Below are 55,237 nucleotides of genomic sequence, written 5' to 3'. Positions count from 1 at the left end.
ATGGATGTCTTGGAAGCGATCATGACCCGCCATATGGTGGGGAAGGTGCGGCCGGAGCGGCCAACGCGGGAGGAGATCGAGACGTTGCTCCGGGCGGCGGTGCGCGCACCCAACCACCGCCTGACTGAGCCATGGCGCTTCGTGGTGATCACCGGCCCGGCCCTCGATGAGCTCGGGGAGGTCTTCGCCCAGATCCTCCAGGCCGTCAAGCCCGACGCCACCGAAGAGGAATTGAAACGGGAACGGGCGAAACCCCAGCGGGCCCCAGTGATCATCGCGGTGGCCTGCCTCAAAGGCCGCGACCCCATTGAAACCCACGAAAACATTGTGGCCACCGCTGCCGCCATCCAGAACCTCCTCCTCGCCGCCCACGGCCTGGGCCTCGGCGCTTACCTCCGCACCGGCGACACCGCTTACCATCCGCTCCTACTGCGCTGGCTGGGAGTCCCGGAGGACGCCCAGTTCATGGGCTTCATCTATCTGGGCTACCCAGCCCCAGATGCCCCACCCCGACAAACCCCCCGCCGTCCCATCGAAGAAGTTACTCAGTGGCGGGGATGGTCCTGAAGGCCATCGTCTACCCTCGCCCGCAAAGCCGGGGGCCGGGCGAAGAGCCCAACCCCCTCGCCTTCCGGGAAAACCAGACGATCGTTTGTTTCCTCAACCTATCTCTGCGTATAATGACGACGAGCCTTATCCTCTGGGTCCCGGACAACAACAGAGCGAATTCCAGCCACCCCGGGACAGACTCCAGGCAGGAGGGCGCCATGTTCGATCGGGAGAAGCTTCAGGAGCTGGCCGCGGCGCGGGATCGATGGGAGGAGACGACGCTGCCGCAATGGCTGGCCCGCATGCCGGAGCGCCAGGAGGCCTTCACCACGGTCTCCGGGGAGGTGGTGAACCGTCTCTATACGCCCCTCGACATCCCAGACTTCGACTACCTCCGCGACCTCGGGTTCCCCGGCGAATATCCGTTCACCCGCGGTATCCACGCCACGATGTATCGGGGCCGCCTCTGGACGATGCGCCTCTTCGCCGGATACGGCACCGCTGAGGAGACCAACGCCCGATTCAAATATCTGCTGGAGCACGGCCAGACCGGCCTCTCGATCGCCTTCGACCTTCCTACCCTTTACGGCTATGACACCGACGATCCCATGGCGGAAGGGGAATTCGGCAAGTGCGGCGTAGCGGTCTCCTCGCTGCTGGATATGGAGATCCTCCTGGACGGCATCCCCCTGGATCAGATCACGACGTCGATGACCATCAATGGACCCGCGGCGATCATCTGGGCGATGTATCTGGCAGTGGCAGAGAAGCGCGGCATCCCATGGGATCAGATCGGCGGCACCACCCAGACGGATATCCTCAAGGAATACATCGCCCAAAAGGAATGGATCTTCCCGCCCGAGCCCTCCATGCGCCTGGTGGTGGATATGATCGAATTCGGCTCTAAACATGTGCCGAAGTGGAACCCGATCAGCATCAGCGGCTATCACATCCGGGAGGCAGGGGCGACGGCGGCCCAGGAGCTGGCTTTCACCCTGGCCGACGGCTTCGAATACGTCCGCTGGTGTCTGCGACGAGGGCTGGACATCGATGCCTTCGCCCCGCGGCTTTCGTTCTTCTTCAATTGCCACAACGACTTTTTCGAGGAGATCGCCAAGTTCCGGGCGGCCCGCCGGATCTGGGCCCGGGAGATGAAGGAGACCTTCGGCGCGAAGAACCCGCGCTCCTGGTGGCTGCGCTTCCACACCCAGACCGCCGGCTGCACCCTCACCGCCCAGCAGCCTTACGTGAATGTGGTCCGGGTGGCCCTCCAGGCCCTGGCCGCTGTCCTCGGCGGCACCCAGTCCCTGCACACCAACGCCCTCGACGAGGCCATCGCCCTCCCCAGCGAGTTCGCCGCTAAGCTGGCCCTGCGCACCCAACAGGTCATCGCCTACGAGAGCGGGGTGACGAACACGGTCGACCCCCTCGGGGGCAGCTACTATGTGGAATACCTGACCAACCGCCTGGAACAGCAGGCCTACGAATACTTCCGCAAGATCGAGGAGCTGGGCGGGGTGATCCCAGCGATCGAAGCCGGTTTCTTCCAGCGGGAGATCGCGGAGGCTGCCTATCGCTATCAGAGGGAGATCGATGAGAAGCGCCGGATCATCGTCGGGGTCAATGAATTTGTGGAGGAAGAGGAGGTGAAACCGCCGATCCTCCAGATGGACCCTGAGGGGGAGCACCGGCAGCGGGCGCGCCTGCAGAAGCTCCGCATGGAACGTGATAACGAGCGCGTAGGACAGGCCCTGGCCGCCCTCCAGGAGGCCGCTCGCCGGGAGAACGGGAATCTCATGCCCTACATCCTGGACGCCGTGAAGGCCTATGCAACCCTGGGGGAGATCACCCGGGCGCTCAAGGCTGTATGGGGAACCTGGCAGGAGCCGCTGATTATCTGAGCGAGGAGCTAAGCCCCCATCCCTCCTTCCGGGGCGGGTGGGCGCATCCATTCGCCCCCCATCCGAGATCGGCTCCCCATGCGGCGCGGCGCCCTCCTGCAACGTCCTGTCGGATTTGGAGACGCCCTCTTCCGTTAAGGCAGAGGAGATGAGAGGCTGTCGCCTTCCGCTCCAACTACCCCCATCCTTTCGAATCCATCGATGAGGCCGGGAACCTTCCAAAAGATCGATCCGCACCTGCAGCGAGGACGGAATGGCCTCCTCATCGGCCTGCTCGCTCTCAGCCTGTCCGCCTCGCAACCCCTCCTTTCCTTCGAAGATCGCCTGAGCCTGCATGTGGCTGGGCGAAGATTCCACTTCGCTACCTGGCTCCTCTCAGTCTGGTGGGAGAAGCTGATCCTCAACACCGCCGCCCCGCAGGCCTTTCTGGATGAGGCGGCCCAGGGTCGGGCGCTTCGAGGTTTTTTGCGCCATTTGGAGGCCGCCCAGCAAACGGCGGCCGATCTGGAACACCGGTTGGCCGGCCTCGAGCCCACCGATCCCACTATTCTGGAGGATCTCCGGCGTCGCTGGGAGACGGAACATCGGAAGCAGGAAGCGCTGCGTCCCCTGGCGGAGGGCATTCTCGCGGAGCAGCTCGCTGTTCTCCTCCGCGGGGAGGGATTAACTCTCCTGGGCTATCCGATCCCTCCGGTTAGCCTCCGCCTGACGGCCATGCCCAACCTGCTGGTGGTATCGCCCCGGGATCGGATCGTTCAGTGGGCCTCCCTCCCCTTGCAGGCCGACCTCACCGCCGATGAGATGGATCGAATCGAACGGCGCGTCGATGGTGCTTTCAACGTGTCTTCCCTGGTCGTTCCCCTGGGCGGCCTGGCCCTCTACCCAGCGATGATCGAGGAAACCTCATCCATCTCTGATTTGACCGAGATCATCGCCCATGAATGGACCCACCACTGGCTCTTCCTGTGGCCTCTGGGATGGTTCTACGAGCACCCGGAAGCTCGCACCATTAACGAGACCGCCGCGGATCTGGTGGGAAAGGCCCTGGGACGGGCATGGCTGGCCCGCTTCTATCCCGAGGATCTCCCCTCACCCCCCTCCCCTGCAAACTCGCCCCATGTTCCAGAGGAACAGCCGGTCTTCCATTTCGGACGGGAGCTGTCGAAAACCCGAACGGTAGTGGAGCGATGGCTGGCGCGGGGGGAGATCCGTCGGGCGGAGCAGTATATGGAGGCCCGACGCCGGGTCTTCCTGGAACACGGCTACATGATCCGCAAGCTGAACCAGGCCTTCTTCGCTTTCTATGGCGCCTATGCGGCGGAGGAAGGGGCAGCAGGCATGGAGGATCCCATCGGCCCGCGCGTGCGTCGCCTGTGGGAGCAGAGCCCATCATTGCGGGCCTTTCTGTTCCGGATCGCCTTCATCACCGACCTGGCCGGCCTCCGCCGGGCGCTGGGGGAACCATAAACCGTCCGGCCTTCCTCGCGACGCTCTAAGCCACGGGGGAAGAGAAAACCAGCCGCCTGACCTCTATCCTCTCAATCCCCCCCTCACGTCAGCAAGTTGACAAGATGCCTTCTCTGACTTAAAACAAACAGAGGTAGGAATTGCATGGCGCGGGTCCGTTGGGGGAGTCCGGGCGAGCCGGGCTGAGAGGACGGCCTTATCCGCCGTCGACCCCTGGAACCTGATCCGGATCATGCCGGCGGAGGGAAGACGGGCGCGCCACGGCGATCTCGCATCACCTCCCTGTGATCCCGCCCTCTCCTCCTGGCTCCGCCTCATATGGAAACCGGGTTCACACAGCCAGATTTCTCCGGGAAGCCGAGCGCCCTCATGACGAATGCCAATGAAATCGTGATCATCGGCGGCGGGATCTGCGGGCTCTCCATCGGCTGGTTCCTGGCCCGCTCCGGATACCCGGTGACGATCCTGGAACGGGGCGGCGCCGGACTGGGCGCGACCTGGGCGGCCGCCGGGATGCTGGCCCCTCACGCGGAGGCGGAGCCCGGTGAGGAGGGGCTCCTGCCGCTGTTGCGCGCCAGCCGCGATATGTGGGCCGACTTCGCCCGGGAGCTGGAGGCCGCCTCTGGAATCCCCGTGGACTATCGGGACGAAGGCACGCTGGTGGTCGCCCTCGATCGGGACGATGCGGAACGATTGAGGTTCCTCTATGAATTCCAGCGCAGCCAGAACCTCCCCACTGAGTGGCTTTCCGGCTATGAGGCCCGACGAATGGAGCCACATCTCTCTCGGCACGTGGTAGCCGCCATCTACAGCCCGCAGGATCATCAGGTGGATAACCGGAAGGTGGCCCGGGCGTTAATCGAAGCCTTTCGAAAGGCCGGCGGAGGTCTACGGGAACACACGGAGGTGACCGGGATCGTGATAGATGAGAACCGCGTCCTCGGGGTCCGCCTTGCCCGTGGATTCCTGGAGGCCCACACGGTGATCCTGGCCGCCGGAGCCTGGTCCGCCCAGATCCCCGGGCTCCCCCCCGAGGCCCGCCCGCCTGTCCGGCCGGTGAAGGGTCAGATGCTGGCGGTGCAGATGCCTCCCGAGGCACCTCTGTTGCAACATGTGGTGTGGGGGCCGGATGCCTACCTGGTTCCCCGGCGGGATGGTCGGTTGTTGATTGGGGCGACGGTGGAGGAAAAAGGATTCGATGCCCACCTGACCGCCGGCGGGATCTTCCGGCTGCTGCGAGGGGCCTGGGAGATCCTGCCCGGGATTGATGAGCTGCCCATCGTGGAGATGTGGGTAGGCTTCCGGCCGGGAAGCCGGGATGACGCACCAATCCTGGGACCGACGGCGGTGGAGGGGCTCATCCTGGCGACTGGCCACTACCGCAACGGTATCTTGCTGGCCCCGATCACCGCTTACGCCATCCATCACCTGATCGTCCATGGCGACCTCCCTGAGGTCGCGAAACCCTTCACCCTCGCCCGATTCTGCCACCGGTAGGGGCAGGCCCTTGGGCCTGTCTCCCCGGAGTGAAGGGGGGAAATCCGATGGAGGCCATCCTGATCGTCAACGGACAGCCCCATCCGTATCAGCCGCATACGGTTCGGGAGCTCCTGGCCGCCCTGGGCCTGGATCCCGATCGCCCAGGCATTGCGGTGGCGATCAACGCCACCGTGATCCCCCGACCGGAATGGGGAAACATCCGGCTCCAGCCCGGGGACCGGGTGGAGATCGTCCATGCGGTCGCAGGGGGATGAACTGGCACGGAGGAGGGAAGGCCCCACGCGGTTCCCCGTCGGGAGAAAGGATCCGTTCTTTCCTCCCGGATTCATAACGCAGGTTTCTGTAGATCTTCAAGGAGGCCTACGATGAGCGAAGGACTGGTGATCGCCGGGCGGGCATTCCGCTCACGTCTGATCCTCGGAACAGCTCGATATCCTAACCTCCAGGTGATGCTGGATGCCCTGGAGGCCAGCGGAACCGAAATCGTGACCGTGGCCATCCGCCGGGTCCGCTTCGGGGCCGACGGAGAGAACCTCTACGACCTGTTGCGGGATCGGTATTTCATCCTGCCGAACACCGCCGGATGCTACACCGCCCGGGATGCGGTACTCACCGCTCACTTGGCCCGCGAAGCCCTGGGCACGAACTGGATCAAGCTGGAAGTGATCGGCGATGAGGAGACCCTCTACCCCGATGCCGAGCAGCTGCTGGAGGCCGCGCGCCAGCTGGTGAAGGATGGCTTTGTGGTCCTCCCCTACTGCACCGATGATCCCATCCTGTGCCGGAAGCTGGAGGACATCGGTTGCGCGGCGGTGATGCCGCTGGGGGCGCCCATCGGATCCGGGATGGGGATCCTGAACCCATATAACATCCGGCTGATCCGTCAGATGTGCACGGTGCCGGTGATCGTGGACGCCGGGGTGGGGACCGCATCGGATGTGGCGATCGCGATGGAGCTGGGATGTGATGGGGTGCTGCTGAACACCGCGGTGGCCCAGGCGCGGGATCCGGTGAAGATGGCCCGGGCGATGCGCCTGGCCGTGGAGGCCGGACGGCTGGCCTATGAGGCTGGCCGCATCCCCCGCCGCTTGTATGCCGTGCCCTCCAGCCCGATGGAGGATCGCATCGAGGTATGAACCTCCCCCAGCCGCCGCTTCTGGTGATCACCGACCGCCGCCTGGCCCGTCAGCCGCTGCTTGTTGTGATCGAGGCGATCCTAACCGCTGGCGGGCGCTGGGTGATGGTGCGGGAGAAAGACCTCCCCGAAGATGAGCTGGCTTGCCTGGTTCAGGCAGTTGTCCGGTTGGCCCGACCCATGGGAGGGGTTGTGGTGGTCAACACCCGGGCATCGGTTGCCGCGGCCTGTGAGGCCGATGGGGTGCATTTGCCTCAAGGCCTTTCTGTCACCGAAGCCCGACGCATCGTCGGCCCGGGGCGCTGGATAGGGGTTTCCACCCACAACCTGGAAGAAGCCCTACGAGCGGTGGAGGAAGGAGCGGACTATATCACCTTGAGCCCCATCTTCCCTTCCGTCAGCAAGCCGGGCTATGGACCGGCGCTGGGGTTGGAGACGCTCCGCGTGGTAGCCCAAGCGGTACCCATCCCAGTGGTGGCCCTGGGGGGAATTACCCCCGAGAACGCCCGCGCATGCCGGCAAGCCGGCGCGGCGGGAATCGCGGTCCTGGGCTCCGTGATGACAGCGGAAGATCCAGGGGCGATCGTTCGCGCCTATCTCTCGGCCTGGGGGAGTTGAATCGATCGAAAACATGCGGTTCACGGCCCGGGGAAGCGGAGCGCCCGACGCCGGGCCGAGAGGTGCTCCCATTCCAGAGGCAACACCGGTGGGGATGCGCGTAAATCCTCCCGCCAGCGGAGGAGGATCTGGCAGAGGGCCTCTAGAGCGGCGCCGAGCTCATCGGCGTTGCTTCGCACCACCTCGCCCATCATCCGCGGATCGCTGGCCGCCACCCGGGTGGCATCCCGGAATCCAGAAGCCGCGATCTCCCACATGGCCGGATCCCCCGCGGCTTCGACAGCGGCCATCAGCGCCATGGCGGTCATGTAGGGGAGATGGCTCACCCAGGCCACCCGCCGATCGTGGATCTCCGCCTCCATCCAGATGGGGCGCGCCCCCAGAAGGGTGACCAGCTCCTCCGCCTGTACCGCCGCCTCCGGCGTCGTCCGGGAGGTCGGCACCAGAATAAACGGTTTCCCGAGAAAGAGCTCTGGATCGGAGGCCAGGAAGCCCGAGCGCTCCCTGCCCGCCATGGGATGCCCCCCTACTGCCCTCACCCCTTCCGGCAACCGGGCCATCGCCGCCACAATCCGCCGCTTGGTGCTCCCCGTGTCCAGGATCAGCTGGCCGGGTCGCCAGGGGAGGGCCTCCAGGAGCTCCTCAATGACGCCCACCGGCGTGGCCAGGATCACCCCATCCGCCGCAGCAACCAGCGCAGGGGGATCCAGCAAGGCCTCGAAAACCCCGGAAGCCTGGGCCTCTGTCCGTGTAGCCGGATCGCGATCCGCTCCCAGAACCGGGATGCCCTGTTGCGCCAACCGCCGGGCGATAGAACCACCGATCAGGCCCAGCCCGATGACACCCCAGCGAAAGTTCTCCATCGCCACAACCCGAACAGAGAGTAGGCGAGCACCCACCAGTACGTCCGGGAAATCCCAGATCCCTCAGGGAGGCCGCTTGCTCGGGCCCCAACCCCCAATCCCCTCAGCGAGGAGGTCCGCGGCGCGCCCCCCCGAACCCAGCGTGCTTTACGGCAATGCCCGTAGGGCAAGAGCCACGGCTCGCGCCTCCCGGACCAGGCGGGCGAAGGCCTCGGGGGTCAGGGATTGACGCCCATCCGACCAGGCCTCCTCCGGGCGGATGTGAACTTCTGTCAACAAGCCATCCGCCCCTGCGGCGATGGCCGCGCGAGCGATGGGGATCACATACGCCGCCTCCCCTGTGCCGTGGCTGGGGTCCACCAGCACTGGCAGATGACTGAGCTGTTTCACGACTGGCACGGCGTTGATATCCAGGGTGTTTCGGGTCATCCGCTCAAAAGTGCGGATCCCCCGCTCGCAAAGGATCACGCGGAAATTCCCATAGGCCATCACGTATTCCGCCGCCAGCAGCCACTCTTCAATAGTTGCGCTCATCCCCCGCTTGAGCAGCACCGGCTTCGGCTGTCGGCCCACCGCCTTCAGTAGGCTGAAGTTCTGCATATTGCGCGCGCCGACCTGCAAAACGTCCGCCACCTCCGCAACCAAGGGAACCTCCTCCGGGGCCATTACCTCTGTTACGACCGGGAGCCCGGTTTCAGCCCGCGCCTCCGCCAGCAATTCCAGCCCCTCAAAGCCCAGGCCCTGGAAGGAATAGGGGGAGGTGCGAGGTTTGAAAGCGCCGGCCCGCAGCATATGGGCTCCGGCTTCCCGAACGGCATGGGCGGTTTCCAGCAGCTGGGAACGGGATTCGACCGCGCAGGGCCCCGCAATAAAGACCGGCTCCTCGCCTCCGATGAGGACCTCTCCCACTTGGATCTGGGTGCCCTCCGGCCGGTAATCCCGAGCGGCCAGCTGAAACGCGTGACGGACCGGGATCACCCGCCGGACCCCCGGCCAGGACTGGAGCTCGCGGGGATCCAGGTCGCGCTCATCGGGGCAAACCAGCACGGGTTGCGGCCCGTGAACCCAATGGACAGGCTTCCCCCGGGATTGAAGGTGGTCCACCAGGCGCTGGATCATACGGGGATCCACATCGGCAGCGCATTCCACAATCATCGTTCCCCTCCTTCCTCCACGGATGCAGTGGGTGTTCCTTCCGCAGCCGGATAGGATCCCAGCAGTTTCACAAAAGAGGCCCGCTGGAGAAGCCCCAGGAGGGCCTCCCGACACGCGGGGTCCTGCCAGTGACCCTCAAAGTCCACATAGAACACGTATTCCCAGGGCCGTCCGCGCCGGGGCCGGGATTCCAGCTTGGTGAGATTGATCCCCCGCATGGCGAATTCCCCTAGGCAGGCGTGCAGAGCCCCTGGAACATGTCGAGTGCTGAACACAATCGATGTCTTGTTGCGCTCCGCACGGGGCGGCTCCCGGGTGCTGACAATGAAGAAGCGGGTGGCGTTTTCCGAGTCATCCTCAATCCCCTCGGCAAGGATCGCCAGGCCATAGCGCTCCGCAGCCAGGCGGCTAGCAATGACCGCGACCCCGGGTTCCGGGCGTTCGGCCAGCATCCGGGCGCTGCCAGCTGTGTCATGGGCGGCCAGAGCTTCCCAGCCATGCCGCTCAATGAAACGCGCACACTGCTCCAGAGCCTGCGGATGAGAGCGCACCACACGGATCTCCGAAAGCATCGTCCCGGGCGGCGCCAGCAGACAATGGCGCACCCGCAAGATCACCTCCCCCCAGATCCGGAGATCTCGATCCAGTAACAGGTCATAGACCGCATGGATGGAGCCCGCCGTGGAATTCTCCACCGGCAGAACGCCGAAATCCGCTCGGCCGACCTCCACGGCATGGGCCACCTCGGCAAAGGTACGGCATGGGAGCAACACCAGATCCGATCCGAAAAAGCGTAGCGCTGCTTCATGGGAATAAGCGCCCGCCTCTCCCTGAAAGGCCACCCGGGGGCGCGTCGGAGTCTGCTCCGGGGGATCTGCCTCCTCGGGAGAAGCAGAGCCATTTAAAAGATCAGGGCGAAGTTGCTGGGCTTCTCCCAGGTAAACGGGAACGGGTCGGAAGGGGCGCTGGGGGTGAACCAGAAGCAGAACGCGAATACAACGGGGAAGGGCATCCGGGACTGGGATCTCCTGGGCGCACAACATGGGAACGTGCGTCCAGCCCATCTCCCGGGCGACCGAGGCCGGAAAAGCCGCTGTGAGATCCGGGGTGGTCGTGAACCAAGCGGCCACGATTTCCCCCGGGGCCAGCCGGTTGGCCCGGACGATGGATTCGAGCAACCGTCGGGTTGCCGAGGCGATCGCTTCGGGGGTGTTGGCTTCGGCAGTGACCGCACCGCGGATGCCGTATAGCATGCGTCCCCCACAAAAAACCATCGGCGCGGGGGCTCTGGGGAGCCGCTCCGCGCCGATGGTAAAAATTACGGGAATTTGGAATAGGACGTCAGGTGGCATACGCGAGCGGCCCCGCCGGACACGCGGCAAAGAAGTAATAAAAGTAATACCACCAGTAGGCATGGAGGGCGCTCGCGAAATGCCGGACTTGCATGCTCAGGAGTCCCTGTTTCCTCGAGTTTGGTTCCACATTATACAGACCTGAACGGATTTGTCAAGACCCGGCCGGAGGCTGTTCGAACGAATTCGGCTTCATAGGCCTTCGGTCCATGGCCGGCCTCTGCCGGTCACATCTTTCACGCGACATCCCGGGCAGCCCAGCGGAGGGGAGAGACGCCCCGAACGGTCTCCGAACGCGGGAGCGTGAAAAAGAAACAGGTGCCTTCTCCGGGCGTGCTCTCCACCCCAATGCGCCCCCCGTGGGCTTCGATCAGATGCTTGGCGATCGCCAGGCCCAGGCCCGATCCCCCATCGGCACGCGACCGGGACCTCTCGGCTCGATAGAAGCGATCAAAAACATGCGGGAGATCCTCCGGAGCGATCCCGATACCGGTATCTCGCACGCTCACCTGCACTCCGTCCCCCAAATCCTGAGCCCTCACCACGATCTGCCCCCCCGAAGGCGTATAACGAACGGCATTGGTCAGCAGGTTCATCAGAACCTGTCGAACACGGGTTGGATCTGCCAGGATCGGTGGCAGCTCCGCGGGCAGCTCGACTTCCAGATGGAGTCCTTTCTCTGCCGCCTGAAAGGCGATGCCATCCACCGTCTCCTCGATCAGACGCTTCAGATCCACTATCTCCCGGTCCAGCCGCAATTGCCCCGCCTCCGCCAGGGTCAGCAAGCGCAGATCTTCCACCAGACGGGCGAGATGACGGACCTCGTCATGGATCTGAGCAACCTGCTCCAGCTCCAGGGGAAGCACGCCGTCGATGAGGGCTTCCAGGTGGCCCTGCAGGATCCCCAAGGGAGTGCGTAACTCATGGGCGATGTCCGCCAGCATCTGGCGCCGCTGCTGCTCGGCCCGGGCCAGCGCTTCGGCCATTCGGTTAAACGCTTGGGCAACCTCTCCCAGCTCCCCCGCGTCCTGGGCCGGGATCCGTGTCCCCAGATCTCCGGTGGCGATCCGGCGAGCGGCCTGCTGGAGCGCCCGTAACGGTCGCACCAGACGGGAGAAAACCAGCGTGCCCGCCCCCAGGGCCATGACGATCCCCACAAAGGTGCTCCAGCCGATCGCCCACCCCACCCGCCCCAAGAACTGTGTGGAAGGATCGGACAGGCTTCCAGTGTCCTCAATCACCAACCATCCGACGATCCGGTCTCCTACTCGGATAGGAGCCCCCACATTCCGAACGGCTTCTGGCAGAAGAGTGCCCATCCATGTCCCTTCGGAATCCCATCGGACCCGCCCCGCTTCATCCGCCATGATGAAACGGTGGCCCATCATCCGCCACATAGCCGCACCGCCCATCCCCATCGGGGGATGCATCGGACCCCTCCCCGGCATCATCGGGTTTGATGGCTCCAAGAAAGACTCCACCCCATCCCATCCCCTGTTCTGGAGATAGTAATTCGCAAGGGCAGGTGCCAGAGCCTCCGCCCAGCGTCGGTTCCCCTGGGCCACATATATCCTGAACTCGCCCGCGGTCGCCAGGCCGATCATAAGAGATGTGGCAAGCAGGCTCAGGATGACCACCCCGGCAAAGGTCAGGCTCAGCTTCACCCATAGACCTCGCATGGCGATCCATCCGGATGAAATCTTCAGGTTGGCTTCTTAATCAGCCTCTTGAAGCTTATACCCCACCCCATATACTGTCAGCAGATACCGGGGATTCTTCGGATCCGGCTCGATCTTCTGCCGGAGGTTTTTGATGTGGGCGTCAATGGTCCGTTCATACCCTTCATAGGCGACTCCCTGAACCTGCTCCAGCAACTGCAATCGGGTGAAAACGCGGCCAGGATGGCGGGCCATGGTGGCCAGCAGTTCGAATTCCGTTGGCGTCAGGTGCACCTCCCGCTCCCCCACTCGCACCTCCCGCCGCTCCAGATCGATGGTGAGATCGCCGATCCGGATCACCGCCGGTGGGGCTACCTCCCCCTGGGCTCGGCGCAGGACCGCGCGCACTCGAGCCACAAGCTCGCGGGGGCTGAAGGGCTTGGTGATATAATCATCCGCCCCCAGCTCCAGGCCTACCACGCGATCCTCCTCCTCGACGCGCGCTGTCAGAATGATGATCGGAACCCCAGATTCCCGCCGGATCGTGCGGCAGACCTCGAACCCATCCATGCCTGGCAACATCAGATCAAGAACGATGAGATCGGGCGGCTCCCGGCGAAAGGCATGGAGCGCTGAGGGACCATCCCCCACTGCGATGACCCGGAACCCTGCCTGCTCCAAGTAAGCCCGAACCACCTGACGCATCCGGGGCTCGTCCTCAACCAGTAAAATCGTCTTCACCACTCCCGCTCCCCTCCCAGGATCGAAGAGGTGGGCCTGGGGTGTAACCGGTTCTTCCATAGGATGGGAGAAAACCGCTCAGGGGTAGGGGCATCCTTCCGTGGCCCCTACCCCCAGAGATTCTTCAGGTCGAGAGGCTCTCTACGCACCCACTCCTGCCCAAAGTTCGAGAAGGTCCCGGCACCCCACTGGCGCTTCGTAAAGTTGATTCAGCCTTCAGCCGCCCATACGGCCCCTCGCCCCCAACTATGGTGAGGATGGGCTCCCGGTCAGCGAAGCCCCGCAATAGGGACAGTGCCGCCAGTCCGGCTGGACAGGTCGACCGCACTGAGGGCAGCGGGTGGATGGGGTCACCGATGCGGAGGGGCTGCCCGAGCGCGCGACCTGCTGCACCAGCCAGACCACGGCGGCAATGCCTACGCCTAGGAGCAACAGGGGGATCAGTAGGCCCAGCAGCATCAGCAGCAATCCGATTCCCCAGCCCATGCCACCGAACCTCCAGCCCCACCGCCCCATCATCGGGCAGCCCGGGCATCCCCATCCCCAGCCCCAGGCGGGGCCTGTCAAGAAACCCAGCGCCCCGATGCCCAGCACCAGGATCACAACCCCAACCAGCACCCAGATCCAGTTCCGGCTCATAATTACCTCCTTTAATCAGAGTGATGCGCCGAGGCTTCTACACAGGGAGCTCGATGCTCCCTCCCGATGAAAGAGAGCGGCGACCGCTTCATCGATCCGGAGTCGAGCCCATACTCCCATGCCCCCGAAACCCCAGTGGGGGACTCGATGAGCAGCGGCGAGCGATATCCCAGCAGGGATCGAATAGGCTGCAATGATTCATCATGGCCTCCTACCTCATAGGGTTTTCAAAGCCATGTTGCCAGGAGCTTTTGAAGATCTGGTGGAGATCTACTGAAGAAATCATGAAGGTTCTGGGATTCACGGAAGCGCCGATAGGGAAAGCCAGCGCTCCATGACATTCTTCACATCAAAACCTTGCCAGAGATCACTGAAGCATTTGAACTGCTTCTCTATCGTGTAAAAATGTGGCCCGCCGCAGATCCGGTGGGAACATTGAGACTGGACGCGCTGTCGAGCGCGATGGGCCAATTCGCTCAAGGAATAGGGGGAGATCTGGATTGGCCCCGATTGGGAGGGGGCCACAACTGGGGATCATTACGAACCGGGATCTGTGTTTAGCCATATGCCCGCGGTCCTTCGCCTAGTACAGGATCGGAAATTCGAGGGTGCATGCGCCCGAGGAAACAGTTATGGGGATCTCACAGAGCACGGGGTCGACGAAGCCCACTGAACGCAAATCCGGCGAGACAGAAATCGTCATGAGCTTTCCATTCACCCTTAGGAGCATCCATAACCGGGAGGATGGAGCCCATCGCCTGGCCGATCGCTCCACCCCCCCGGCCTCTTTTTCTGTCCCCGGTGGAACCCGATTCGACCCGCTCATAGCGGGCGCGCGCTTACTCCTCGATCTGGAGCTCCTCAGGTTCTCCATAAAGTTCCCATCCCCACCGACGAGCGATCGCATCTGCACCGGGCTCATACCAGGGGGTGATCAGGATCCTCCGGTCCACTTTCCGGCCGGTCTGTTGCTCATAGAATTTCACCTTCCGCTCCATTGTAGGAATCATTTCCCGACTCACCGATGTTCGCAACTCCACAATAATGATTTTTCCATCCCGGATGATCACATCCAGCTCGACATCGGAAGGGGCGTCGAACACCATCCCACGGGCATCAAAGGCCACCCACCGTTCGACATCAAAGCCGGTCGCCTCCAGCACAGCGCGCATTCCCTCCCGCCAGGCCCTCTCGCTGCGCAGCCCCCAGCGCGCCCCGAAGGCCGTCAGGCGGCGCATCAGGCGTTCCTCCATCCGAACCATGCGCGCCTCCAGACGGCCTACCCGCTCCACCAGCTGCGCCATCGCCTCCTCCAGACGGGCCACCCGCTCCGCCAGCTGCGCCATCGCCTCCTCCAGACGGGCCACCCGCTCCGCCAGCTGCGCCACCACCTCCTCCAGACGGGTTACCCGCTCCTCCAGACCCGCCTGCGCCTCCACCAGGCGGGCTTGCGACTCCGCCAGCTGTGCCACCACCTCCTCCAGACGGGCTACCCGCTCCTCCAGACCCACCTGCGCCTCCACCAGGCGGGCTTGCGACTCCGCCAGCTGCGCCATCGCCTCCTCCAGACGGGCCACCCGCTCCGCCAGCTGCGCCACCACCTCCTCCAGACGGGCCACCCGCTCCGCCAGTCCCGCCTGCGCCTCGATCAAGCGGGTTTGCGCCTCCATCGAACGAGTAAGCGCTTCCGCCAGCTCGGCAAACCGACGATAGACCTCCGCTCGGAATCCCTCAAACTCCTGAGGCATTTGCAGCAGCCCTTCGGAAAGCAGAAGAGCTCGCAGCGCTTCCCGCCACTCTGGATGCTGTTCCAGCAATTTCAGGAGGACAGGCAAATCCCTGGGTGCGATCGACATCTGGGCCTCCGGAGCACAAATCTATTCTCAATTATATGATAGAAATTGCGCATTGCACGGCAGGCTTTCCTCCCCCATCGTCCAGGGCGATGGAGATGGGAGCTTCGCTTTCCCTGAGACCTGTTTTGCAACATTGATTCGCCAGCGGAATAGACCGGAGATCGCGGAGGTTTACATGCACATCGGGATCCCCAAGGAACGTCGGCCAGAGGAATATCGGGTGAGCCTCACCCCTGCGGGGGTGGAGATGCTGGTTCAGGCTGGCCACACCGTATGGGTGGAGAGCGGGGCTGGCCTCGGCGCGGGTTTCACCGATGAGGACTATCGCCATGCGGGGGCTCAAGTTGTATATTCCGGCTTGGAGGTCTATGGACGGGCAGATCTGGTGGTGAAGGTGGCCCGGCCGACTCCAGAGGAGTTTGAATGGCTCCGCGAGGGGCAGGCCCTGATGGGCTTCCTTCATCTAGCGGCTGCCCGCCGGGATAAGATCGACCTCCTCCTCCAGCGGCGGGTCACCGCCATCGCTTACGAAACCGTGCAGGCCGATGACGGAAGCCTTCCGATCCTCGCCCCGATCAGCACGATCGCCGGACGGATGGCTGCCCATGTCGCCGCAACGCTCCTTCAGAACGATCGCGGCGGCAAAGGGATTCTGCTGGGCGGCGCTCCCGGCATCCCCCCCGCTGAAGTGGTGATCCTGGGAGCGGGGGTAGTTGGATCGAATGCCGCACGGGCTTTCGCCGGCATGGGGGCCAGCGTCTACGTGCTGGATAAGGACATTCGCCGGCTCCAGCGTCTGGAAGAGCTGTTCGGCGGCCATGTTGTGACTATGATCTCACACCCCTACAACCTGCGTAAGGTCGTCCGCTTCGCGGATGTGCTGATCGGCGCGGTGCTGGTGCCCGGTGCCCGCGCTCCCATCCTCATCACCCGGGAGATGGTCCGGACGATGAAGCCGCGCGCGCTCATTATGGACATCTCTATCGATCAGGGCGGATGCGTCGAAACCAGCCATCCAACCACCCATCGGGACCCAATCTTTTTGGAGGAAGAAGTGATCCACTATGCAGTGCCGAACATGACCGGCGTGCTGGGGCGGACGGCAACCCATGCGCTGACGAACGCCCTGTGGCCGTTCCTGGAGGAGATCGCCCGGCTGGGCCTGGAGGAGGCCCTGGCCCGCAACCCGGCCCTGGCCCGCGGCGTCAACACCCGGGAGGGCCGGGTGGTGCATCCGGAGCTGGCCCGTGTTCTGGAACTGGAAGCCTCGGTCCGTCAATGACGTCAATGAAGAATCCCTCTCCGGGAGGCCTCGGATGTCGTGGATGGAGATCTATCGGGAAAAACTGATGACCGCGGAAGAGGCGATCCGCCACTACATCCGATCCGGGATGCGGATCTTCCTGTCTGGAAACTGTGGCGTCCCCCAGCGATTGCTGGCTGCCTTAGTGGAATACGCCACCAACCTGGAGAACGTGGAGATCGTGCAGGTCCTCACAGTAGGCCCTGCGGATTACGTCGCCCCCGGGATGGAGCGACACATCCGGGTGAACACCCTCTTCATCAGTGATAACGTCCGCCGGGCCGTCCAGGAAGGCCGGGCCGATTTCACCCCCTGTTTCCTTTCGGAGATCCCCGGCCTGTTCCGCAGCGGCCGCCTTCCCCTGGATGTCGCCCTGATCCAGGTCTCGCCACCGGATGATCATGGGTTCTGCTCTTTCGGGGTGGAGGTGGGGATCACCAAGCCAGCGGCTCACTCCGCTCGTATAGTGATCGCCGAGGTGAATGAGCACATGCCCCGAACCCTGGGCGATAGTTTCATCCATATCTCCCGGCTCACCGCTATCGTCCCCGTATCGTATCCTCTCCCCGAAGTCCATATGGCCGAGCAGTCCGAGGTCGCCCAGCGTATCGCGGAACACATCGCCGCCATGATCCCGGATGGCGCCACGCTGCAGACCGGGATCGGAGCCATTCCAGACGCAGTGCTCCGGTCCCTCATCCACCACAAGGACCTGGGGATCCACACCGAGTTGTTCTCGGATGGGATCATCGACCTGGTGGAGAGAGGAGTGATCACCGGGGAGCGGAAAACCCTTCATCCCGGGAAGATTGTGGCGGGCTTTATGCTGGGAACACGGCGACTGTATGAGTTCGTTCACGATAACCCGATCATCGAACTGCATCCCACCGACTATGTGAACGATCCGTTCATTATCGCCCAGAACGAGCGCATGGTGGCCATCAACTCCGCCATTGAGGTGGACCTGACCGGCCAGGTCTGCGCGGACAGCATCGGCCATCTGTTCTACAGTGGTGTGGGAGGACAGCTGGATTTCATCTATGGTGCCTCCCGATCCCGAGGGGGGTTGCCGATCATCGCCCTTCCCAGCACCACCCGCCTGAAGGACGGCACGGTGATCAGCCGCATTGTGCCTATGCTGAAACCCGGCGCCGGGGTCACTACCACCCGCAACCACGTTCGCTTCGTGGTCACCGAGTGGGGAGTCGCAGACCTCTACGGCAAGACCATCCGCCAGCGGGCCCGCGCCTTGATCGGGATTGCCCATCCGGATTTTCGGGAAGAATTGGAGCGCAAAGCGCGCGAGCTCCGTTATCTGCGTGAAGATGATGATCGCCTTCCCGATTCGCGCTAAAATCTCCCATGCACCAGGCGTTCCATTCCTCACCGCCTCAGCCGACTCCCAACCTGATCCCGGAGGGCCTTATGAAGGAGTTCAACCTTCAGATCACCTGGCGTCCCGATCCCCAGACCGTGGAACGCAGCAACATCCTGGCTCAGATGCGCCGTCTGGGTTTTCCATCCTATGAAGCCTTCCTCGAGTGGTCCTTCACCGACCCCGCAGGGTTCTGGAAAGCGTTCTTCGAAGATACCGGTTTCCGCTGGCGGATCCCCTATCGTGAGACTGTGGATCTCAGCCGTGGGGCCCCGTGGGCGCAGTGGTTTGTGGGCGGAACCCTGAACGCCACGGAGAACGCGCTGGATCGCCACCTGGAGGATGGGCGAGGGGATCGGCTGGCGCTGATCTGGGAAGGGGAAGAAGGGGAGATCCGTCGCTACACCTATCGCCAGGTTTTCGAGGAGGTCACCCGACTGGCGAGGGCACTTCAGGCGATGGGGGTGCAGCCCGGGGATCGAATCGGTCTGTTCCTCCCGATGATCCCCGAGGTCGCTTTCGCCCTGCTGGCCGCCATGCGGATCGGCGCTATCGTCATCCCTCTGTTCTCCGGCTTCGGCCCTGAAGCGGTGGCGGTGCGCTTGAGGGATGCGGGAGCTCGTTTTTTGATCACCGCCGACGGATTCCCCCGGCGGGGGCGAATCGTGCCGATGAAGGAGATCGCGGATGAAGCCCTTCAGGGGGCCCCAGGCGTGGAAAAGGCCCTGATCGTCCGCCGGGCCGGGAATCCGATCCCATGGCATGAGGGTCGGGATCAGTGGCTCCATGAGATCACCGCCCCTCATTCGCCCGGCGGTGAAGCCCCTGCGTTCCCCAGCGAAACGCCGTTCATGATCATCTACACCTCCGGGACCACTGGCCGGCCCAAAGGCACCGTCCACGTCCACGGCGGGGCGCCGATCAAAGCGGCCCAAGATATGTATCACCTCTTCGACCTCAAGCCCGACGACCTCATCTACTGGGTGACCGACATCGGTTGGATGATGGGGCCCTGGCTGATCCTGGGCAGCCTCACCCTGGGCGCCACCTGTTTCCTGTATGACGGGGCGCCAGATTACCCGGAGCCGGACCGGCTGTGGTCCATGGTGGAGCGCCACGGGGTGACGATCCTCGGGATCTCCCCCACCCTGATCCGGGCGATGATGCGATATGGGGAGGAATGGCCCGACCGACATCCCATGCCCTCCCTGCGGCTTATCGGATCTACCGGGGAGCCGTGGAATCCGGAGCCATGGCTGTGGACATTCCGCCATGTCGGCAAAGAGCGCTGTCCCATCATCAACTACTCTGGCGGGACCGAAGTCTTCGGCGGCATCCTCGGCTGCATCGTGATCCGTCCGCTGAAGCCATGTTCATTTAACACAGTGGTCCCTGGTGTCCAGGCGGACTGCGTGGACGAAGAAGGGAAGCCGGTGCGAGGGGAGGTAGGCCTCCTGGTGATCCGCAATGTCAACCCCGGAATGACCCGGGGCTTCTGGGAAGACCCGGATCGTTATCTGGAGACCTACTGGTCGCGATTGGAAGGAATGTGGTATCACGGGGATCTGGTCTACATCGATGAGGATGGCTTCTGGTATATTCTGGGGCGGGCGGATGACACGTTGAAGGTGGGCGGCAAACGGCTGGGGCCGGCGGAGATGGAATCGGTGCTCGTGGAGCATCCGGCCGTCGCCGAGGCGGCGGTGATCGGCATTCCGGATGAGATCAAGGGCGAGGTCCCGGTGGCTTTCGTGGTGCTGCGAACCGGCCATGAGCCGGATGAAACCCTGCGAGCGGCCCTGATCGAGCACGTGGCGCATCGGATGGGGAAGGCCCTGGCGCCGAAAGAGGTTCACTTCGTTCGGGAGATCCCGAAGACGCGCAACGCCAAGCTGATGCGCCGGGTGATCCGTGCCATCTATCTCGGACGGGACCCCGGCGATCTCTCCGCCTTAGAGAACCCCCAGGCCGTGGAGGAAATCCGCCGCGCCCGGTGATGGGAGGAACGGCCAGCGTGCGCGCCCGCACCGTGTGGGAAAGCTTTGGATTCGCCTTCGCTGGGCTGCGATATGCCTGGCGAACGCAGCGGAACCTGCGGATCCACACAGTCATCACAGCGATGGTGGTGGCCCTGGCCGGATTGTTTCGCTTCGACGCACTCCGTTGGGCCATCCTGGTTCTGACCATCGCCATGGTCTGGGCGGCGGAGCTGCTCAACACCGCGCTGGAGGCCGTGGTGGACCTGACCAGCCCGCATCCTCATCCGCTGGCCCGGATCGCCAAGGACGTGTCCGCCGGGATGGTCCTGCTATGCGCGATCGCTGCCGTCCTGGTCGGCCTGGCCCTCTTCGGGCCGGCGCTATGGATGCTCCTGAGCCCATAAGAGGGCACGTCCATGTCCCGGCTACCGATACTCCCTTATCCCATGGAAAAAGTTCGGAAAGAATCGCCGATGCAGCGGGCTCCACTCGTCTTCCCACCTTTGATAGAACGCCCCTTCCGGATCCGCAGAGCCTGGAGTGGGAGCATTCTCTTCCTTTTGATCTTCGCCCTTTACATGCCCGTGCTTTCCGTCGGCTTCTTCTCCGACGATCTCCTCTTCTCCGTCCTCGCCCGTCGAGATCCCCGCACCCTTTTTCAGAGCGCTCAGGGTTTCCTCCACTACCGGCCGCTCTCGATGTCAGTGTTCTGGCTAGTCCAGCGGGGGTTCGGTTACGACGGCGCCGTTTTCCACTTTCTCACCCTGGGCACGCACATGCTGAACACGGCCATGGGCTATGTGATCCTCCGGCGTCTGGGAGCCTCGCCCGCCCTCGCCTGGAGCGCGACGGCACTGTTCGGCCTCTTCCCCTTCGCCCACGAACCCATCGCCTTCGTGATGGGATCCGTCCACAGCCTCGCCCTGTTCTGGATGCTGATCGCCACCCTGGCGATCCTCCGCCCCGGCTCCCGGGGGACCATGGGAAGCGTCCTCGCAGGCCTGGGAGCTTATCTGGCCGCCATCCTCTCCCACGAGACCGGCATTGTCTGGCCGGCATGGCTGGTGGGGATCGCGGTGACGCGCCCGGGCCGGTTCCCCGTTTTGGGTCGCGCCATCCCGATGGGCTTCGCCCTGGGAGCCGGTTACATGCTGTTCTGGCGCACCCTTCCCCGGGGCGACCCGGGCGTCCTGGCCCTGCCTATCTTCACCCTAGAAAGCAGCCTCTATGCTATGCAGGGCTGGCTGTATCCTCTGGGGCCGATCTTGGGGGCCCTGTGGAAGGCCCTGTTCGCACCCCGACCGATCCTCCTGCGGGCGCTGCGACCCGAGGATTGGGCCTTCCTGGGGCTGGGCTTGGGAATCACGGTGGGAATGGCCCGGTGGGCTCGGCCCCGATGGACAGTCCCCCTGGGGTTCTGGGGATTTGGGGTCAGCATAGCCCCGGCACTGATCTTCTGGGGCCCCGCTTCCGGCATGATGAACTATCCGCGAATGCTGCTTATCCCCGGTCTCTGGAGCGCCCTAGCCTGGGCCGGCGTCCTGGAGGGCATCCGGCGGCGGGGAATATGGGGTCGTATCGCCGCCGGAGCGATCATGGGAGGTACGCTGACCATTGCCCTTCTGTTCCTCACCAGCTCGCTGGGCTATTATCAGGATGCAACCACGATCCTCCGGGGAATGGCCCAGGCCGCCCGAGCAGCGGAAGCGCATCCCATGATCTTCGTGAACCTGCCTTATAACGTGGGCTATCGCTGGTTCCGGGCCCGTTACGATCCTTATCCCTATGGAGGAGCAGGGGCCGTGCTGATCACGGACGATCGGCAGCTGGCCTGGTATATCCGGATCAACGGCGGGCCGGATCTGACGGATCGGCCGGCAGGGTGGGTGCGGAGCGCACGAGTGGAGGCGCTCTATCCGAACTGGTTCACGCCAGCGCCCCCCATGGGCTTCAACGAGCTTCGGGACGCGCTGCAGGATCACGCCATCTATGTGTTCCGGGAGGATCTGAGCTGGATCCCGCTGCATCGCATCTGGCTGGTGAGAGAGGCTTCCACGTGGGAGGAGGAATTCAACCAACTGGATCCAGCCCCGCGCTTGGATGGGGGGATTGTGCTCCGAGGCTGGCGGGTGGAGAGATCCACCGGAGAGCTGATCCTGCTCTGGGAAGCGGAAGCCATACCGGACCGTCGATGGCAGGTGTTTGTTCACTTCCTTGACCCGGAGGGACGGATGATCGGTCAAGCCGATGGACCGATGGCCGGCGGGCTCGCGCCGGCCGATGCCTGGCGCCCAGGGGATCAGATCATCGATCGCCACCCGATCCCCGCCGGCCTACGACCCGCTGCCCTTCGGATTGGGCTCTACGACCTGGAGAGCGGAGAACGGGCAATAGTGGAGTGGGATGGAAAACAGCCGGAGGATCACAGCGTGATCCTTCCGGCCCCCTGAGAGCGTGTTGGGAAAGAGGTCCGCTCCCTCCGGCTATCCCTTCCCTACCACAATCCCCACTCCGCCAGCGCTTCCTCTTCCATCATAGAGGGATCCCACATCTCCATGCTCAGCGTCACCTTCGTCGGCCGGCCCGTGACTTGCTCGGTCACATAACGCACCTGCTCCAGAAGATAGGGGCCTGCCGGGCAGAAGGGGGTGGTGAGGATCATGGTAATCTGAATGAGATCCGGCTGGATTTCAATATTCCGAATCAGGCCCAGCTGGACTACATTCATGCCGATCTCGGGATCCACCACCGTGCGGAGGGCCTCCCGGATTTTCTGGACCAGCTCCTCATGGGATGCCGAGGATGGGGAGGGAGAGGCAGCATTCGGATTCATCTCGCTCATTGGCATCCTCCTCAAAGGTAGGCTTGGGATGTTCCCCTGGGAGTCTGAAGGAGCGGGGCGGATGGCCCCTCCAAGCCGTTATGGAAGGCGCGAACGCGCATGCAAGGCCACCCGCCTTCCCTCCCGCTTATCCGTGGGTCCCTGAGGGAAGCTCCACAGAGAGCGGGCCGGACTGCGGCTTGATGATAAAGGTGCAGCACACATCCCCGCTTAAAATGCAACTGGAGCGCTCCACATCAGCTCCCAGCGTCATGGCGATCAGGGTGCGGTCCAGATCGCACACTTCCGGATGGTGATGGACCACATAGTTATATGGGCAGTTATATTGATGCAAGCGCAGCTCATTGCCCAGCTGCTCCCAGCGGGCCAGGAAGCCCTCCTCCCCCAGCAGCTCGACCAGCGCCTCCAGCTTCTCCTCCAGAGTCTTACAGGCCCGCACCCGTTCTCCGTGTTCCACTGCGATCTCCCGGGCCATCGCGATGAACAGGCGGTGGATTTCTTCCTCTGGCAAACGGGCTTTCAATTCGTTCAGGAGACGGGCAGCCAGTCGATGATAGCCATGGGGAAACTGGGAAAGGGCCTCCTCCCGCAGGAAGAAGATCAACCGGGGCCGCCCTACACCCCGACGCTCCAGCTGGGCATCCACCAGCCCTTGACGCTGCAGGATATTTAAGTGATAATGAACAGTAACTGGCGTCAGGCCCAGCTCTTCCGCGAGCTGAGCGACAGTCATCCGCCCCCGTTCCTTTAAACGCTGCAGGATTTGCTGACGGGTCTGGCTCATCGACCGCTCCTTTTTCCTAACCCCATCGCCTGACCATGAGTCTCCAGCCCCAGGCCCTCTATCCGCCCCCCGGCAGCTTCCCCCTTTATCTTACCGAACCGTGCTCCGATTGTCAATTTTTCTGATTTCTATGAAAAGTATTGACAAACACAGGTTGGCGTGGTAAGATAAGGCCGGAGTCCAGAAGCGGGAGAGGGAGCCCTCCCTACCCCGGGAGATGGATCGCCGGCTTCGGTTTCTCCTCTCCTCTTTTGTGCTGACGAAGGCGTGGCAAGAGCGTGGGAAATCCCACACCTATCGATCGGGAGGTCAGGCGACGATGGAAGATGCGCTGATCATTCGGGACCTGCACGTTCGGGTAGAGGGCAAACCTGTCCTACGGGGGGTGAACCTGACGGTTCGCAAGGGGGAGATCCATGCCTTGATGGGCCCGAACGGTTCCGGCAAGACCACTCTCGCGTATGTTCTGATGGGGCATCCCGCTTATGCCGTGGAGCAGGGAGAGGTGCTCTGGAAGGGACAGAACATTCTGGAGCTTCCCCCGGATGAGCGGGCGCATCTGGGCCTGTTTCTAGCCTTCCAGTATCCGGTGGCAGTGCCCGGGGTCACAGTGGCGAACTTCCTGCGCACCGCCCTCAATGAGCGCCGCAAGCGCCTGAACCCTGAAGACAAAGGGATCCCGATCCCAGAGTTCCGGAAGCTCCTCCGGGAGAAGCTGGCCCTACTCGGGCTGGAGGATTCCTTCGCGGCTCGCTATGTCAACGACGGCTTCTCCGGCGGCGAGAAGAAGCGCCTGGAGATCCTCCAGATGGCCGTGCTCCAGCCGGAGATGGCCATCCTGGATGAGACGGACTCGGGGTTGGACATTGACGGGGTGCGCACGGTGGCCGAGGGGATCAACCGGATCTTCGGCCCTCACATGGGGATCCTGTTGATCACCCACTACCAGCGGATCCTGAACTATGTTAAGCCCCATTTCGTCCACGTGATGTATAACGGCCAAATCGTGGCCTCCGGCGGGCCGGAGCTGGCCCTGGAGCTGGAGGAGAAAGGCTACGAGTGGCTGCGGGAACAATTCGCCGAGCAATCCACGGCATAAGGAAGGGAGGGATCATGGCGACGGAGACCTTCGATCTGAGCGAGCTGGGCACGTATAAATACGGGTTCTCGATGCCCGAGCGCTACGTCTACAAGGCCCGCAAGGGCCTCTCCCGGGAGATCGTGGAGGAGATCTCCTGGCTTAAGGGGGAGCCGGACTGGATGCGGGAGTTCCGCCTGCAGGCCCTGGAGATCTTCCTCGCCAAGCCCATGCCCTCATGGGGCGCGGATCTCTCGGGGATCAATTTCGATGACATCTACTACTACATCAAGCCCACGGACAAAAAGAGCCGCTCCTGGGACGAAGTGCCCGAGGAGATCCGGCGCACCTTCGAGCTCCTCGGGATCCCCGAGGCGGAGCGCAAGTTCCTGGCGGGGGTGGGAGCGCAGTATGAGTCCGAGGTCGTGTATCACAACCTCCAGGAGCATCTGCGCAAGCTGGGCGTGATCTTCGTGGACACCGATACGGCCGTGCGGGAGTATCCGGACCTGGTGCGGGAGTATTTCGGTACAGTGGTCCCACCCGATGACAACAAGTTCGCCGCCTTGAACTCCGCGGTCTGGTCCGGCGGCTCTTTCATTTATGTGCCGCCCGGGGTCCACGTGGATTTGCCCCTCCAGGCCTACTTCCGCATCAACGCCCAGAACGTGGGGCAGTTCGAGCGGACGCTGATCATCGCGGAGGAAGGGGCATTCGTGCATTATGTGGAGGGCTGCACTGCGCCTATCTACACCACGGACTCCCTGCACAGTGCGGTGGTGGAGATCATCGTCAAGCCAGGCGCTCGCGTCCGCTACACCACGATTCAGAACTGGTCCACCAATGTCTACAACTTGGTGACCAAGCGGGCGGTGGTTTACCGCGACGCGGTGATGGAATGGGTGGATTGTAATCTGGGCTCTAAGGTGACGATGAAGTATCCAAGCGTTTACCTGATGGAGCCGGGGGCCCGTGGGGAGATTCTCTCCATCGCTTTTGCGGGCCGCGGCCAGCATCAGGACGCAGGTGGGAAGGCAATCCACGCGGCGCCCCACACCCGCTCTCGCATCATCTCCAAATCCATCAGCAAGGATGGAGGGCGCACCTCCTATCGAGGCCTAGTGCGGGTCTACCCTGGCGCAGAAGGCTCCGTGGTTAGCGTCAACTGTGATGCCCTGATCCTGGACGAGATCTCGCGCTCGGACACGTATCCGTATATGGAGATCGAGGAGGACAACGTCACCATCGGCCACGAGGCCACGGTGAGCAAGATCAGCGACGAGCAGCTGTTCTACCTGATGAGCCGGGGTATCCCTCAGGAGGAGGCAGCGGCGATGATCGTCACTGGCTTCGTCGAGCCTTTGGTGAAGGAGCTGCCGATGGAATACGCAGTGGAAATGAACCGGCTCATCCGCCTGCAGATGTCCGGCTCGGTAGGTTAATCCTGCCGAGGTTGCAGGAGGAGGTCGGGCGATCGGTGGCGCTCCGGCCTACGGAAAGATGGGCCGGGGCGCCCCGCGCCCAGCAAACGCCGGCTTCGCTTGCCCTCCACATCCTGCGCGCCTATCCACCTTAGGGCGCAAGCCTCGAGGAGGTTCCAGTATCCCATGGCGGAAATTCATCTTCTTCGAGAGGCCCGGGGCATTGGCCCCGAAGCGTTCAAAGCGTTTCTGGAGACCCGCGAGGAACCTGAATGGCTCCGTCAGGCCCGCCGGGAGGCCTGGCAGATCCTGCGCGAGACCCCCAAACCGGGGCCCAGTGATGAGGCATGGCGGCGCACCGATATCCGGGCTCTAGCCATCGAAGAGCTGGCGACGGTGATCGTGAGCGATGGGGCAACCCCGCCGGAGGAAATGCGGCAGATCCCAGAGCGGCGGGACGATCTGGCCGGAGGGTTATTGCTGTTCAACGGTCGTCCTCTGCTTCGCTGGGCAGACGAACAGCTGGAGCGCCGGGGATTGATCTTCACGGATCTGCTGACCGCGATCCGGGAGCATCCCGATCGGGTCGCCCCCTATCTGGGCCAGGTTGTGCGGCCGGGGGATGGATTTTTCGCGGCGATGAACGCCGCGTTCTGGCGTAACGGGATCTTCCTCTATGTGCCCCGGGATCTGGAGATCCCACTGCCTTTGCGCGCCGTGATCGGGTTGCACGGCGCGCCCACGGATCTCTCCCGCATCCTGCTCGTGGTGGAGCCCGGCGCGCAGGTGACCTTTATCGATGAGCGCCTGGCCGACGATGCGGTGGGGGACGCCTTCCATAACGGAACTGTGGAGATCCACCTGAAGGAGAACGCACGGCTGACCTACATCGCCCTCCAGAACTGGGGACGCTATATGTGGAATTTCACCCACGAACGAGCCTTCGTGGACCGCGATAGCACCCTGGATTGGGTAGTGATCGGGATGGGTGGAGGGATCACCAAGACGTTCCTGGAGGTCGCCCTGATCGGCCGCGGCGCTACAGCTTATATGTCGGGCATCTTCTTCCTGGACGGCCAGCAACATGCGGATTACGACACGGAGCAGGATCACATCGCCCCTTATACCAAGAGCGATCTGCTTTACAAGGTCGCCCTTAAAGATCGCGCCCGCTCTGTATGGCAGGGGATGATCCGGGCGCACCCGGGGGCTCAGAAAACCGACGCCTATCAGGCGAACCGCAATCTCATCCTTTCCCCACACGCCCGCGCGGATTCCATCCCGGGCCTGGAAATTATGGCCAACGACCTGCGGTGCACCCATGGCGCGACCGTGGGGCAGATCAATGAAGAGGAACTTTTCTATCTGATGTCCCGCGGGCTCTCTCGTGCCGTCGCTACCCGCCTGATTGTGGAAGGATTTTTCGCTCCGGTTCTGGATCGCATTCCGGTGCCCGATATCCGACGCCAGGCAGATGCCATTATTCACCGCAAGCTGGGCGTCCCACCTGAGGAAGAGTTCTGAAGATCCCAGAATCGCCAGGAGGGCCTTCCGCATCCGCAGGTGAGGATCTGGAATGAATGGGGTGGGTGGCCAAGCCCCCTGCCCGATCTACCCTGGCCGGAAGAAGAGGATTCGAGAACGAGTCGCGTTAAAATGAGGGTTGGTGCGAACCTTCGCGGAGGGCCATATGAAGAGCGTGGCGTTGCGAACAGAACTGGATGTCGAACGCATCCGGTCGGATTTCCCCATCCTCCAGCAGACGATCCATGGGAAACCTCTGGTCTTCCTGGACAGCGCGGCCAGCTCCCAGAAGCCGCTCCCGGTGATCGAGGCGATGAACGAATACTATCGGACCACCCATGCGAACGTTCACCGGGGAGTTTACATGCTGAGTGAACGGGCGACGGCCCTTTATGAGGAAGCCCGCCGTAAGATCGCTGCCTTCATCGGCGCCGCCTCTCCCAAGGAGATCATCTTCACCCGGAACACCACGGAAGCCATCAACCTGGTCGCCTACGCCTGGGCCCGTCCTTCTCTCCGGGAGGGCGATGAGATCCTCCTCACCGAAATGGAGCATCACAGCAACCTGGTCCCCTGGTTCCTGATCGCTCAGGAAAAGGGGCTTCGCATCCGCTACATCCCGATCGATGAGGAGGGCCGTCTGCGGCTGGATCTCTTGGATGCGCTGATCACTGAACGGACCCGCCTGGTGGCGGTGACGATGATGTCCAATGTTCTGGGGACCATCAATCCGCTGCGACCGATTATAGAGAAGGCCCATGCCGCGGGGGCGATCGTGCTGGTCGATGGGGCCCAGGGAGTGCCCCACATCCCGGTGAACGTGCAGGAACTGGGATGCGATTTCCTGGCTTTCTCCGGTCACAAGATGTGTGGGCCGACGGGCATCGGCGTGCTGTGGGGACGACGGGAGCTCCTGGAGGCCATGCCGCCCTTCCTGGGCGGCGGTGATATGATCCGCCGGGTCACCTTTGCAGGCGCGGAGTGGAATGACCTCCCCTATAAGTTCGAGGCTGGAACCCCAGCGATCGCCGAGGCCATCGGCCTGGGCGCGGCGGTGGATTACCTGAGCCGCATCGGCCTGGAGGCCATTCACCGCCACGAGCAGATGCTGGCAGCCTATGCGATGGAACGGCTGAGCGAAATCCCAGGCGTCCGGATCGTTGGCCCTCCCCCGGCCGAGCGCGGGGGCGTGGTGTCCTTTGCGATGGATCGGGTGCACCCCCACGACATCGCGACGATCCTGGATCGAGAAGGGATCTGTATCCGGGCCGGCCATCACTGCGCCATGCCCCTGCACGAGCGCCTGGGGCTCACCGCGACCGCCCGGGCCAGCTTCTATCTTTACAACACGCTTGAGGAAGTGGATCGCCTCATCGAGGGGTTGGAGGTTGTGCGGAGGACCTTTTATCGGACGGCCTGAAGGCGCGGGGTTGCGCGGTCGGGCAGGGGCGCTCACGGGCGGCTTTGTCCGGCCTCCGGATTCCCCCTACGCCGCCCGGCGCAACTCCACCAGCTGACCGGCTTCGTTCAGCAACAGCGGCATCTGCTGCCCCCGGATGGCCTCAGCGGTGACGATACAGCGGCGGATCTGAGGGTGGGAAGGAATCTCATACATCACATCCAACAGGGTTCGCTCCAGGATCGAGCGCAAAGCCCGCGCGCCCGTCCCAAGACGCATCGCTTCCTCCGCGGCCGCCTCGATCGCATCCGGCGTGAAGATCAGCTCCACATGATCCAGAGCGAACAGCCTCTGGAACTGTTTCACCAGCGCATTGCGCGGCCTCGTCAGCACCGCTTTTAACGATTCCCGATCCAGCGGGTCCACCGGGATCACCACCGGCAGCCGCCCGACCAACTCGGGGATCAACCCGAACTTGATGAGATCCTCGGGAGCCACCTGCTGTAACAGCTCAGCCTCCGATAGCGAGACCCGACCCCGAACTCTGGCCTCGCCCGGGAACCCAATATGTCCCCGCAACCCCAGGCGCTCGGCGATGATCTTCGAGAGCCCCTCGAAGGCGCCGCCGCAGATGAAGAGGATATTAGTGGTATCGATCTGGATGAACTCCTGATGCGGGTGCTTGCGGCCGCCCTGAGGGGGGACGTTGGCAACTGTGCCCTCGATGATCTTCAACAGGGCCTGCTGCACGCCCTCGCCGGAGACGTCGCGGGTGATGGAGGGATTATCGCCGGATTTGCGGGCGATCTTGTCGATCTCATCGATATAGACAATGCCCTTCTCCGCTCGCTTCACATCGTAATCCGCTGCCTGGATCAGCCTGAGGAGGATGTTCTCCACATCCTCCCCTACATAACCAGCTTCCGTCAACGAAGTGGCGTCGGCAATGGCGAAGGGGACATCCAGAAAACGGGCCAAGGTGCGGGCCAGCAAGGTCTTGCCGCATCCGGTGGGGCCAATGAGCAGGATGTTGCTTTTCTCGATCTCCACATCCTCCCATCGTCCTCCACTGGCGATCCGCTTGTAGTGGTTGTAAACCGCCACAGAAAGGACCCGCTTGGCCCGGTCCTGGCCCACCACATACTGATCCAGATAGGCGTAGATCTCGCGCGGGGAAGGAAGGCGATGGGAGGAACCCGGGGAGGGGCCGGTCTCCTTGCCCTCTTCCCGGAGGAGGCGATAACTCGTCTCCACGCAGCCCTCACAGATGTAAACCCCCTCCGGGCCTGCGAGGAGCCGGCCCGTTTCCTCCGGATCCCGTCGGCAGAAGGAGCAACGGGGCGCTTCCCTGCGCGCGCGTTGCATCCCTCACTCCTTGCGGCCATCCGGAGTGGTGACCGCCTGGGTCGGCAGCGGTGGGAGCTCCTTGTGTGGCGGGGGCTTGAGCACCTCATCGATGATCCCGTATTTGACGGCCTCTTCCGCCGACATGTAGTAATCCCGGTCGAAATCATCGGCAATGCGCTCCACCGACTGGCCAGTATGACGGGCCAGCAGCTCAAAGATCAGGTTCTGCATGCGCATCAATTCTTTATACTGGATCTCCACATCTGGAGCATAGCCATGGGCACCGCCGCCGGCCGGATGCATATGGATCGTCGCATGCGGCAGGGCAAAGCGCCGGCCCTTCGTCCCCGCCGCCAGGAGCACAGTAGCCATGCTGGCAGTCCAACCCACAGCGATCGTGGAGATCGGCGCACGCACTTGCTGCATCGTATCATAGATCGCCAAGCCCGGATAGATCAACCCACCGGGCGAATTGATGTAAAGCCGGATCTCCTCCTCGGGGTCTTCCCGATCTAGATAGAGCAGCTGAGCAACCACCAGGTTGGCCACCTGATCCGTGATCGGCGTTCCCAGGAAGATAATCCGCTCCTTCAGGAGCAGCGAATAAATATCATAAACGCGCTCGCCGCGCCCCGTGTTCTCGATCACCATCGGAATTAGCATCTCCGGCCATCCCTCTCGGGCCATCACCAGCCTCCTTTCAGTTTCCCGCGCTGCATGGAACCCAAAGAGCTGCTCAACCATCCCCCCGGGCTCAGACCCACCAAGCGACCTGACCCGCCCCAATCCCATGGCCTATTGGGGGGCTCCCGAAGGGGAGGCCCCTTCCACCACAGGGGCTTCCGCTTCGCCTGTGGGCCTGGCTTCCGCCGTGACCTCCACGTCCCCCCGGACGATCTCCACCAGACGCTCCAGCGCTCGGCGGGCCAGAAGCCGGGATCGAATCGTCGCAGAGACCTGCGCCTCCAGGGGCTTCCAGGCCTCCTCCGAAGCTTGGAAGCGCTGGCGCAATACCTGGGCCTCCTGTTCCACCGCTTCTTCGGGGACAGAAAGCCCCTCCTCCCGGGCCAGCTGGTAGAGGACCAGCCCTCGGCGAATCCGATGCTCGGCCTGAGGGCGGAGCTCCTCCCGCAGCGCCTCCATCGTCTGATTCCGCTCTTTCAGATAGCTCTCCAGATCCTTCCCCCTCCGTCGGAGGGATCGTTCCAGATCCTCGAGCAGATCGTTAATCTCCTCCTCCAGCATCTGCGGAGGGAACTCCACCTCCGCCTGACCCACCAGCGCCTCCAGGGCGCGCTCGGCATACTCCGCATCGTATTGGCGGCGCTTGTGGGCCGCGAGATCCTGACGGATCTTCGCCTTCAATTCCTCCAGGGTTTCGAACTCGCCAATGGTCTGGGCCAGGGCATCATCAAGATCCGGCAGAACATACTGTGCGATCCCGGTGAGGACAACCTCCACCTGGAGAACATGGGACTCATCCCCTGGCCAGGGCAGCTCAAACTGCCGCCTCTCATTTAAGGCCATGCCCACGATCCGCTCCGCCAGCCCGGGCAGAGGAGGATCCTCCTGACCCAGCAGAAATGAGACCTCATCCTCCAGAACGATCTTTCCCTCTGTATCCCGCGCCTGCAAGGCCACCGTGACCATCATCCCCGGCTCCGCCACTCCCTCGGAGAGCGGCTCGATAATCGCGTGATCCCGGCGCAACCGCTCGAGGACCTCCACGACCTCTTCATCGGTTGGCTCCGGAGGTTCGTAGGGCAGGCGCATGGATCGATAATCCCCCAGCCGAACCTCCGGCTTCAAAGGGACGATCACGCGGAACGTCAGGGGCTCCGGATCGACCCGTTCCAGCTGGCCCGGCCCATAGGGATCCAGACCCAGCTGATCCAGAGCCTCCCGGTAGACTTCCCGGCCCAGGACCTCCACTGCCTCCTCAAAGATCACCTCACGACCGAAGGTCCGGACCACGATTTCATATGGAGCTTTGCCACGGCGGAAACCGGGGATGTCATACCGTTCGGCGAAGCGCCGGGCCACCTGGCGCATCGCCTTCTCCAGGCGCTCCGGGTCGACCTCAATGGTTAACGCCACCTGGCGCTGCGGAAGGGTCTCCGTTGTGATTCGCACCGATCATTCCCCCCAGAACCAGAATCGCCGGCCTCCCCGATCCCTGCCCGAAGCAACTCCTTCAAGCGATGGATCTTCTCTGCCCATCGCCGGAACCGGAGGCTTCCGAAGGGTTTTCCAGGCCAGAACCGGTCACGTGGAATTATAACGGGCTCATGGAGGCATCGCAACAAAAGGCGACCGTTTAAATAAAGGCCGCCTATTTTAAGCCCTATTGAGGGCCTCCCGCACGACATGAAGAACAGCGCCCCCGGCCACCAGCCGGTAAGCCTGCTCCATCCACGGCGCCATCACCGTATCCCCGGCCAGGAAAGGGATATGCTGACGGAGAACCCGGTAGGCGGCCTCCGTCCCCTTGCCCATGCGCAGGGAACGCCCGGCCTGTTGCCGGCGCAGATCGATGGCCTGGCCTGCGGCGAACCATTCGGCCGCCACCACCCGTTGCGCATTGCGCAGCACCAGCTCCGCGTGGCGCACCGCCGTGGCTCCCATGCTCACATGGTCCTCCGTGCCCGCCGAGGAAGGAATCGTGTCCACGCTGGCCGGATGGGCCAGCACCTTGTTCTCCGAAGCCAGGGCCGCTGCCGTATACTGCACCAGCATGAACCCGGAATGCAGGCCCGGCTCCAGGGTCAGAAAAGGCGGATAGCGGCCCTCGTTTTCCGCCGGATCCAGCAACCGGTTCAGCCGCCGCTCGGAGATGTTGGCCAGCTCCGCCAGCCCGATGGCCAGGTAGTCCATCGCCAGGGCGATCAGCTCCCCATGGAAGTTGCCGCCGGAAAGCACGGTCGGCTCCTCCTCTCCTTCCTCCCAGAAGATCAGCGGGTTGTCCGTAGCGCTGTTCAACTCGATTTCCAGGGCCCAACGGGCATACGCCACCACATCCCGCACGGCGCCATGCACCTGCGGCATACAGCGCAAGGAATAGGCGTCCTGTACCCGAGAGGGGTTTCGAGGATCGCTCAGCAATTCGCTCCCTTCCACCAGCTGCCGCAGGAAAGCCGCACAATCCATCTGCCGGGGATGCGGGCGCACGCGATGGAGGCGCTCGTCGAAGGGTATGGCGGATCCTTCCAGCGCCTCAAGGGTCATCGCCCCTACGATATCCGCAGTCTGCACAAGGACCTCCGCATCATAGGTGATCAGCGCGCCCAGCCCGGCCATGAAGGCTGTCCCGTTGATCAGCGCTAATCCCTCCTTGGCCTCCAGGCGCAACGGCTGCAATCCCACAGCGGATAGCGCATCCGCCCCTGGCATGCGATGGCCGTTCACCATCGCCTCTCCTAGCCCAATCATGGGCAACGCCATATGGGCCAACGGGGCCAGATCGCCACTCGCCCCGAGAGAACCTTGGGCGGGGACCACCGGGTGGACCCCTCGATTTAACATTTCCACCAGCAGCTGAAGGACTTCGGGGCGAACTCCAGAGTAGCCTCGAGCCAGGGTGTTCAAGCGGGCTACCATCATCGCTCGAACCTGCTCTTCGGAGAGCTCAGGGCCTACCCCCACCGCATGGCTCTGGAGCAGGTTGTTCTGAAGCTGAGATGCTTGCTCGGGGGAGATTCGAACGTTTCGCAGATGTCCGAACCCCGTGGTCACGCCATAAATCACGGCGCCCCGTTCGAGGAGCCGCTCCACGGCCTCCCGGCTGCGTCGGACCCGCGCCACGGCGCTTGGGGCCAGCGCCACCGGGCACCGCTCCCGGGCGACCGCAACCACATCCTCCAACGTCAAATGCTCACCATCCAATTCCAAAACGGACATCGTGCTCCGCCTCCTCAGATAGATCCTCTGTCTCTAAGTGTGTGATACGTCCGCCTTGACGGCAAAGTCTGGGGGAAGATCCCCCCGCCTCGACCAAAGCTGCCGCTGGCGATACGCGACGCTTGACCTCGGTGGTATAATCAAGGGTAAGAAACCGGACGGCGTCGGTGGATGGAACCGGGGGAGGCTCCGATGATTGAAGTGGTGATCGACAGCATCCGCGCCAGCCTGATGTCCCAGCACCGGGTGATCATCCTGCGGGAACGGGAGAGCGACCGCTACCTTCCGATCTGGATCGGTCCTTATGAGGCAGAGGCCATCAATATCGAACTGCAACAGATCGAAGTCGCCCGCCCCCTGACCCACGATTTGCTGAAGAACGTGATCACCGAAATGGGGGGGACCGTCCTCTACGTGGTGGTCAACGACCTCCGCAACGACACCTTTTACGCCCGTATTGTGATCCAGATGGATTCCCGGCGTCTGGAGATCGACTCCCGACCCAGCGACGCCATCGCCCTCGCAGTCCGGGCCAGGGTCCCCATCTACGTTGATGAAGATGTAATGGAACGGGCGGGAGTCAACCCGCGCGAAGAGGAAATCGAGAGCGAAAGCCTCGAAAGCCCCGAGGCCAAGCTTGAGGAATCCCCCTTCCGCGACTTGATTGAATCCCTCGACTTGGATGATCTGGGGGAAGCCGGGGAGGAATAAAATTCGCCATGCCGCCCGGATAGGGTCTGAAGAACCTTCATCCCCATATCCGGACGCGGCGGGCCTCCGCCTGAGGGCTTCGGGAATCGGTTGACCCCAGGGAAAAAGCCCGTGTTCTCCCCGTGGCGGGGAGGGCCCATTTCGAATCCGCAACCAGCCAGACCCTTCCCACTGGGAAAACGGGGTTCCCCCTCCTCGCTTCCCCACCCCTACCCTCCCCGCGCCGTCCAGGCTCAGCCCGACCCCATGAGCAAATCCATCCAGACTCCTGCCGGGCGAAGCGGTCATCTCCCCTTTAAGGCCATTGGCAGGGAGGCGGGGGCGGTGGCGACTGCCGAGATGATAATGGTATATTTCAGAGTGACGCCACCGCAGGCCTTCAGGCAGCCTGTGACCCCCACGGCCATCTGCTCCTGCCGATGGGGTCTCCGGTGCCCGGCGCATCATTAGCACGCAGCAGCGGGGTGCCGGGAACCAGCTGGCTGTCATCACCCTCGCCAGGCAACAGGAATGATCTTCCACGAAATCCTGGAAGGAGGCATCGCGGATGCCTGATCTCGAGCAAGGGGAACAGGTTCCCCTGGCGCCTCATAACCTGGAGGCGGAAGAGGCGGTCCTGGGCGCTGTGCTCCTGGATCCAGAGCTCATGCATACGCTGGCGACGATGTTGCGGCCGGAGGACTTCTTCCTGGAAAAACACCGCTGGATCTGGGAGGCTTATTTGGCCTTGCATGATCGCCGAGAGGCGATCGACCCGGTCACGGTGGCCGATGAGCTGGAGCGCCAGGGACGCCTCCAGGAAGCCGGTGGGCGAGGCTTCCTGATCGGCCTGGCCGCGCGGGTTCCCACCACGGTGCACGCGATGGACTACGCTCGCCTGGTGGAACGGGATTCGATCCGCCGACGTCTGCTGGAGGCCGCAGCCCAGATCGCCCGGATGGCCTATGAGGACGCCCACGGCGACGTGGATGAGTTGTTGGACCGGGCGGAAGCCGCCCTCTTCGCCGTGGCCCAGCGTCGCCTGATCCGCGATGTCCAATCCATTCGGGATCTCCTGCGAACCTATTACGAGCACATCGAGTATCTCTATGAACATCGTGGGGAGCCCCTGGGGATTCCCACCGGGTTCCGGGATCTGGATCGATTGCTGGGGGGCCTGCAGCGTTCGGATCTGGTGATCGTGGCCGCCCGGCCGGGAGTGGGCAAAACCTCCCTTCTGCTCTCCTTCGCCCTGAACGCCGCCAAACGTTACCGGCAACGGGTCGCCATCTTCTCCTTGGAGATGTCCGCTGAACAGGTCGTCCATCGCCTGGTGGCTCAGGAGACCGGGATCGAGGGGCAGCGCCTGCGCCTGGGAGAGCTACGGGAGGACGAGTGGCCGCGCTTTGTCCACGCCGTGAGCACGCTATCGGAGCTGCCCATCTGGATCGATGATACGCCGGCCATCTCCGCCATGCAGCTGCGGGCGAAAGCGCGCCGGCTTTACGCTGAGCACGGACTGGATATGCTAATTGTGGACTACCTGCAGCTGATGACCGCCGATATCCGGGCAGAGAACCGGGTGCAGGAGATCTCCTACATTTCCCGCGCGCTGAAGAGCCTGGCCCGGGAGCTCAACATCCCGGTGGTGGCGGCCTCCCAGCTCTCCCGCGCTGTCGAACAGCGCCACGATAAGCGCCCGATACTGGCGGATCTCCGCGAAAGCGGCAGCATTGAGCAGGATTCGGATGTGGTGATCTTCATCTACCGGGATGAGATTTATAATCCGGATACGGACCGCAAGAACATCGCGGAGATCATTGTGGCTAAACACCGGAACGGCCCGCTGGGGACCATTGAGCTGTATTTCCGGCCCTCCCAGGCCCAGTTCATCGATCTGCATAAGCAGGAGATCCGGCTGTGAAGACTCGGAGGGAACAGAAACCGTTCTCCGGCTTTCCCTCGGGCAGGGCCCGCATGGTGCCGATCCCAGAAGTCTTCTTCACGGAATTGCTCCCCCAGATCGAGCACCCAGGGGAACTGCGGGTCACGCTGGTCTGCTTCTACCACCTGGCTCGCCGGAGCGGGCCCCTGCGCTACGTCCGGCGATCGGAACTGGAAACGGATCCCGCCCTCACAAGCGCGCTCTCCGCCGCTGAGATCCGGGAGAGCCTGAACCAGGCAGTGGCTCGAGGGACGCTCCTGCACGTCCGCCTGGAGGAGGACGGGCGGACCGATGATCTGTATTTCCTCAACACCCCCAGGGGGCGCATGGCTTACGAAGCCATCCGCCGGGGGGATCGTCCTTCCAGCCTGGATCTGGGGGAGTCAGCAGTGCTGGTGGCTGATCGCCTCAATCTCTTCGCGCTTTATGAGCAGAATATCGGGCTGCTGACCCCGTTGATCGCACAGGAGCTGGAAGAAGCCGCGAAGACCTACCCGGCAGAATGGATCGAGGAAGCTATCCGGATCGCGGTCTCCCACAATGTCCGCCGCTGGTCCTATGTCCGCCGGATCCTGGAGCGATGGGCCGCGGAAGGTCGAGATACTGGAGGGATGGATGAAACACATCGGCGACGTGTTGTCGAGTCATGGAAAAGGCTCCGGCGTTGAGGGAAAGCCACAGAAGTCCCAGGGGGAGGAGGGGACACGCCACGAACCCTCCCCTCCTGTTTCGAGGACCTCCACCCTCGTATCGTCAGCTCCTGGAGCGACCCGCGCGGAAGCGGGGGCTATCCCCCCCGCTGAGACAGGCCCGGAGGCCTGTCCCTACTGCGGGGGGCTGGGATATGTCTCTTACGATGTGCCCCCCGGCCATCCGTTGTTCGGTCGAGCGGTGCCCTGCGCGTGTCAGGCGGAGCGGCAGGCGGCGGAGCTCCGCCAGCGGATCCGCTCCGCTGGTCCCCTGCGGGTGCTCCAGGACAAGCGCTTTGAGACCTTCCTCCCCGATGGGCTGGGGCTGCCTCCGGACCAGGCTCGAAGCGTCCGACGGGCCTGGGAACGGGCGCGAGCCTTTGCAGAACACCCCGAGGGTTGGCTGGTGCTGCGCGGGGGAACTGGATGCGGCAAAACCCACCTGGCCGCGGCCATCGCCCATCGCCTCCTGGAACGAGGGGTGCCCGCCCTCTTCATCCATGTGCCGGATCTCCTGGACGAGCTGCGAGCGACTTTCCATCCAGAATCCGAAAGCTCCTATGAGAAGCGGTTCTGGGAGCTGCGGGAAGCCCCTGTGCTGATCCTGGATGACCTGGGCGCTCAGCAAAGCACGCCCTGGGCTCAGGAGAAGCTGTTCCAACTTCTGGACTGGCGCTACAACGCTCGTCTCCCGACCGTGATCACAACCAACCTTTCTATGGAAGCCTTCGAGCCCCGCCTGCGCTCTCGGCTTCAGGATCCCCGCTTAGTGGAGGTCATCGCGATCCTGGCCCCGGATTTCCGGCGGGGCACGCCCTCCACGGGGCCGGATCTGAATCTTCTTCCACTGCTCCGGGGAATGACCTTCGAAACCTTCCGCGATCGACCGGAACTCTCTCCCCGCGAGCGGGATAATTTGCGGGAAGCCGTCCGGATCGCCCGGGCGTACGCCGAGGACCCCCATGGCTGGCTGGTCCTGGCCGGCCCCTATGGCTCCGGCAAGACCCATCTGGCCGCTGCCATCGCCCACGTCATCGCCGCTCGGGGGATCCATGCCCTTTTCGTGGGGGTGCCGGATCTTCTGGACTGGCTGCGGGCCGCTTTCCACCCGAAAAGCGATCAGCCCTACGACCAGCGCTTTGACGAGGTGAAACTGGCGCCGTTCCTGGTGCTGGATGATCTGGGAACCGAGAGCGCCACCCCATGGGCGCGGGAGAAACTGTATCAGCTCCTGAACTATCGCTATCTGGCAGGCGCGCCCACGGTGATCACCACAGCGACTCCGCTGGAACATCTGGACGCGCGGATCGCCGCGCGACTGAGCGATGAGACGCGGGTGACTGTGATCACCCTGGATCTCCCCCCCTACCGCACCCCTCTCCGGGGTCGCGCGCCCCGCCGTGCGGGACGGGAGTCATGAGTATCTTCTTGAAGCCACCTCAGTGAGGAGGGGGGAAGTAGCGGTGGACCTGGCTGCCCCCTATCCCCTAGAACCCCACCCATACGGGGAGCCATGGATAGCATCTCGCAAGCCGGTTTAAAATAGGAGAGACGCAATGGATCCCTTGAGGACGCTTGAGGATGCAGGGCGCACCGAAGGGGCCCCATACTGCTCTCAAAGAGGGTGGAGAAAAGGGCGACGAGGCTAGGCGGGTTGCCTTCAGCGGCCCATCCGGCCTCCACCCCCTCCATCGTTGGCTACTCCCACTCCACCAGGAGGTTAGGCCGAATGACACTTGCACGTCCGAGAACGCACCTTTCCCCGGGCGGATCTCCCCCGTGGAAATGGATTCTTGGGTTGGGCGCTGTGGTGATCCTGGCCTTGCTCGGAGTGGGTCTGTGGCGGGCTCAGTCCACCCAGGCGGCCTGTGAAACCGCCACGGCCCAGCAGCCTTTCCGGAGCCCCATCTTCCAGCTCGCCCCCACAGATCCCGCTCAGCGCGTGCGGGTGGCCGTTTGGCCGCTGACGGAGCCGGACGCTCCGTTGCGGGAAGCGTTGACCCGCCTGCCGCCAACTCTGAAGCCGGCCGCGCCGTATTACCGGCTGCGCTTCTGCGGCGAGGTCCGCACGCCACTGCGCCTGACGGTGTATATCCCGGATGGTCTCGAGCCGTGGACGATCGCGGATCTATGGGGCTGGACTGGGCAGGGGTGGACATGGCTGGGCGGGGAGCGAGAGGAATCCCAGGGGCTTCTGAGCGGCGAAACTCGCGCCATCCCCCAGTATGTTCTTGTCACGGCCGCTCAGATTCCCGTTCCTGCCTTCGGAGCGATTCAGGAAGCGGGGATCGCCCCAGATGCCCGGATCCTGGAGGTTGTGAACGAGGTGAGCGTGGCGGGATTCACCCTGGGCCTGGGCGGCCGCCTGATGGGAGATGGAAAGGCCCTTCCACCGCCGGATCCCCAGGGGCGCTATGTCACGTGGCTGCTGGTGCGGAACTACCTCCCGGGCGGAGCGCCTAACACGGCAGCTCTCGCCGCCCTGCTGACGGATCCCGCTGTCTATCAGGCGCATATTGCGGAAATCCTGAACATCCTCCAGGCCCACAACTATAACGGCGTCCTGATCGATTATCGGGGCCTCACGGCGGATCAGCAGCACGCTTTCATGGACTTCCTCCGCCGGCTCGGCCAGGCCCTCCATGAACAGGGAAAGGTGCTGGCCGTCGCGGCTCCCCTCCCCCTGCCCGGGGAGCGAGGGCATTTCCTCACTGGTGGCTACGATTGGAAGCAACTAGGCCGCCTCGCGGATGTCCTCTACGTGGAAGCCCCGGATGACCCCATCGCCTATGTCCCGGGCGGGCTGGTCGAGCAAGGCTTGCGATGGCTGATCGGCCAGGTGAACCGTTACCAGCTGCAACTGGTGGGGCCGGGCCTGGCCGTGGATCTGGGTCCTTCGGGCGCGCGGTTCGTTTCCTTTGACGAAGCGCTCGCCCATCTGGGCCGTCTGGAGCCCGCCGGGCCGCTGACCCTCACCGCGGGCATCACCCTCACCCTCGCTCCCGTCACCACCGCTCAGGATCTTCAGTTCCTGGCCGAGGCAGGGGTGTATCGGTATCAATACATCGACGAAGCGGGGCAGCCCCACACGGTCTGGATGCCTACCACCGGCCTTCTCGATCGCCAACTGTCCCTCCTCCAGACGTATCGGCTCCGGGGGCTGACCTTGCGGGGGCTGCTGGGCGGAGGCACCGCGCCGGGCACTATAGAGGCCCTGCAAGCCTATCGCCAGAGCGGCCAGGCTCCGGGTCTCTCAGCGATGGAATGGGTCTGGCGGATCACCGGACCGGACGGCCAGGTGGTGGCCGAGATCACCCGCCCCCTGGCCGATGGACGCGCGGAATGGTCCCCGCCCCAGGAGACGACAGGCCCCTTCCATATCGCATTGATCCTGCGGGCAGGCCCCAACGAGAAGGCGCAGGGGGAGGCCACCGGCATGGTCGCGACCGGGACCCCCGTGCCCACCCCGACCCCGACCCGCACGCCAGGGCCTAGCCCTACACCGGGTCCCACCCCGACGCCTCGCCCCACCAGCACACCGCGTCCTCGCCCCATCGGCGGCGGCTTTGAGCTGGGCGGCCATGTGGACAGCTTCTCCCGGCCGGATCTCATGCGCTATGCCGGCATGACCTGGATCAAACGCCAGGTCCGCTGGTCCCCGGGCCAGGATCCGAGTAGCGTCGCCGGGCTGATCCAGCAGGCCCACGCCAATGGCTTTAAGATCCTCCTGGGGATTGTCGGCTTCCCCGAACAGATGGGAGCCCCCAATCCGGGTTACTTCGACGCCTTCGCCCAGTTCCTAGGTGGCGTAGCCGCCCTGGGAGCCGACGGGATCGAAGTCTGGAATGAGCAGAACATCGACCGGGAGTGGCCGACCGGCCACATCGATCCCGTGAGCTACACCGATATGCTGCGGCGAGCTTACAGCGCCATCAAGAGCCGCAACCCGGGGACCATGGTGATCAGCGGGGCGCCGGCTCCGACCGGCGCGGAGGGCGCTTTCGGCTCCCATCGGGTGTGGAACGATGATCGGTATGTGGCGGGGATGGCGGCCGCGGGCGCGGCGAATTACGCCGACTGCATCGGCATCCACTACAACGAGGGAATCGTCCCGCCAGATTGGACCAGCGGAGATCCCCGGGATAATTACTACACCCGTTACTTCTGGGGAATGGTGAACACATACTGGAACGCCTTCGGAGGCGCTCGACGTTTATGCTTCACCGAGCTGGGCTATCTCTCGGATGATGGATATCCGCCTCTGGAAGCCGTAGCGCCTTCCTTCGCCTGGGCGAAGAACGTAACGGTTCAGCAACAGGCGGAATGGCTGGCCCGGGCTGCGCAGCTATCGGCTCAAAGCGGGAAGGTACGATTGATGATCATCTGGAATGTGGACTTCAAGAACTACGGGGCGGATCCCATGGCTGGCTACGCGATCATCCGACCGGACGGCTCCTGCCCCGCCTGTGAGACGCTGCATCAGGTGATGGGAGGGCGTTAAACCGTTCCACGCCGCCGGGCATGGCGGAGGCACGAACGGAGCCTGCCACCGGCATGGCTTGCGCGCATAGAGCTTCGGGGTCGTGGGCGGGCGGCCCAGCCGCTCTTCCCACGGCCCCAGCCTCTTGATCCTTACAGCCCGAGGAGGACTCGCGGTTGAATCGAGCGATCCGTCGCTGGATCCTACAACTGGCCGTCATCCTGATCACTCTGGAGATGGGCATCCTGGGTTTTGCGCTCTGGCGCTCCACCATGCCTCAGCCGGAGACCTCTCCCACCCCTTCTGCCCCTCCTACAGCCTCTCGCCGCCCATCACCGACTTCACGCTCTAACCCTGAGCCTTTTCTCATCGGAGTTCAGGTGCACGGATATGTGGGAGATCCACGGGATACCCTTCGCGTGGTCCGTCAGGTGGGATTCCCATGGGTGAAACAGCAGGTCCTCTGGTCGATGCACGAGCCGGAGCCCGGCCGCTATGATTGGGGCATCCTGGAGGGATTTCTGATCGTCGCCGAGCGGGAGCGCGTGAACGTTGTGCTCAGCGTAGTCACGGCTCCAGAGTGGAGCCGTCGGGAAGGCGGGATCCACGGACCGCCGGACCGGCCGGAGGATCTCGCCCGCTTTCTCCGGACACTGATCCGCCGGCATCACGGGCGAATCCACGCCATCGAGGTCTGGAACGAACAGAACCTGCGACGGGAATGGCAAACCTCCCGGGGATTACGCCCAGAGGATTATGTGGAGCTGCTCCGGGCTGCCTACACAGCGATTAAGGCTGAGGACCCCGGGATTATGGTGATCAGCGGGGCGCTTTCCCCCACCGGGATCGACGACGGGGTGAATGGGGTGGATGATTTTCGCTACCTGCAGGGCATGATGCAGGCGGGTTTTTTGAACTACGCGGATTGCGTGGGGGTTCACCACAACGGTTACAACATTGGTCCGGATGTGTTGGCGGAAGAGGCCCCGCTCCTGCCGAAAGCCCGGACCGCCCGGTTTCGAGGCCCTTTTGACAACCCCCATCATAGCTGGAGTTTCAAGTCGACCCTTTGGGGCTATCGAGAGATCATTGGGAACGCAAAGCCGCTGTGCGTCACAGAGTTCGGATGGGCATCCGCAGAAGAATATGGAACCACACCGCCGGGGTTTGAATTCGCCCTGGATAATTCCCTGGAGGAACAGGCTCGCTGGATCGTGGAAGGGTTTGAGCGGATGCGCACCTGGGGATTTGTTCGAATGGCGATCCTATGGAACCTGGATTTTGGGCCAAAGGGATTCGGACCGAAACAGGACGATAATGTGCTCTATAGCATTCTGGACACACGCGGGGTTCCACGTCCCGCCTTCAGCGCCCTCCAGGCTTACCTCGCTGAGCTTCGCACCGGGAATCAGTAAAGCCTACGCGTTAAAATTAATTAGGAGACACTTGAATAGGTCCGTGGAAGCTTGAGGGGGTCTACAAGGCGCCAGAAGCGTCTTACCAGCCTCCTAACAGCTTCTTCAAGGCCCCTGAGCGAAGGAGCAATTCGCAAAAAGAGAGGAGGATCTGGATGCCATCCGTGAAGACCTTAATAGATCATCTGAAGGATGAGGGGACCCCGCTTGCGATCGCCCGCCTCTACTGGCTCTCCGATTTAAGCGATGAGGAGTTCGCCCGAGTTGCCCAGGCCTGGCTGACGCTATCGCCATCCCGGCGTCGGGCGATCATAAGCCACCTGGTGGATATCAGCGAAGAGAACACAGAAGTGGATTTCGGGCGTGTCTTCCGCATGGCCTTGAGCGATCCGGATCCGGAAGTGCGAGCGATGGCTATCGATGGGCTATGGTATGAGGATCATGATCTTCATCTCATGCGCCGATTTTTCGAGCTCTTTGAACAAGATCCTGCACCGGAGGTCCGCGCCCGCGCCGCTATCGGCCTGGGGCGTTACTTTTATAACGCCTGCATTATGGAACAAATCCCGCTCTCCGCTGTGCAGCCAGCCATTGAGGCGCTACGTCAGGCCTTCTATAACCCAGAAGAGCCCCTGGAAGTGCGACGACGTGCCCTGGAGGCGCTGGGGAACACCCTGGAGCCCGACCTCCCGCAGATGATTGAACGGGCCTATATGGATCCAGATGAACGGATGAGGATCAGCGCAGTCTTTGCGATGGGTCGAACCGGCGAGGCCCGATGGACACCTTATGTGATGGAAGCACTGCGCAGCCCCAGCCCGGCCGTGCGCTATGAAGCGGTAGTCGCAGCGGGCGAGATCGGGATCCGGCAGGCTGTTCCCCTTCTGGAGCGATTGATTCAGGAGGGGGATGCAGAGATCCAAGAAGCGGCGATCTGGGCGCTGGGGGAGATCGGAGGCCCGCGGGCTCGCGAGATCCTGACGGGGATCGCCCAGGGTGAGGATGAGGATTTGGCCATGCTGGCCGAGGAGGCCCTCGAAGAGCTGGAGCTGCTGGAGGGCGGAGAGACCCTCATGCCCCTCCTGGAGCTGGATCTGGAGGCCGAAGAGGAGGAAGCGGAAGACTGGCTGATGGAGTGGGAGAGGGAACATCTGGGCCTGGAGGAGTTAGAAGGAGAGGAAGAGAAGGAAGATCCCGATCAGGAAGACCGAGATCACGAGCAGCGCAATCGGCGCTGACCATAGGGGGATTGGCCAGTGAGCCTTCGCCTCGTCGCCGAGATCTTTTTTCATGATCTGATGCCAGTCCTCCTGGTGATCGCGGCAGGCTGGCTGGCAGGGCGGTGGCTGAAGATCCCCCCGCATCCCTTGGCGCGTGTTTCCTTCTACATTCTCAACCCTGCTCTGGTGTATATCTCCCTCATCCGTTCCGATATTACCGGGTTGGAGCTGGTGCGTTTCCTGGGGTTCTCGATCTCCATCCCCCTCCTCGCTGGCGGTCTGGGGCTTCTACTCAGCCTTGCCCTGAGGCTCTCCCCATCGGAGCGGACGGCCCTGATGCTGACGGCGATGTTTGTCAACGCTGGGAGCTATGGGTTGGGAGTGATCCAGCGCGCCTTCGGCGAAGCCGCCCTGGCCCGGGCTGTGCTTTATTTCATGACCAACAATATCCTATTGAACACGCTTGGGGTACTGATGGCTGTGCACACCGGTGGCCGAACGGGATGGAGATCCGTGCTGATCCTTCCCAGCTTCTACGCCGCGTTGCTGGCCGCCATGGCGCGCCTCAGTGGATGGATGCTCCCAGAGCCCGTGAAAGCCGGGATTGCCCTCCTCAGCCAGGGTGCGATCCCCGTCCTCCTGCTTGTGCTTGGCCTGGAGCTGGCCCATATTCAGCTGGAGGATCGGTGGATTTTAATGGGTCTGGGAGCCTTCCTGCGTCTAATGGGAATTCCGCTGATGGCCATCTCCCTGGCTACTGTCTGGGGGCTGGAGGGCCCAGCTCGACAGGCCGGGCTGTTGGAGAGCGCCATGCCCGCCGCCATCTCCAGCGTGGTCATGGCGGCGGAATTCGGGGTTTACCCCCGCACCATCGCCGGGATTATTTTCCTGTCCACCCTGCTCAGCCCGCTCACCCTCAGCCTGTGGATCGCCTGGCTGCGGGGATGAGCGCAATCCGTTCCCTTCCAGGGGGCTTTCCGGATTGGCCCGCCTCCCGGATGAGAGCCGATGCGATTCCGAAACCATGCTGATAAAGATGATCGTGAGCGTTCCGGATTTTCCCAGAAAGTTCGGGTTTTCTGCATCTGGGTTCCTAGGATGGATCGCGATGGGGCTTCTGGGGCTGCTAGCGATCGCTCCCTCCCTCGAGGTTCCGGGCCTGCTTCCAGCCCGCGTGGAGCTGGATTACACCTTCGGTCAGCGCATGCAGTTTATCCTGGAGCTCGAAAACCCTCTCCCCATTATGGAAGCCATTCTTTACTACACCCTCCCTGACACCGAACTCCCCCAGCGGGTACGTGTGGTTCCGGGATCCCAGATTCCGTCTCGAATCACCTATGAGCGGGATCTCCGCCGGGACCCTCTGCCGCCTTTTGTGCCGCTCACATTCTGGTGGGAAGTTCAAGATCGCGAGGGGCACTGGTGGTCTACAGAGCGGCGGACGGTTCGATATCTGGATAACCGGGTGGCCTGGCGCACGATCTCCTCAGGTCCTCTCCATCTTTACTGGCATGCGGGGGATCCCGGGCTGGCCCGGGCGGTGCTGGAGCTGGCCCGTCAGAGCCTGGATCGAATCAGCGAGCCCCTGGGCTATCGAACATCGGAGCCCATCGAGCTGTTCTGGTATACCGATCGCGAACTGGCCCAGGCGGCGTTTCGCCTGGCAGGGCTGGAGATCGGGGGGGAGGCTCGCCCTCGCTGGCGAGCCGTGATCCTGATCGCCTCCGCAGACGGAGCTGGTCTGGAAATCCTCCGCCGCCTGATTCCCCATGAACTCACCCATGTGATCCTGGACGATCTATCCGGGGGGCAGCCCCTGCCCGCGTGGCTGGATGAAGGCTGGGCGTTGCTGAACGAAGGCTGGCCGGATCCCGCCCTGCTACAGGCTCTCCAGGAGCCTCGCCTGGAGGGCGTCTCACTGGCGAGCTTATGTGGGGATTTCCCCTCCGATCCTTTGCGAGCCTCCCAGGCTTACGCCCTTTCCTGGGCAACGGTTCGCTATATCCGTGATCAGGAGGGCTTCGGAGGCCTCCGGCGGTTGCTGGAGGCCTACGTGGGAGGGGTCTCCTGCGAGAACGGAGTGCGCCGGGTCCTGGGGCGCTCTCTGGCCCGCCTGGAGGATGAGGCGGAAGCCGCCCTGCAACCCCAACCGCTCTGGCAGCCCCTGACGGAGCGCCTTGGGCCGTGGCTTCTTCTGTTCCTCTTGCTCAGCTTGGGCCCCGTTTTCCTTTCCCTCAGCCAGCGCGAGGAAGCCCCATCCCACCGGGCTCGCCATCTGACCAGAGCAGGAGGCTTTCGGGAATGGGAAGGCCGCTGAAGACAGCCCTCCCCCCTTGGATGTTCCTGGGTTAACCTCCTTCCTAAAATCGCCTCTCTAAAAATCCCTTCTGGCGCCGCCATCGCCAGAGGGCCCGGCGGGTGCTGGCGAAAACCAGTGGGGACGGAAGACCATCGGGGGGGAAGAAACCGGCCTCCAGCGCGTCATCCCCGGGCTGAAGGGAACCCCCGATGGGGCTCCCCTGATATACGATGAGGACCGCGGGACCCCGCGGATCCATAGACACAGCGAAGACATCCAGCAGGCCGCAGATACGGATGAGGAGCCCGGTCTCCTCACGGCATTCCCGAATCGCGGCCGCCACCGGCCCCTCATCGATCTCCACAAACCCAGCGGGAAGCGCCCATCCCCCCTTCCCCGGATCATAGCGCCGCCGCACCAGCAGGACCTTCCCATCCTGTTCCACCAGCACGCCGACAGCGACCTTTGGATCATAGAAAACGACATACCCGCAGGCCGGACAAAACGGACGCTCCCGGCCGAACAGGAACCGATGCGTCAGGCGGGCACCACAACGAGGGCAGAAGAGAAAGGACTCGGAACCCATTCCCAGATTTTTCACCCCGAGCGCGGGGATGATCCGTTCGTATGGGCCACCGCAGTTACCGGAACAGGTAGGAAATATTACTCAAACCGCAACACGGGACCCTCCAGGCACAGCACCACGCCCTCCCGCTCGCATGAACCGCACAGCCCGATGCCGCACCGCATGAAGGCCTCATAGCTAAGTTGCGCCGGGATACCGAACGCAGCAGCCAGTGCTCGGAGCCCCTCCAGCATCCCCTCAGGTCCGCACCCGTAAAGGGCATCATAGGAGCCCGAGCGCAGCACACGAGCCGCCACCTCCGGAGCCCGCCCGGGCTCCCCGGCGGAGCCGTCTTCCGTAGCCACCACCACCGATGCGCCCAGAGCCCGAAAACGATCCCTATAGAGCACATCCTCGGCGCGCCGGGCGGCCGTCAGGGCAGTCACCTGGATCCCCCGCGCGATGGCCTCACGGGCCAGGAAAGCCAATGGGGCGACTCCGTATCCTCCACCGACCAGGAGGATCCGCCGGCCCTCGATCGTGAACCCACAGCCCAGCGGACCTCGGATCCATAACTGGTCGCCGGGATGCAGGGCATGCAGGGCGGTGGAAAACGGGCCTACCCGGGCCACCGTCAGGGTCACCGGATCGGCGTCCGCCAGGCTGAATGGCTTTTCCTCATAGCCGGGAAGCCACACCATCACGAACTGACCCGGTTGAGCTTCGATGCGCGTCTCCAGAATCAGCGTGCGCACCCGCGGGCTCTCCTGAAGGATCCGCATCACCCGGATCGCTCGAGGACGCCCCCCTGCCCACCCGACGCAGCAACTCGACTGGGAAAGGATCTCCCTCGCCATGCCAGAGGCCTTTACCCGGTTTGCCTTGGGATCATCGGGTCAGATCTTGCGTTTTCGCAAGACACTTCCTTTGAAAGCCCCATCATGAGGGGCGAAGGATCGCCGGCGCGGCAGCCACCTGTTCGGCCAGGGAGCGGATCGCCGCGATCCGCTCCGCGATCTCCGCCCGGCCTTCCTCCCGCATCCGGTCCTCCATTTGTTGCAACCACTGCTGAAACTGCGGCGTCAACATCCGGCGATTTCGCTCCAGAATCTGCCGGCGGTGCTCCTCCGAGCGGGCGTTCAGCAGAGCATTCAGCAGCCGGAGCTCCGGCGGCAGCGTCTGCTGGAGGATCGCCATAGCGATCTGGCCCAGCAGGTTCAACGCCTGAGCCAGCTGGGTATCGCCTGCCTCCAGAGCCGCTTCCACATTCATCTGAAGGACATCGAAGAACACGTCATCGATCTCCGCAATGCGTTGGATCAGGCGCTCCTGCAACTCCCGCTCCGAGGGAGCGCTCAGGAGCTCCCGGATCAGACGCGCCCGTTCCTCGTAAACCCGCCGGATCTCCTGGTCGACCGCTTCCCGGGCTTCCAAAATCTCCCGACGCAGAGCGATCAGGCGCTCGGCTTCTTCCTGCCGGCCGGCCGCCTCCGCCTCCTCAATCCGACGGGTCAGATTCTGGAAGAACCGATAATCCAGGAAGGGACGGCCCAGCGCCACCAGCGTCTGACGGGTCTCGGGATCCGGAGCTTCCAGAAGAGCCTCCAGCAAGGCCTCCGCGCTGGGGGCATGGGTGAACTTCTCAATGATCTGTGTCCGGGAACGAAGGGTCCGCCCGTAAGGCGTCAACTCAAGCAGACGGTCTCGAATCGCCATGATCCGGGCGAACTCCTCCGCCGATCCCTCCTCCTGAACGGTCGCCAGCGCTTCATGGAAGAGCCGGAAGAACTCCGCATCGATTTTCTCCGCGTTCTCCCGGATCAACTCCTCTGCATCCTCTATGCGCCGGGCGTTCAGGATCCGTTGCAGGAGGAGCGTCCGCTCCTTCATCGCCTTCAGATCTTCATCTGTGTAGCCATCGGCCCGCAGGATCGCCTCCAGGAGGCTCTGGATGGTGAAGAACTCTTTCGGTTGAAGGAGATAGGCTTTGCGCTTCTCCCGGGGGAGCTGCCGCAGGATCATATCCATGAGCTGCCCGACAATCCGCTGGCGATCCACCTCCTTCAGATCCGCTTGGATCGGGATGAACACGAGGGCAAGCTCCTTCTCCGGGTCGTGATAAAGGAAAGGCGCCGCGAAACTCACCCGGTTTCCGCACCGAGGGCAGATAAAGACATTCAGACGACCGGTGAGAAGCAGCCGCTTCAGATGGGGCTCTTCGGAAACGTCGATGACCTGGCGAACCTGCACCTGAACGGGTTGGCCGCAGAAGGGACAACGAATGGTCATGGGAGTGGGTGGAAAGGGCATGCCATTCCTCCTGATCCGAATAAATAGTCGAGTTAATTTTAACGCAACCCGCCCCCGCCTAGACCCCAGCAAATGGAGCGCTCCGAAAGGAGAATCGGGGAATGGGAGGCATACACCCGGGGCCCTCCGGCGCCCCGACCAGCCTCCGGCGACCTCACCCCAGGATCCCCAGAGCGGTGGGGGCTATGATCTCATGCACCACAAACCCGTGAGGAATGACACTACCCATGGGCGCCCAAGGAGGCTTACCCTCAAAGCGGATCATATGGGTCCACAATGTCTGAATTTTGCAGGAGGGGCGATGGAGATCAGCCGGCGGGCCGATTACGCGATGCGGGTGATTCTGGATCTGGCGATGCTCCCGCCGGGGATGCGCGCCCGGGCCCGGGATATCGCCCGGCGACAAGCGATCCCTTATGCGTTTTTGCAGAAGATCATCCGGGATCTCTGCACAGCAGGTTTCATTGAGGCCAGGCGGGGCCGGCGGGGTGGGGTGCGGCTGGCCCGACCAGCGGAATCCATCACCCTGTTGGAAGTCCTAGAGGCCATGGAAGGTCCCATCCGCCTGAACCGCTGCTCCCGGGAACCCCACCTCTGCCCCCGCTGGAGCTTCTGCGCCATCCACCCCATCTGGGCCCAGGCGCAGGCCTATCTGGAGCAGCTTCTGGGCTCCACGACGTTCGCCCAGGTGGCGGAGCGAGGACGCCAGATCCGAGCGATGCCATCCCGTAACGGGGCTAACGGCGCCACCGTCCCATCTCTTCCAGAGGCTCTCACGGCTAACAACCTGGAGATCCGATGAGTGCCGCCCGTTCCAGGATCCCGGGGAAGGAGGTGAAGGATGCACGAGATGTTCCAGCCCCGAGCGGCCTTGCTCCTGTTCCTTGGCATGATTGTGTTGTTTGCGGCCATGTGGTTCGGCCTGTATCTCACCATCCTGCTTCCTCGAGGGATGACGGCGTTCTGAACCCTCGGTGTGTCGCACCACCGCCATCAGGAGGTTCCACATGGTGAAAGATCCCTTCGAACGGACAGCGATCTTTGGGGCTGGTTTCTTGATGACCGCTTTCTTTGCCGCCATTGTCATCAGCGCCTTCGGCCTGGGGATCCGCGTCCCCACCTGTGTCACCGACATCCCCCCCTTCGATCAGCCCGCTGTAGTGGAAGCCGCCCCGGGCCAGTATGTGGTGAACGTGGTCGCTCAGATGTGGGCGTTCAACCCTCGTGAGATCCGAATCCCCGCCGGCTCCATCGTAACCTTCAACCTCACCAGCAAAGATGTCCAGCATGGCTTCAAGATCCTCAACACCAACGTCAACCTGATGGCCATACCGGGCGTGGTGAATCGGGCCCAGGCCCGATTCGATCAACCCGGGGAATATCTGATTGTCTGCCATGAGTATTGCGGGCTGGGTCATCACGCCATGTCAGCGAAGGTGATCGTCGAGCCGCGGACAGCGAAGGGGCCCTCTCTCCCAACGCCCCGGACGATGGCCTCGGCCCTGGCATGCTGGGCCCGTTAAGATACCCACACGGGGGTGCGCCATGGGGTTGAAGGCAAAGGACATCATGACCACCGAGGTCGTGACCATTGAGCCATCGGCCACGGTGGCCGAGGCGGTGGCGCTGATGAAGGAGAAGGGCCTACGGGCCCTCATCGTCGAGCGGGCCAATGAGGAGGACGCTTACGGCATCGTCACAGAGACCGACATCGTTTATAAGGTAATCGCCCAGGGCCTGAGCCCGCAGTCGGTATTGGTGCGGGAGATCATGACCAAGCCGTGCATTGTGGTGAACCCGGATCTCTCTGTGGAGAACGTGGCCCGTCTCTTCGCCCTGGCCAGGATCCGACGCGCGCCGGTGATCCGGGAGCGGCTGCTGGGGGTGATCTCGGTGACCGATATCCTCCGTAAAGCTCTGTAAGCAGGGCGCCCCGGGTCAGCGAGGGGATGTCAACGAAAGCCGGGGTGGGCAGGTCGGGAAGCAGCGCGGGCTGCTTCCCCAGCGACAGGATCTCGGAAAAGCCATCGGGCGGATCCGATCACCAGCCTCTATGGGGAGGTCACCATGGGAGCCCTCACGATGTTTGAGAGCGAGAAACGATTGATCCGCTGGCACCTTTACATCGCTTATATCGCCATCGCGGTCGGCATCTTCTTCGGCCTGCTTCAGGCCCTGAGCCGGGCGAAGCTGTTACCACCCCTGCCCTGGTATGATTACTATCAGGGCCTGACGTTCCACGGTGTGCTGAACGCCCTGGTGTGGACCACCTTCAACATCGTGGCCCTACTCGCCGTGGCCGTGCGGGCTTCCCTGGGGCGGCCTCTTTACAGCCTAGCCCTGGGGTGGACCGGCTTCGGGTTGATGAGCGTGGGGGTTGCCGCCGCCGGCTACGCCATCCTCACCCGTCAGGCGAACGTCCTCTACACGTTCTACCCGCCCCTGATGGCCCACCCGGCCTTCTACCTGGGTGCCACCATGCTCATCGTGGGCTCCTGGGTCAGCGGGGCCAACCTGATCCTCACCTATATCGCCTGGCGGCGGGAGAACCCAGGGCAACGCACGCCACTGATGACCTTCGGCTCCATCGTCACTTTCACCCTGTGGTATATCGCCACTCTGGGAGTGGCGATCGAGGTCCTTTTCCTGTTGCTCCCATGGTCCCTGGGCCTGGTCAAGCAGACCAACCCGATACTGGCCCGCACCCTGTTCTGGTATTTCGGACATCCCCTGGTTTACTTCTGGCTCCTGCCGGCCTACGTGGCGTGGTATACCATGGTCCCCCGGCTGGCGGGCGGCAAGCTGTATAGCGACCCCATGGCCCGGCTAGCCTTCCTTATGCTACTGATCTTCTCCACCCCTATCGGCCTGCACCACCAGTACACGGATCCCGCCATCGGCCAGGAATGGAAGCTGCTGCACGCTTTCGGAACGTTCCTGGTGGCCATCCCCAGTTTGTTGACCGCGTTCAACCTGATGGCCTCCCTGGAGCATGCCGGACGGCAGCGGGGCGGACAGGGATGGATCGACTGGATCTTCCGGCTTCCGTGGGGTGAGCCAGCCTTCGCCGGCGCCGCCCTTTCGATGATCGCTTTCGTCTTCGGCGGGATCAGCGGGATCGTCAACGCCTCCTACAACGTCAACCTGGTGGTCCACAACACCTCCTGGGTCCCCGGCCACCTGCACCTCACCGTGGGCACCGCAGTGACCCTGACCTTCATGGCCATGGCCACCTGGATGGTCCCCTATCTAACCGGCCGAGCCCTGTGGAGCCGGAAGGTGGCCCTGGCGAATATGTACCTGTGGTTCATCGGCGTGATGATCTTTGCGGTGGGAATGATGCGCGGCGGGCTGGAAGGGGAACCCCGACGGACGAATCTGGGATTCTCGCCCTATCTGTTGCCGGAGTGGAGGCCCTTCCTGATCATGGCGGCAGTGGGTGGGACTCTGATGTTCATCGCCGGCATGCTGTTCCTGCTGAACATGGCGATGACCCTATGGTTCTCCCGACAACCAGCTCGGGTGGAGGTGCCGATCGCCGAGGCTCTGCATACGGCTGTGGACGCACCTATTGCCTTCGAGCGCTGGCGGGTGTGGCTGGCCGTAGCTGCCGTCCTGATTGTGATCGCTTATACGCCAGTGTTCATCCAGGTGCTGCAGACTTCACCCTTCTCCGCTTACGGCTTCCTGCCTTCCAATCCAGCGCCGATCCGGTAGAATCCAGGTGATACGGAAAGCAGGGGAAATAGAATGCCACGCTGGTTCTGGTGGGGAATAGGCATCGGCCTGCTCTTTGTCGCCGCTGCAGGGGCGGTGAAGATCGCCCTGGACGTCCGGGCGGAATCCCTTCCGGTCTACATGACCATCCCGGACTGGCCGTTCACAGATCAGGAGGGCCGCACCTTCTGGCTGGGCCAGACACGGGGCAAGGTGGTGGTCCTGGGGATGATCTACACCCATTGCCCGGATGTCTGCCCTCTAATCACCGCCCGAATGCGGGAGATCCAGGAACAGGTGGCCGTAGAGGGCCTGTCGGATCAGGTTTTCTTCGTCACCATCACCTTTGATCCAGAGCGGGATACGCCAGAGGTCCTGCGCCGCTACGCTCAGGCTCGCAAGGTGGATTTCACAAACTGGGCTTTCCTCACCGGCGATCCCTCCACCATCCGCCATCTGACGGAGATCCTGGGGATCTACACGGAGCGGGTGTATATCATCAACGGCACGCCTGCCGCGGAGGCGCCACAAGCCTCGGGCGGCGCCGTGACTTATTTCATCAACCACACCGATCGCATCTTCTTAGTGGACCGCCAGGGGCGGGTGCGGGCGCTCCTGCCAGGCAGCCGGACTGAACTCAAGGATGCGATGGGGAAGATCCGTCGGCTGGTGCGAGAACGCTCCGTCTCGTGATTGGCCTCTCCTCATGGGATGATCCGGAGACCCATTTCGGAAGGAATCAACCATGTCAAAGATCGTTCGTTCAACTAGGATCTTGCTTGCTCTTCTCGTCGCTGCATGTGCCGCTCCGGCAGCCACCAACCCGAAGATTCACATTCAGGACGCCTGGGCTCGCCCCGGAGCCATGGGCATGGGGATGGAGCATGGGATGAGCCATGGAGGGGAGAGCACCAGCGCTGTCTATTTCGTGGTGGTGAACGATGGTGACCAGCCCGATGCGCTGATCGGCGCTGTTTCCGACGTGGCCGAAAAGGTGGAGCTTCACGAAACGCGCATGGAAGGGGATGTGGCAAAGATGCAGCCGGTCCCCCGCGTAGAGATTCCGGCCCGGGGGCGGGTGGAGTTTAAGCCCCGCGGCCTGCATGTTATGTTGATCGGCCTGAAGCGGGAGCTCCAGGTAGGGGACACCTTCACCCTTACGCTTCGTTTTGAGAAAAGCGGAGAGATCCCCATAACAGTGACGGTGAGGGAGATGAACCCATAATGAACCGGTGGCTGCCTTGGATTCTCATGCTCTCTTCGCTCCTGATGGGAGCCAGCGCGTGTGGAGGCGGCGCGCCTGCATCCCGCTCCCCCAGCGCAGGAGAGGCCGCACCGGTCGCTCTGAAGGGGAACGCAGAGCGGGGGAAAGAGCTGTTTTTGGGCACGTGCGCCTCGTGCCACGGGCCGGACGCCAAAGGATTGCCCGGCCTGGGGAAGGATCTGACCACAAGTGCCTTCGTGCGGCAGCAGACCGACGCTCAGCTGCTGGAGTTCATCAAGAGGGGACGGCCGGCGACGGAT

48 protein-coding genes, 1 pseudogene and 1 riboswitch are annotated in these 55,237 nt (G+C 63.2%); of the genes and pseudogenes, 33 read left to right on the top strand and 16 right to left on the bottom strand.

Annotation, left to right across the window (positions count from 1 at the left end):
• From ACFMO3_RS03635 to ACFMO3_RS03605, 7 genes are all read left to right on the top strand, one after another.
• A partial coding sequence (locus tag ACFMO3_RS03635) for a nitroreductase (protein ID WP_376789076.1) occupies positions 1 to 567 on the top strand: 567 nt, incomplete at its 5' end.
• A gap of 200 nt (positions 568 to 767) precedes the next feature.
• The gene (locus ACFMO3_RS03630) at positions 768 to 2,450 is read left to right on the top strand and encodes a methylmalonyl-CoA mutase (protein WP_376789075.1); all 1,683 of its coding nucleotides are present in this window, start codon (positions 768 to 770) and stop codon (positions 2,448 to 2,450) included.
• Positions 2,451 to 2,651: 201 nt separating this feature from the next.
• On the top strand, positions 2,652 to 3,917 hold the full coding sequence (locus tag ACFMO3_RS03625; protein ID WP_376789074.1) for a hypothetical protein: 1,266 nt from the start codon (positions 2,652 to 2,654) through the stop codon (positions 3,915 to 3,917).
• 150 nt (positions 3,918 to 4,067) lie between these two features.
• A riboswitch (TPP riboswitch) is annotated at positions 4,068 to 4,182 on the top strand.
• Between the two features lie 104 nt (positions 4,183 to 4,286).
• Positions 4,287 to 5,414, top strand: coding sequence for a glycine oxidase ThiO (gene thiO / locus ACFMO3_RS03620; RefSeq protein ID WP_376789073.1), 1,128 nt, complete (start codon positions 4,287 to 4,289; stop codon positions 5,412 to 5,414).
• 47 nt (positions 5,415 to 5,461) lie between these two features.
• Positions 5,462 to 5,671 carry a sulfur carrier protein ThiS gene (gene thiS / locus ACFMO3_RS03615; protein ID WP_376789072.1) on the top strand — a complete coding sequence of 70 codons (210 nt, stop codon included), beginning with the start codon at positions 5,462 to 5,464 and terminating at the stop codon, positions 5,669 to 5,671.
• A gap of 111 nt (positions 5,672 to 5,782) precedes the next feature.
• A complete protein-coding gene (locus ACFMO3_RS03610) occupies positions 5,783 to 6,553 on the top strand; it encodes a thiazole synthase (protein WP_376789071.1) in 771 nt (256 codons plus the stop codon).
• Positions 6,550 to 7,170, top strand: a complete 621-nt coding sequence (locus ACFMO3_RS03605; protein ID WP_376789070.1) for a thiamine phosphate synthase — start codon at positions 6,550 to 6,552, stop codon at positions 7,168 to 7,170. The genes ACFMO3_RS03610 and ACFMO3_RS03605 overlap by 4 nt, the downstream gene beginning before the upstream one ends.
• Before the next feature lie 20 nt (positions 7,171 to 7,190).
• Here ACFMO3_RS03605 and ACFMO3_RS03600 read toward each other — a convergent pair whose 3' ends face one another.
• From ACFMO3_RS03600 to ACFMO3_RS03570, 7 genes are all read right to left on the bottom strand, one after another.
• Positions 7,191 to 8,069 (bottom strand): prephenate dehydrogenase, encoded by an 879-nt coding sequence (locus tag ACFMO3_RS03600; protein ID WP_376789069.1) that lies wholly within the window; start codon positions 8,067 to 8,069, stop codon positions 7,191 to 7,193.
• A 111-nt stretch (positions 8,070 to 8,180) separates the two neighbouring features.
• Positions 8,181 to 9,188, bottom strand: a complete 1,008-nt coding sequence (aroF, locus tag ACFMO3_RS03595; protein WP_376789068.1) for a 3-deoxy-7-phosphoheptulonate synthase — start codon at positions 9,186 to 9,188, stop codon at positions 8,181 to 8,183.
• Positions 9,185 to 10,441 (bottom strand): prephenate dehydratase, encoded by a 1,257-nt coding sequence (gene pheA, locus ACFMO3_RS03590; protein ID WP_376789067.1) that lies wholly within the window; start codon positions 10,439 to 10,441, stop codon positions 9,185 to 9,187. The genes aroF and pheA overlap by 4 nt, the downstream gene beginning before the upstream one ends.
• A 335-nt stretch (positions 10,442 to 10,776) precedes the next feature.
• Positions 10,777 to 12,219 carry an ATP-binding protein gene (locus tag ACFMO3_RS03585; RefSeq protein ID WP_376789066.1) on the bottom strand — a complete coding sequence of 481 codons (1,443 nt, stop codon included), beginning with the start codon at positions 12,217 to 12,219 and terminating at the stop codon, positions 10,777 to 10,779.
• 36 nt (positions 12,220 to 12,255) lie between these two features.
• Positions 12,256 to 12,942, bottom strand: coding sequence for a response regulator (locus ACFMO3_RS03580; RefSeq protein ID WP_376789065.1), 687 nt, complete (start codon positions 12,940 to 12,942; stop codon positions 12,256 to 12,258).
• Positions 12,943 to 13,185: 243 nt separating this feature from the next.
• Complete coding sequence (locus ACFMO3_RS03575; protein ID WP_376789064.1) at positions 13,186 to 13,578, bottom strand: zinc ribbon domain-containing protein; 393 nt, start codon at positions 13,576 to 13,578, stop codon at positions 13,186 to 13,188.
• 839 nt (positions 13,579 to 14,417) lie between these two features.
• Complete coding sequence (locus ACFMO3_RS03570) at positions 14,418 to 15,434, bottom strand: DUF3782 domain-containing protein (RefSeq protein ID WP_376789063.1); 1,017 nt, start codon at positions 15,432 to 15,434, stop codon at positions 14,418 to 14,420.
• Between the two features lie 175 nt (positions 15,435 to 15,609).
• Here ACFMO3_RS03570 and ald point away from each other — a divergent pair, with 175 nt between their 5' ends.
• The 5 genes from ald (at position 15,610) to ACFMO3_RS03545 (ending at position 22,541) form a co-directional block, all read left to right on the top strand.
• A complete protein-coding gene (gene ald, locus ACFMO3_RS03565) occupies positions 15,610 to 16,716 on the top strand; it encodes an alanine dehydrogenase (protein WP_376789062.1) in 1,107 nt (368 codons plus the stop codon).
• Between the two features lie 43 nt (positions 16,717 to 16,759).
• The gene (locus tag ACFMO3_RS03560) at positions 16,760 to 18,091 is read left to right on the top strand and encodes an acetyl-CoA hydrolase/transferase family protein (protein ID WP_376789077.1); all 1,332 of its coding nucleotides are present in this window, start codon (positions 16,760 to 16,762) and stop codon (positions 18,089 to 18,091) included.
• Between the two features lie 71 nt (positions 18,092 to 18,162).
• Positions 18,163 to 20,109, top strand: coding sequence for an acetate--CoA ligase (locus ACFMO3_RS03555; protein ID WP_376789061.1), 1,947 nt, complete (start codon positions 18,163 to 18,165; stop codon positions 20,107 to 20,109).
• Positions 20,110 to 20,126: 17 nt separating this feature from the next.
• On the top strand, positions 20,127 to 20,495 hold the full coding sequence (locus tag ACFMO3_RS03550; RefSeq protein WP_376789060.1) for a diacylglycerol kinase family protein: 369 nt from the start codon (positions 20,127 to 20,129) through the stop codon (positions 20,493 to 20,495).
• Positions 20,496 to 20,651: 156 nt separating this feature from the next.
• Positions 20,652 to 22,541, top strand: coding sequence for a hypothetical protein (locus tag ACFMO3_RS03545; RefSeq protein WP_376789059.1), 1,890 nt, complete (start codon positions 20,652 to 20,654; stop codon positions 22,539 to 22,541).
• 44 nt (positions 22,542 to 22,585) lie between these two features.
• On the opposite strand, the gene ACFMO3_RS03540 is transcribed toward ACFMO3_RS03545, so the two are convergent.
• On the bottom strand, positions 22,586 to 22,933 hold the full coding sequence (locus ACFMO3_RS03540; protein ID WP_376789058.1) for a metal-sulfur cluster assembly factor: 348 nt from the start codon (positions 22,931 to 22,933) through the stop codon (positions 22,586 to 22,588).
• A gap of 127 nt (positions 22,934 to 23,060) precedes the next feature.
• The gene (locus tag ACFMO3_RS03535; RefSeq protein ID WP_376789057.1) at positions 23,061 to 23,717 is read right to left on the bottom strand and encodes a helix-turn-helix transcriptional regulator; all 657 of its coding nucleotides are present in this window, start codon (positions 23,715 to 23,717) and stop codon (positions 23,061 to 23,063) included.
• 319 nt (positions 23,718 to 24,036) lie between these two features.
• Between ACFMO3_RS03535 and sufC the strand changes: the two genes are divergently transcribed.
• The 4 genes from sufC to ACFMO3_RS03515 all read left to right on the top strand — a co-directional run bounded on the left by sufC (position 24,037) and on the right by ACFMO3_RS03515 (position 29,160).
• A complete protein-coding gene (sufC, locus tag ACFMO3_RS03530; protein ID WP_376789056.1) occupies positions 24,037 to 24,816 on the top strand; it encodes a Fe-S cluster assembly ATPase SufC in 780 nt (259 codons plus the stop codon).
• Positions 24,817 to 24,830: 14 nt separating this feature from the next.
• Positions 24,831 to 26,237, top strand: coding sequence for a Fe-S cluster assembly protein SufB (sufB, locus tag ACFMO3_RS03525; RefSeq protein ID WP_376789055.1), 1,407 nt, complete (start codon positions 24,831 to 24,833; stop codon positions 26,235 to 26,237).
• 165 nt (positions 26,238 to 26,402) lie between these two features.
• A complete protein-coding gene (sufD, locus tag ACFMO3_RS03520; protein ID WP_376789054.1) occupies positions 26,403 to 27,740 on the top strand; it encodes a Fe-S cluster assembly protein SufD in 1,338 nt (445 codons plus the stop codon).
• Positions 27,741 to 27,906: 166 nt separating this feature from the next.
• Positions 27,907 to 29,160, top strand: a complete 1,254-nt coding sequence (locus tag ACFMO3_RS03515; protein WP_376789053.1) for a cysteine desulfurase — start codon at positions 27,907 to 27,909, stop codon at positions 29,158 to 29,160.
• A gap of 66 nt (positions 29,161 to 29,226) precedes the next feature.
• On the opposite strand, the gene clpX is transcribed toward ACFMO3_RS03515, so the two are convergent.
• From clpX to hutH, 4 genes are all read right to left on the bottom strand, one after another.
• Positions 29,227 to 30,504: an ATP-dependent Clp protease ATP-binding subunit ClpX gene (gene clpX, locus ACFMO3_RS03510; protein WP_376789052.1), complete on the bottom strand. Its 1,278-nt coding sequence runs from the start codon at positions 30,502 to 30,504 to the stop codon at positions 29,227 to 29,229.
• A gap of 3 nt (positions 30,505 to 30,507) precedes the next feature.
• Positions 30,508 to 31,173, bottom strand: a complete 666-nt coding sequence (locus ACFMO3_RS03505) for a ClpP family protease (RefSeq protein WP_376789051.1) — start codon at positions 31,171 to 31,173, stop codon at positions 30,508 to 30,510.
• Positions 31,174 to 31,281: 108 nt separating this feature from the next.
• Entirely contained in the window at positions 31,282 to 32,619 is a 1,338-nt protein-coding gene (gene tig / locus ACFMO3_RS03500) for a trigger factor (RefSeq protein ID WP_376789050.1), read from the bottom strand.
• 204 nt (positions 32,620 to 32,823) lie between these two features.
• Positions 32,824 to 34,383, bottom strand: a complete 1,560-nt coding sequence (gene hutH / locus ACFMO3_RS03495; RefSeq protein WP_376789049.1) for a histidine ammonia-lyase — start codon at positions 34,381 to 34,383, stop codon at positions 32,824 to 32,826.
• Between the two features lie 192 nt (positions 34,384 to 34,575).
• Here hutH and ACFMO3_RS03490 point away from each other — a divergent pair, with 192 nt between their 5' ends.
• The 9 genes from ACFMO3_RS03490 to ACFMO3_RS03450 all read left to right on the top strand — a co-directional run bounded on the left by ACFMO3_RS03490 (position 34,576) and on the right by ACFMO3_RS03450 (position 47,139).
• Complete coding sequence (locus tag ACFMO3_RS03490) at positions 34,576 to 35,094, top strand: bifunctional nuclease family protein (protein WP_322802098.1); 519 nt, start codon at positions 34,576 to 34,578, stop codon at positions 35,092 to 35,094.
• A gap of 547 nt (positions 35,095 to 35,641) precedes the next feature.
• Positions 35,642 to 36,997, top strand: coding sequence for a replicative DNA helicase (gene dnaB / locus ACFMO3_RS03485; RefSeq protein WP_376789048.1), 1,356 nt, complete (start codon positions 35,642 to 35,644; stop codon positions 36,995 to 36,997).
• 53 nt (positions 36,998 to 37,050) lie between these two features.
• Entirely contained in the window at positions 37,051 to 37,686 is a 636-nt protein-coding gene (locus ACFMO3_RS03480) for a DnaD domain-containing protein (RefSeq protein ID WP_376789047.1), read from the top strand.
• Complete coding sequence (locus ACFMO3_RS03475) at positions 37,634 to 39,127, top strand: ATP-binding protein (RefSeq protein WP_376789046.1); 1,494 nt, start codon at positions 37,634 to 37,636, stop codon at positions 39,125 to 39,127. Before ACFMO3_RS03480 ends, ACFMO3_RS03475 begins: the two co-directional genes overlap by 53 nt.
• A 309-nt stretch (positions 39,128 to 39,436) precedes the next feature.
• The gene (locus tag ACFMO3_RS03470; protein ID WP_376789045.1) at positions 39,437 to 42,208 is read left to right on the top strand and encodes a hypothetical protein; all 2,772 of its coding nucleotides are present in this window, start codon (positions 39,437 to 39,439) and stop codon (positions 42,206 to 42,208) included.
• A gap of 155 nt (positions 42,209 to 42,363) precedes the next feature.
• A complete protein-coding gene (locus ACFMO3_RS03465; RefSeq protein WP_376789044.1) occupies positions 42,364 to 43,602 on the top strand; it encodes a beta-galactosidase in 1,239 nt (412 codons plus the stop codon).
• Positions 43,603 to 43,757: 155 nt separating this feature from the next.
• Positions 43,758 to 44,840: a HEAT repeat domain-containing protein gene (locus ACFMO3_RS03460; protein WP_376789043.1), complete on the top strand. Its 1,083-nt coding sequence runs from the start codon at positions 43,758 to 43,760 to the stop codon at positions 44,838 to 44,840.
• Positions 44,841 to 44,858: 18 nt separating this feature from the next.
• Positions 44,859 to 45,770 (top strand): AEC family transporter, encoded by a 912-nt coding sequence (locus ACFMO3_RS03455; RefSeq protein ID WP_376789042.1) that lies wholly within the window; start codon positions 44,859 to 44,861, stop codon positions 45,768 to 45,770.
• 160 nt (positions 45,771 to 45,930) lie between these two features.
• Positions 45,931 to 47,139, top strand: a complete 1,209-nt coding sequence (locus ACFMO3_RS03450) for a peptidase MA family metallohydrolase (protein ID WP_376789041.1) — start codon at positions 45,931 to 45,933, stop codon at positions 47,137 to 47,139.
• A gap of 43 nt (positions 47,140 to 47,182) precedes the next feature.
• Here the strand turns inward: ACFMO3_RS03450 and ACFMO3_RS03445 are convergent, their stop codons facing one another.
• From ACFMO3_RS03445 to ACFMO3_RS03435, 3 genes are all read right to left on the bottom strand, one after another.
• On the bottom strand, positions 47,183 to 47,707 hold the full coding sequence (locus tag ACFMO3_RS03445; RefSeq protein WP_376789040.1) for an NUDIX domain-containing protein: 525 nt from the start codon (positions 47,705 to 47,707) through the stop codon (positions 47,183 to 47,185).
• A 77-nt stretch (positions 47,708 to 47,784) separates the two neighbouring features.
• Positions 47,785 to 48,543: a dihydroorotate dehydrogenase electron transfer subunit gene (locus tag ACFMO3_RS03440; RefSeq protein WP_376789039.1), complete on the bottom strand. Its 759-nt coding sequence runs from the start codon at positions 48,541 to 48,543 to the stop codon at positions 47,785 to 47,787.
• Positions 48,544 to 48,625: 82 nt separating this feature from the next.
• Positions 48,626 to 49,996 (bottom strand): CpXC domain-containing protein, encoded by a 1,371-nt coding sequence (locus ACFMO3_RS03435; RefSeq protein ID WP_376789038.1) that lies wholly within the window; start codon positions 49,994 to 49,996, stop codon positions 48,626 to 48,628.
• 301 nt (positions 49,997 to 50,297) lie between these two features.
• Between ACFMO3_RS03435 and ACFMO3_RS03430 the strand changes: the two genes are divergently transcribed.
• From ACFMO3_RS03430 to ACFMO3_RS03395, 8 genes and pseudogenes are all read left to right on the top strand, one after another.
• Positions 50,298 to 50,798 (top strand): RrF2 family transcriptional regulator, encoded by a 501-nt coding sequence (locus ACFMO3_RS03430; protein WP_376789037.1) that lies wholly within the window; start codon positions 50,298 to 50,300, stop codon positions 50,796 to 50,798.
• Positions 50,799 to 50,837: 39 nt separating this feature from the next.
• A complete protein-coding gene (locus ACFMO3_RS03425) occupies positions 50,838 to 50,963 on the top strand; it encodes a hypothetical protein (RefSeq protein WP_376789036.1) in 126 nt (41 codons plus the stop codon).
• 40 nt (positions 50,964 to 51,003) lie between these two features.
• Positions 51,004 to 51,519, top strand: coding sequence for a cytochrome c oxidase subunit II (locus tag ACFMO3_RS03420; protein WP_376789035.1), 516 nt, complete (start codon positions 51,004 to 51,006; stop codon positions 51,517 to 51,519).
• A gap of 22 nt (positions 51,520 to 51,541) precedes the next feature.
• Positions 51,542 to 51,913 (top strand): annotated as a pseudogene (locus ACFMO3_RS03415) (CBS domain-containing protein); the annotation flags it as partial.
• A 150-nt stretch (positions 51,914 to 52,063) separates the two neighbouring features.
• Positions 52,064 to 53,713 (top strand): b(o/a)3-type cytochrome-c oxidase subunit 1, encoded by a 1,650-nt coding sequence (locus ACFMO3_RS03410; protein ID WP_376789034.1) that lies wholly within the window; start codon positions 52,064 to 52,066, stop codon positions 53,711 to 53,713.
• A 33-nt stretch (positions 53,714 to 53,746) separates the two neighbouring features.
• Positions 53,747 to 54,406: an SCO family protein gene (locus tag ACFMO3_RS03405; RefSeq protein WP_376789033.1), complete on the top strand. Its 660-nt coding sequence runs from the start codon at positions 53,747 to 53,749 to the stop codon at positions 54,404 to 54,406.
• A gap of 178 nt (positions 54,407 to 54,584) precedes the next feature.
• Positions 54,585 to 54,938: a copper chaperone PCu(A)C gene (locus ACFMO3_RS03400; RefSeq protein WP_376789032.1), complete on the top strand. Its 354-nt coding sequence runs from the start codon at positions 54,585 to 54,587 to the stop codon at positions 54,936 to 54,938.
• Positions 54,938 to 55,237, top strand: a 300-nt coding sequence (locus tag ACFMO3_RS03395) for a c-type cytochrome (RefSeq protein ID WP_376789031.1), incomplete at its 3' end; no start/stop codon positions are given. The genes ACFMO3_RS03400 and ACFMO3_RS03395, both read left to right, overlap by 1 nt.

Origin of the sequence: Thermoflexus sp. (genome assembly GCF_042408815.1) — a bacterium.
GTDB lineage: Bacteria > Chloroflexota > Anaerolineae > Thermoflexales > Thermoflexaceae > Thermoflexus.
Note: the sequence above shows the minus strand (reverse complement) of the source record. Positions and strands in the feature narration are given on the sequence as shown.

Bases quoted from the DNA above. Each gene is read 5' to 3' on its own strand.
- ACFMO3_RS03430 (WP_376789037.1), top strand. From the start codon at position 50,298: ATGGAGATCAGCCGGCGGGCCGATTACGCGATGCGGGTGATTCTGGAT.
- ACFMO3_RS03625 (WP_376789074.1), top strand. From the start codon at position 2,652: ATGAGGCCGGGAACCTTCCAAAAGATCGATCCGCACCTGCAGCGAGGA.
- aroF (WP_376789068.1), bottom strand. From the start codon at position 9,188: ATGATTGTGGAATGCGCTGCCGATGTGGATCCCCGTATGATCCAGCGC.
- ACFMO3_RS03605 (WP_376789070.1), top strand. From the start codon at position 6,550: ATGAACCTCCCCCAGCCGCCGCTTCTGGTGATCACCGACCGCCGCCTG.
- ACFMO3_RS03410 (WP_376789034.1), top strand. From the start codon at position 52,064: ATGGGAGCCCTCACGATGTTTGAGAGCGAGAAACGATTGATCCGCTGG.
- thiO (WP_376789073.1), top strand. From the start codon at position 4,287: ATGACGAATGCCAATGAAATCGTGATCATCGGCGGCGGGATCTGCGGG.
- clpX (WP_376789052.1), bottom strand. From the start codon at position 30,504: ATGCAACGCGCGCGCAGGGAAGCGCCCCGTTGCTCCTTCTGCCGACGG.
- sufC (WP_376789056.1), top strand. From the start codon at position 24,037: ATGGAAGATGCGCTGATCATTCGGGACCTGCACGTTCGGGTAGAGGGC.
- ACFMO3_RS03575 (WP_376789064.1), bottom strand. From the start codon at position 13,578: ATGAGCCGGAACTGGATCTGGGTGCTGGTTGGGGTTGTGATCCTGGTG.
- ACFMO3_RS03425 (WP_376789036.1), top strand. From the start codon at position 50,838: ATGCACGAGATGTTCCAGCCCCGAGCGGCCTTGCTCCTGTTCCTTGGC.
- ACFMO3_RS03555 (WP_376789061.1), top strand. From the start codon at position 18,163: ATGAAGGAGTTCAACCTTCAGATCACCTGGCGTCCCGATCCCCAGACC.
- pheA (WP_376789067.1), bottom strand. From the start codon at position 10,441: ATGCTATACGGCATCCGCGGTGCGGTCACTGCCGAAGCCAACACCCCC.
- ACFMO3_RS03475 (WP_376789046.1), top strand. From the start codon at position 37,634: ATGAAACACATCGGCGACGTGTTGTCGAGTCATGGAAAAGGCTCCGGC.
- hutH (WP_376789049.1), bottom strand. From the start codon at position 34,383: ATGTCCGTTTTGGAATTGGATGGTGAGCATTTGACGTTGGAGGATGTG.
- ACFMO3_RS03630 (WP_376789075.1), top strand. From the start codon at position 768: ATGTTCGATCGGGAGAAGCTTCAGGAGCTGGCCGCGGCGCGGGATCGA.
- ald (WP_376789062.1), top strand. From the start codon at position 15,610: ATGCACATCGGGATCCCCAAGGAACGTCGGCCAGAGGAATATCGGGTG.
- ACFMO3_RS03560 (WP_376789077.1), top strand. From the start codon at position 16,760: ATGGAGATCTATCGGGAAAAACTGATGACCGCGGAAGAGGCGATCCGC.
- ACFMO3_RS03570 (WP_376789063.1), bottom strand. From the start codon at position 15,434: ATGTCGATCGCACCCAGGGATTTGCCTGTCCTCCTGAAATTGCTGGAA.
- dnaB (WP_376789048.1), top strand. From the start codon at position 35,642: ATGCCTGATCTCGAGCAAGGGGAACAGGTTCCCCTGGCGCCTCATAAC.
- ACFMO3_RS03460 (WP_376789043.1), top strand. From the start codon at position 43,758: ATGCCATCCGTGAAGACCTTAATAGATCATCTGAAGGATGAGGGGACC.
- ACFMO3_RS03445 (WP_376789040.1), bottom strand. From the start codon at position 47,707: ATGGGTTCCGAGTCCTTTCTCTTCTGCCCTCGTTGTGGTGCCCGCCTG.
- ACFMO3_RS03450 (WP_376789041.1), top strand. From the start codon at position 45,931: ATGGGGCTTCTGGGGCTGCTAGCGATCGCTCCCTCCCTCGAGGTTCCG.
- ACFMO3_RS03490 (WP_322802098.1), top strand. From the start codon at position 34,576: ATGATTGAAGTGGTGATCGACAGCATCCGCGCCAGCCTGATGTCCCAG.
- thiS (WP_376789072.1), top strand. From the start codon at position 5,462: ATGGAGGCCATCCTGATCGTCAACGGACAGCCCCATCCGTATCAGCCG.
- ACFMO3_RS03515 (WP_376789053.1), top strand. From the start codon at position 27,907: ATGAAGAGCGTGGCGTTGCGAACAGAACTGGATGTCGAACGCATCCGG.
- ACFMO3_RS03610 (WP_376789071.1), top strand. From the start codon at position 5,783: ATGAGCGAAGGACTGGTGATCGCCGGGCGGGCATTCCGCTCACGTCTG.
- ACFMO3_RS03505 (WP_376789051.1), bottom strand. From the start codon at position 31,173: ATGGCCCGAGAGGGATGGCCGGAGATGCTAATTCCGATGGTGATCGAG.
- ACFMO3_RS03400 (WP_376789032.1), top strand. From the start codon at position 54,585: ATGGGGATGGAGCATGGGATGAGCCATGGAGGGGAGAGCACCAGCGCT.
- sufD (WP_376789054.1), top strand. From the start codon at position 26,403: ATGGCGGAAATTCATCTTCTTCGAGAGGCCCGGGGCATTGGCCCCGAA.
- ACFMO3_RS03470 (WP_376789045.1), top strand. From the start codon at position 39,437: ATGACACTTGCACGTCCGAGAACGCACCTTTCCCCGGGCGGATCTCCC.
- ACFMO3_RS03435 (WP_376789038.1), bottom strand. From the start codon at position 49,996: ATGCCCTTTCCACCCACTCCCATGACCATTCGTTGTCCCTTCTGCGGC.
- ACFMO3_RS03535 (WP_376789057.1), bottom strand. From the start codon at position 23,717: ATGAGCCAGACCCGTCAGCAAATCCTGCAGCGTTTAAAGGAACGGGGG.
- ACFMO3_RS03405 (WP_376789033.1), top strand. From the start codon at position 53,747: ATGCCACGCTGGTTCTGGTGGGGAATAGGCATCGGCCTGCTCTTTGTC.
- ACFMO3_RS03480 (WP_376789047.1), top strand. From the start codon at position 37,051: ATGGTGCCGATCCCAGAAGTCTTCTTCACGGAATTGCTCCCCCAGATC.
- ACFMO3_RS03420 (WP_376789035.1), top strand. From the start codon at position 51,004: ATGGTGAAAGATCCCTTCGAACGGACAGCGATCTTTGGGGCTGGTTTC.
- ACFMO3_RS03440 (WP_376789039.1), bottom strand. From the start codon at position 48,543: ATGGCGAGGGAGATCCTTTCCCAGTCGAGTTGCTGCGTCGGGTGGGCA.
- ACFMO3_RS03585 (WP_376789066.1), bottom strand. From the start codon at position 12,219: ATGCGAGGTCTATGGGTGAAGCTGAGCCTGACCTTTGCCGGGGTGGTC.
- ACFMO3_RS03540 (WP_376789058.1), bottom strand. From the start codon at position 22,933: ATGAGCGAGATGAATCCGAATGCTGCCTCTCCCTCCCCATCCTCGGCA.
- sufB (WP_376789055.1), top strand. From the start codon at position 24,831: ATGGCGACGGAGACCTTCGATCTGAGCGAGCTGGGCACGTATAAATAC.